The sequence below is a fragment of the Chitinophaga sp. OAE865 genome, from assembly GCF_040546735.1.
Taxonomy (GTDB): domain Bacteria; phylum Bacteroidota; class Bacteroidia; order Chitinophagales; family Chitinophagaceae; genus Chitinophaga; species Chitinophaga polysaccharea_A.
On record NZ_JBEPOF010000001.1, the window covers coordinates 418700 to 476370 of the forward strand.

General features: G+C 45.8%; 52 protein-coding genes (2 of these 52 running past the window's edge). 20 read left to right on the plus strand and 32 right to left on the minus strand.

The window, feature by feature from the left end:
• From ABIE50_RS01745 to ABIE50_RS01785, 9 genes are all read right to left on the minus strand, one after another.
• Positions 1-457, minus strand: partial view of an RNA polymerase sigma factor gene (locus ABIE50_RS01745; protein WP_209856614.1) — the 5' portion only. It extends 44 nt beyond the left edge of the window; only the first 457 of its 501 coding nucleotides appear in the window; the start codon lies at positions 455-457; its stop codon lies beyond the left edge, outside the window.
• Positions 458-767: 310 nt separating this feature from the next.
• A complete protein-coding gene (locus ABIE50_RS01750; protein WP_209856612.1) occupies positions 768-1301 on the minus strand; it encodes an HdeD family acid-resistance protein in 534 nt (177 codons plus the stop codon).
• A gap of 548 nt (positions 1302-1849) precedes the next feature.
• Positions 1850-3361 carry a M28 family peptidase gene (locus tag ABIE50_RS01755; RefSeq protein ID WP_209856610.1) on the minus strand — a complete coding sequence of 504 codons (1512 nt, stop codon included), beginning with the start codon at positions 3359-3361 and terminating at the stop codon, positions 1850-1852.
• A 123-nt stretch (positions 3362-3484) separates the two neighbouring features.
• Positions 3485-3943 (minus strand): ribose 5-phosphate isomerase B, encoded by a 459-nt coding sequence (rpiB, locus tag ABIE50_RS01760; RefSeq protein ID WP_142684791.1) that lies wholly within the window; start codon positions 3941-3943, stop codon positions 3485-3487.
• 30 nt (positions 3944-3973) lie between these two features.
• Positions 3974-4831, minus strand: coding sequence for a twin-arginine translocase subunit TatC (gene tatC / locus ABIE50_RS01765; RefSeq protein ID WP_209856608.1), 858 nt, complete (start codon positions 4829-4831; stop codon positions 3974-3976).
• A gap of 618 nt (positions 4832-5449) precedes the next feature.
• Positions 5450-6721, minus strand: a complete 1272-nt coding sequence (locus ABIE50_RS01770) for a hemolysin family protein (protein ID WP_209856606.1) — start codon at positions 6719-6721, stop codon at positions 5450-5452.
• 42 nt (positions 6722-6763) lie between these two features.
• Positions 6764-7333: a guanylate kinase gene (gene gmk / locus ABIE50_RS01775; RefSeq protein ID WP_142684788.1), complete on the minus strand. Its 570-nt coding sequence runs from the start codon at positions 7331-7333 to the stop codon at positions 6764-6766.
• Positions 7334-7434: 101 nt separating this feature from the next.
• On the minus strand, positions 7435-8745 hold the full coding sequence (murA, locus tag ABIE50_RS01780) for a UDP-N-acetylglucosamine 1-carboxyvinyltransferase (protein ID WP_142684787.1): 1311 nt from the start codon (positions 8743-8745) through the stop codon (positions 7435-7437).
• Positions 8742-9461, minus strand: coding sequence for a DUF4290 domain-containing protein (locus tag ABIE50_RS01785; RefSeq protein WP_209856604.1), 720 nt, complete (start codon positions 9459-9461; stop codon positions 8742-8744). Before ABIE50_RS01785 ends, murA begins: the two co-directional genes overlap by 4 nt.
• A gap of 144 nt (positions 9462-9605) precedes the next feature.
• On the opposite strand from ABIE50_RS01785, the gene ABIE50_RS01790 reads away from it, so the two are divergent.
• Positions 9606-10358, plus strand: a complete 753-nt coding sequence (locus tag ABIE50_RS01790) for an SDR family NAD(P)-dependent oxidoreductase (protein WP_209856602.1) — start codon at positions 9606-9608, stop codon at positions 10356-10358.
• A 109-nt stretch (positions 10359-10467) separates the two neighbouring features.
• On the plus strand, positions 10468-11175 hold the full coding sequence (locus ABIE50_RS01795; RefSeq protein ID WP_209856600.1) for an alpha/beta fold hydrolase: 708 nt from the start codon (positions 10468-10470) through the stop codon (positions 11173-11175).
• A gap of 6 nt (positions 11176-11181) precedes the next feature.
• Here the strand turns inward: ABIE50_RS01795 and ABIE50_RS01800 are convergent, their stop codons facing one another.
• The gene (locus tag ABIE50_RS01800; protein ID WP_209856598.1) at positions 11182-12111 is read right to left on the minus strand and encodes a tryptophan 2,3-dioxygenase family protein; all 930 of its coding nucleotides are present in this window, start codon (positions 12109-12111) and stop codon (positions 11182-11184) included.
• Positions 12112-12175: 64 nt separating this feature from the next.
• On the minus strand, positions 12176-12643 hold the full coding sequence (locus ABIE50_RS01805) for an Lrp/AsnC ligand binding domain-containing protein (protein ID WP_079471223.1): 468 nt from the start codon (positions 12641-12643) through the stop codon (positions 12176-12178).
• Positions 12644-13142: 499 nt separating this feature from the next.
• On the opposite strand from ABIE50_RS01805, the gene trmB reads away from it, so the two are divergent.
• From trmB to ABIE50_RS01855, 10 genes are all read left to right on the plus strand, one after another.
• Positions 13143-13850 carry a tRNA (guanosine(46)-N7)-methyltransferase TrmB gene (gene trmB, locus ABIE50_RS01810; protein ID WP_209856596.1) on the plus strand — a complete coding sequence of 236 codons (708 nt, stop codon included), beginning with the start codon at positions 13143-13145 and terminating at the stop codon, positions 13848-13850.
• Positions 13822-14025, plus strand: coding sequence for a C1orf53 family protein (locus ABIE50_RS01815; protein ID WP_209856594.1), 204 nt, complete (start codon positions 13822-13824; stop codon positions 14023-14025). The genes trmB and ABIE50_RS01815 overlap by 29 nt, the downstream gene beginning before the upstream one ends.
• Positions 13952-14383: an MGMT family protein gene (locus ABIE50_RS01820; RefSeq protein WP_209856592.1), complete on the plus strand. Its 432-nt coding sequence runs from the start codon at positions 13952-13954 to the stop codon at positions 14381-14383. The genes ABIE50_RS01815 and ABIE50_RS01820 overlap by 74 nt, the downstream gene beginning before the upstream one ends.
• Positions 14384-14418: 35 nt before the next feature.
• On the plus strand, positions 14419-14862 hold the full coding sequence (locus ABIE50_RS01825) for an IPExxxVDY family protein (protein ID WP_209856590.1): 444 nt from the start codon (positions 14419-14421) through the stop codon (positions 14860-14862).
• 84 nt (positions 14863-14946) lie between these two features.
• Positions 14947-15177, plus strand: a complete 231-nt coding sequence (locus ABIE50_RS01830; RefSeq protein WP_142684778.1) for a 4a-hydroxytetrahydrobiopterin dehydratase — start codon at positions 14947-14949, stop codon at positions 15175-15177.
• A gap of 20 nt (positions 15178-15197) precedes the next feature.
• On the plus strand, positions 15198-17282 hold the full coding sequence (locus ABIE50_RS01835) for a histidine kinase (RefSeq protein ID WP_209856588.1): 2085 nt from the start codon (positions 15198-15200) through the stop codon (positions 17280-17282).
• Between the two features lie 33 nt (positions 17283-17315).
• Positions 17316-18071, plus strand: coding sequence for a LytR/AlgR family response regulator transcription factor (locus ABIE50_RS01840; protein ID WP_209856586.1), 756 nt, complete (start codon positions 17316-17318; stop codon positions 18069-18071).
• Between the two features lie 255 nt (positions 18072-18326).
• Positions 18327-18962 carry a TetR/AcrR family transcriptional regulator gene (locus ABIE50_RS01845; protein WP_209856583.1) on the plus strand — a complete coding sequence of 212 codons (636 nt, stop codon included), beginning with the start codon at positions 18327-18329 and terminating at the stop codon, positions 18960-18962.
• A 63-nt stretch (positions 18963-19025) separates the two neighbouring features.
• Positions 19026-19631, plus strand: a complete 606-nt coding sequence (locus tag ABIE50_RS01850; protein ID WP_142684774.1) for an outer membrane beta-barrel protein — start codon at positions 19026-19028, stop codon at positions 19629-19631.
• Positions 19632-19753: 122 nt separating this feature from the next.
• Positions 19754-19927, plus strand: coding sequence for a quinol oxidase subunit 4 (locus ABIE50_RS01855; protein WP_209856581.1), 174 nt, complete (start codon positions 19754-19756; stop codon positions 19925-19927).
• Between the two features lie 68 nt (positions 19928-19995).
• Here ABIE50_RS01855 and rho read toward each other — a convergent pair whose 3' ends face one another.
• The gene (gene rho / locus ABIE50_RS01860) at positions 19996-21711 is read right to left on the minus strand and encodes a transcription termination factor Rho (RefSeq protein ID WP_142685536.1); all 1716 of its coding nucleotides are present in this window, start codon (positions 21709-21711) and stop codon (positions 19996-19998) included.
• A gap of 446 nt (positions 21712-22157) precedes the next feature.
• On the opposite strand from rho, the gene asnS reads away from it, so the two are divergent.
• The 4 genes from asnS (at position 22158) to chrA (ending at position 27131) form a co-directional block, all read left to right on the plus strand.
• Entirely contained in the window at positions 22158-23597 is a 1440-nt protein-coding gene (asnS, locus tag ABIE50_RS01865) for an asparagine--tRNA ligase (RefSeq protein ID WP_209856579.1), read from the plus strand.
• Positions 23598-24091: 494 nt separating this feature from the next.
• Positions 24092-24613 carry an ExbD/TolR family protein gene (locus ABIE50_RS01870; RefSeq protein ID WP_209856577.1) on the plus strand — a complete coding sequence of 174 codons (522 nt, stop codon included), beginning with the start codon at positions 24092-24094 and terminating at the stop codon, positions 24611-24613.
• 43 nt (positions 24614-24656) lie between these two features.
• Positions 24657-25613: an isopenicillin N synthase family dioxygenase gene (locus tag ABIE50_RS01875; protein ID WP_209856575.1), complete on the plus strand. Its 957-nt coding sequence runs from the start codon at positions 24657-24659 to the stop codon at positions 25611-25613.
• Positions 25614-25970: 357 nt separating this feature from the next.
• Positions 25971-27131: a chromate efflux transporter gene (chrA, locus tag ABIE50_RS01880; RefSeq protein WP_354027840.1), complete on the plus strand. Its 1161-nt coding sequence runs from the start codon at positions 25971-25973 to the stop codon at positions 27129-27131.
• Here the strand turns inward: chrA and ABIE50_RS01885 are convergent.
• The 5 genes from ABIE50_RS01885 to ku are packed head-to-tail and all read right to left on the minus strand — an operon-like array spanning position 27126 to position 32284.
• Positions 27126-28475, minus strand: a complete 1350-nt coding sequence (locus tag ABIE50_RS01885) for a sigma-54-dependent transcriptional regulator (protein ID WP_354027841.1) — start codon at positions 28473-28475, stop codon at positions 27126-27128. The two genes, chrA and ABIE50_RS01885, sit on opposite strands and share 6 nt — an antisense overlap.
• Positions 28476-28491: 16 nt before the next feature.
• On the minus strand, positions 28492-28956 hold the full coding sequence (locus tag ABIE50_RS01890; RefSeq protein ID WP_142684769.1) for a DUF4199 domain-containing protein: 465 nt from the start codon (positions 28954-28956) through the stop codon (positions 28492-28494).
• Between the two features lie 28 nt (positions 28957-28984).
• Entirely contained in the window at positions 28985-30901 is a 1917-nt protein-coding gene (ligD, locus tag ABIE50_RS01895; protein ID WP_354027842.1) for a DNA ligase D, read from the minus strand.
• Entirely contained in the window at positions 30867-31502 is a 636-nt protein-coding gene (locus tag ABIE50_RS01900; RefSeq protein ID WP_354027843.1) for a DNA polymerase ligase N-terminal domain-containing protein, read from the minus strand. The genes ligD and ABIE50_RS01900 overlap by 35 nt, the downstream gene beginning before the upstream one ends.
• A complete protein-coding gene (ku, locus tag ABIE50_RS01905) occupies positions 31499-32284 on the minus strand; it encodes a non-homologous end joining protein Ku (RefSeq protein WP_142684767.1) in 786 nt (261 codons plus the stop codon). Before ku ends, ABIE50_RS01900 begins: the two co-directional genes overlap by 4 nt.
• Before the next feature lie 108 nt (positions 32285-32392).
• Here ku and ABIE50_RS01910 point away from each other — a divergent pair, with 108 nt between their 5' ends.
• Positions 32393-32740 (plus strand): hypothetical protein, encoded by a 348-nt coding sequence (locus ABIE50_RS01910; RefSeq protein WP_142684766.1) that lies wholly within the window; start codon positions 32393-32395, stop codon positions 32738-32740.
• Positions 32741-32756: 16 nt separating this feature from the next.
• On the opposite strand, the gene ABIE50_RS01915 is transcribed toward ABIE50_RS01910, so the two are convergent.
• From ABIE50_RS01915 to ABIE50_RS01930, 4 genes are all read right to left on the minus strand, one after another.
• Positions 32757-33815: a DNA topoisomerase IB gene (locus tag ABIE50_RS01915; RefSeq protein ID WP_209856573.1), complete on the minus strand. Its 1059-nt coding sequence runs from the start codon at positions 33813-33815 to the stop codon at positions 32757-32759.
• Positions 33808-34674, minus strand: a complete 867-nt coding sequence (locus tag ABIE50_RS01920; protein WP_209856571.1) for an SDR family oxidoreductase — start codon at positions 34672-34674, stop codon at positions 33808-33810. The genes ABIE50_RS01915 and ABIE50_RS01920 overlap by 8 nt, the downstream gene beginning before the upstream one ends.
• A gap of 78 nt (positions 34675-34752) precedes the next feature.
• Positions 34753-35307 carry a YciE/YciF ferroxidase family protein gene (locus ABIE50_RS01925; protein WP_209856569.1) on the minus strand — a complete coding sequence of 185 codons (555 nt, stop codon included), beginning with the start codon at positions 35305-35307 and terminating at the stop codon, positions 34753-34755.
• 30 nt (positions 35308-35337) lie between these two features.
• A complete protein-coding gene (locus ABIE50_RS01930) occupies positions 35338-35565 on the minus strand; it encodes a hypothetical protein (protein WP_209856568.1) in 228 nt (75 codons plus the stop codon).
• Between the two features lie 299 nt (positions 35566-35864).
• Between ABIE50_RS01930 and ABIE50_RS01935 the strand changes: the two genes are divergently transcribed.
• Positions 35865-37304, plus strand: a complete 1440-nt coding sequence (locus ABIE50_RS01935; protein WP_209856566.1) for a sensor histidine kinase — start codon at positions 35865-35867, stop codon at positions 37302-37304.
• A 66-nt stretch (positions 37305-37370) separates the two neighbouring features.
• Entirely contained in the window at positions 37371-38813 is a 1443-nt protein-coding gene (locus ABIE50_RS01940; protein ID WP_209856564.1) for a hybrid sensor histidine kinase/response regulator, read from the plus strand.
• A 50-nt stretch (positions 38814-38863) separates the two neighbouring features.
• Here the strand turns inward: ABIE50_RS01940 and ABIE50_RS01945 are convergent, their stop codons facing one another.
• The 3 genes from ABIE50_RS01945 to ABIE50_RS01955 all read right to left on the minus strand — a co-directional run bounded on the left by ABIE50_RS01945 (position 38864) and on the right by ABIE50_RS01955 (position 43032).
• The gene (locus ABIE50_RS01945; RefSeq protein WP_209856562.1) at positions 38864-40300 is read right to left on the minus strand and encodes a sigma-54-dependent transcriptional regulator; all 1437 of its coding nucleotides are present in this window, start codon (positions 40298-40300) and stop codon (positions 38864-38866) included.
• Positions 40301-40379: 79 nt separating this feature from the next.
• Positions 40380-40808, minus strand: coding sequence for a response regulator (locus tag ABIE50_RS01950; RefSeq protein ID WP_142684758.1), 429 nt, complete (start codon positions 40806-40808; stop codon positions 40380-40382).
• Positions 40756-43032 (minus strand): glycosyltransferase, encoded by a 2277-nt coding sequence (locus ABIE50_RS01955; RefSeq protein ID WP_209856559.1) that lies wholly within the window; start codon positions 43030-43032, stop codon positions 40756-40758. The genes ABIE50_RS01950 and ABIE50_RS01955 overlap by 53 nt, the downstream gene beginning before the upstream one ends.
• A 420-nt stretch (positions 43033-43452) precedes the next feature.
• On the opposite strand from ABIE50_RS01955, the gene ABIE50_RS01960 reads away from it, so the two are divergent.
• A complete protein-coding gene (locus tag ABIE50_RS01960; RefSeq protein ID WP_142684756.1) occupies positions 43453-43731 on the plus strand; it encodes a hypothetical protein in 279 nt (92 codons plus the stop codon).
• Positions 43732-43783: 52 nt separating this feature from the next.
• On the opposite strand, the gene ABIE50_RS01965 is transcribed toward ABIE50_RS01960, so the two are convergent.
• The 8 genes from ABIE50_RS01965 to ABIE50_RS02000 all read right to left on the minus strand — a co-directional run.
• Positions 43784-44806: an NAD(P)H-dependent glycerol-3-phosphate dehydrogenase gene (locus ABIE50_RS01965; RefSeq protein ID WP_209856557.1), complete on the minus strand. Its 1023-nt coding sequence runs from the start codon at positions 44804-44806 to the stop codon at positions 43784-43786.
• 119 nt (positions 44807-44925) lie between these two features.
• Positions 44926-46299 (minus strand): efflux RND transporter periplasmic adaptor subunit, encoded by a 1374-nt coding sequence (locus tag ABIE50_RS01970; RefSeq protein ID WP_209856551.1) that lies wholly within the window; start codon positions 46297-46299, stop codon positions 44926-44928.
• Between the two features lie 24 nt (positions 46300-46323).
• Entirely contained in the window at positions 46324-47679 is a 1356-nt protein-coding gene (locus ABIE50_RS01975; protein ID WP_209856549.1) for a TolC family protein, read from the minus strand.
• Positions 47680-47828: 149 nt separating this feature from the next.
• Positions 47829-48494 (minus strand): ABC transporter ATP-binding protein, encoded by a 666-nt coding sequence (locus ABIE50_RS01980; RefSeq protein ID WP_142684752.1) that lies wholly within the window; start codon positions 48492-48494, stop codon positions 47829-47831.
• 154 nt (positions 48495-48648) lie between these two features.
• Positions 48649-51030 (minus strand): ABC transporter permease, encoded by a 2382-nt coding sequence (locus ABIE50_RS01985; RefSeq protein ID WP_209856547.1) that lies wholly within the window; start codon positions 51028-51030, stop codon positions 48649-48651.
• Positions 51031-51047: 17 nt separating this feature from the next.
• Entirely contained in the window at positions 51048-53450 is a 2403-nt protein-coding gene (locus ABIE50_RS01990) for an ABC transporter permease (RefSeq protein ID WP_209856545.1), read from the minus strand.
• A 71-nt stretch (positions 53451-53521) separates the two neighbouring features.
• On the minus strand, positions 53522-55906 hold the full coding sequence (locus tag ABIE50_RS01995; RefSeq protein WP_209856537.1) for an ABC transporter permease: 2385 nt from the start codon (positions 55904-55906) through the stop codon (positions 53522-53524).
• Between the two features lie 2 nt (positions 55907-55908).
• A protein-coding gene (locus tag ABIE50_RS02000; protein WP_209856535.1) for an ABC transporter permease crosses the window boundary here: on the minus strand, positions 55909-57671 show its 3' portion. The gene runs 625 nt beyond the window's last position; only the last 1763 of its 2388 coding nucleotides appear in the window; its start codon lies off the right edge, out of view — the gene reads right to left on this strand; the stop codon is at positions 55909-55911.

Below are 57671 nucleotides of genomic sequence, written 5' to 3' on the forward strand. Positions count from 1 at the left end.
GTATCCTGCTTTTCACTGTACCCAACGGTTCATTGAGTATAGCTGCAATTTCATAATACTTGTATCCTTCAAAATACAACAGGAAGGGTTGTTTAAAAATAACGGGCAGGTTGTATACGGCCATCTGTACATCTTTTACCCGCAGGCCTGATTCGGCAAAGTTCCCGATGGCCGACGGCTGGTGGCTCAACAGGTAATCGCCCACAGCACTGTCCAGCAACCGGAACTGGCGGTTGCCGCGGCGGTAGTTATTGATGAAGATGTTTCTCATGATGGTATACAGCCAGGCCCGGATATTGGTGCCGGCCAGGTACTTATCACGGTTGGATAATGCCCTGAATAATGTTTCCTGGTAGAGATCTTTTGCAGATTCGGAGTCTTTGGTTAAGGTTACTGCATACGGCCGCAGGAAGTCGGCGTTTCCGAGTAATAAGTTATTAAATTCGGTGGATGACATAACGGTTAACTTTAAATTATTCACAATTAGTTGGAACAACAGCCTGTAAAATGGCCGGGAGAAAAAGAGATTAAAGCAGTAGTTGCATTACGCCGGTCTCCCTCCGGCGGATACTGCCGGCACCTGCCACGCTTATTAAAAAGGGAGGTATCAACACCCTGGTAAAGCGGCAACAGGTGCCTCATTCAGGTGTAGCACTAATCATAAGGAAAAGTTTTAGTTAATGAATAAACCTGCATATGGGGTATTTTAGAAATAGTTAAACAGGGTACCACAGTCTTTAATTATTCTCATTTTTTAGCTATCGTTTTTAATGCCTGCTGCGCAATCTGAATGAAAGCGATATGAGCATTGCTCCGGTGAAAATGGCGTAAATCCCGAAGATCCAGGTAAGCGTAACCGCGGCAGCCACGGGATTTGCGACCAGGAGAACGCCGAAAATGATTGTTAGCAAGCCACCGGCAATGTACCAGCCTTCGCCGGTGATAACTTTCCTCAGCCTGATGGCAATAATTAATTCGAACAGGCCGGCCAGCATAGCCCAGAAAGCAACCAGGTAAATGAGCGCTGCCCCGGTGGCAAACGGATTGTACAAGGTGAGGACGCCTAATATAACGCCCAGCAGGCCGGAGAGGAGAAAAATTCCCCAGTTCTCATTCGTTTTCCGGGCCGCGATGGCCCCTGCTATAGCAAAAAGACCAGCGATAAAAAGATATGCGCCTAAAAAAACGATCAGTGTGGTAAAAGTAGCACCAGGCCATCCAATGGCCAGCACACCCAATACCAGGGCGAAAATTCCTCTCAGCAAAAAGAGCCACCAATATGCGTTATAAAAATCAGGCATGCATTCTCAGTTTAAGGTTTCCACTATCAATGCTGAAATATGGCAGGGTATACCATTACGTGCTCCAGACATTTATTTCGTTTTTCAACATTCCGAACAACAAGGATATTATAATCAAATATTACAGTCGTGCGATTAGGTGTTTCCGTCACAACATCGATTAACAGGACACAAGGTTGCTCTCCTTGCGGGGTGTTCTCTTAAGATAAAATAGGTGGCAGGTGTTTTCATACTGGTAAGTTTATATGGTTACAGATAGCAGAAGGCCGGTTCGACTGATTTCCACTTGATCCTATAAATACCGATTGAACAACAACAGCTTATTTAAAGATGTTTAATTGGGGAGGCCCTCTTCAAAAATAATAGCCTGATTACACTCACTAACAATTCTTATTCACCCGATCATTCAAATGCAAAAAAGATTATATAAATCTAAAACAAGGACTCTACACACAATTTAAAAAATTTTGTTAAGAAAAACAAAAAGGTTTTAACCAGTCCATCAGTAGCAAAAGCAGCGCTTTTCCGGAAAGTTTAAGGGAAACAGGCTACTTTTCGTGCCTGTCTACCACCAGTTTCTGGTCGCGGTTGGCAATTTCCCAGGCCGTGTAAAAAACAAGGCGGGCTCTTTTTGCCAGCAGGTTATAGTTGATCTTTTCCACGGTATCGGTAGGTGCATGATAATCGGCATGAGTGCCATTGAAGTAGAAAATAATCGGGATACCGTGCTGTGCAAACATATAGTGATCAGACCGGTAGTAAAATCCTTCCGGGTCGTTGGGGTCGTTGTATTTATAATCCAGTTTGAGGTGGGTATAAGTATCATTAGCTTTTTCATTTATAGGCCGCAGTTCGGAACTGAGTTTGTTATCGCCGATTATATACAGGTAGTTGGTATCTTTTTCATGTGCCGGATCAATGCGGCCTATCATGTCGATGTTCAGATCTGTTACTGTATTTGCGAGCGGATAAATGGGATGCCCGGTATAGTATTGTGAGCCCAGCAATCCTTTTTCCTCGCCGGATACCGTCATAAATACCATACTTCTCCTGGGGCCATTACCCGCTTTTTTTGCGCGGGCAAAAGCAGCTGCAATTTCTATTACAGCGCTGGTGCCTGATCCGTCGTCATCTGCCCCATAAAAGATTTCATTTTCTTTTTTACCAAGATGATCGTAGTGCGCCGTCACAAAAACAAATTCGTCTTTCTTATCAGTGCCTTCCAGGAAAGCCAGCACATTGGAAGGTTGAAATACGGTAGCTGCTTTATCAAAAAACAGGTGAACCGGTGTTTGGTTAACCGCTGGCGGGGTCCAGCCTCTGTCTATCTCTTCAAGGAGATTATCGCCTTTATCGGTGTTGAGTATATCAGCGGCGAGCGCGGGTGTTATGTAGTAAATATTCGGGCTCCAGGTGGTGTCTTTCTGCCAGTAAAGCCCGGTAGTATGTAATCTTTTTTGCTCCAGCGAGCGGTATCTGCCGGCTGCCGGGCTGATGATGAGCAGGGCAGCCACTTCTTTTTGCTTTGCGGTTGCTATCCTCTCCTCCAAACTGCGACGGTCGCGTTGCATTCCTCTCCGGATATCGTCCCTGATCATCACTACCTGGCCTTTTACCTCCATATCCCGGTAATCGTTGTGATCAGCGGTTACGGTTCCTTCACCTGCATAAAATACACGGGATACCTGCAGGTCCTGTTTGCAGGAGGAGCGCAGATCTGCAAGAAAGTCCTGCGCAAATAAATACGTTTTGTTTCGGACGGTGATGGTACTTCTCAGCAAACTATCTGAGTAAATGGGATAATGTTGTTCCCATTTTCCGTTAGCTCCAGGTTGAAGCCCTGCGGCAGAGAACTGGCTGATGATATAGGCCGCTGCCCGCTCCTGCCCGCGTGTAGCGGTTTCCCGGCCTTCCATTTCCGGACCGGCAATAATATGCAGTTGCCGGCTAAGACCGGCAGCCGTTATACTTTCGCCATATTTTACAGCCACCTCATTATTGGTCTGTGCCTGTGCAATATTTATCAGCAAGAGAAAAGCGAGGGCAAATGGAACTCTCATGATTGATTTTTATAACCGGATTCACATGTATAAATAAAAAGAGCCGGTTGGAAGCCGGCTCTTTAATATTACCACAATTTCGTGTATTCGTTACTGTAAAAAATGATATATGGTTTAAAACCTTTACAGGCAAACCATTTTACGTACCCGGTCCTGGTGGCGGCCACCTTCAAATGAGGTGTTGATAAACACCTCTACCATCTGGTTGGCAACGGGAATATCTACAAAACGGGCAGGGATGCACAGTACATTCGCATTGTTATGTGAACGGGCCAGTCGCGCAAGTTCTTCACCCCAGCAGATAGCAGCCCGGATCCCCTGGTGTTTATTGGCAGTAATGGCTACGCCATTGGCGCTGCCGCAGATCAGGATACCGAAGGCAGCTTGTTCCCTTTCCACTGCTGTAGATACCGGGTGCGCATAGTCGGGATAATCCACAGAATCTTTTGAGTGGGTGCCATAATCTTTTACCTGCAGGCCTTTCGATTCCAGGAAAGAGATCACTTCTTCTTTATATTCATATCCTGCATGATCGGAACCGATAGCTACGGGCAATGTCAGGTTAAATACGGTATTTTCCATTTTCAATTTCTTGTTAGCTGTTAGCGATAATTAAGACCACTCTTCCACGTCAGTTTTAGTCATGCTGTCTTCACGTTCTTTCAGCGCCTTTTTCGATATAAAGATACTGATTTCATACAGACAGTATAAAGGCACAAATACGATGAGCTGATCTATCAGGTCGGGCGGTGTAATTACGGCAGCCAGGATCAGGATCACCACGATGGCATGGCGCCTGTATGATTTGAGGAATTCCGGTGTAAGGATACCGAGTTTGGTAAGGAAGAACACCAGTATAGGCAATTCAAACAGAAGCCCCATCCCCAATACGATCTGTGTCATCAGATCGAAATAATCATCTATAAAAAACTGGTTTACTGCTTTTTGAGTTACCGTATAGGAAGCGAGGAAGTTGATGGTAAAAGGCGCCATGAGGAAATAGGCAAATGCGATTCCCAGGAAGAACTGGAAAGACACCCAGAAGATCACGCCCCTGGCTCCTTTAAGTTCCTTTTCTTTCAGTGCGGGTTTTACAAAGCGCCAGAACTCCCAGAAAATGTACGGAAAGGCACAAACAAAGCCGATAATGAACGCCAGTTTAAATTGCAGCATGATCTGCCCCACCATCTTATAATTCAAAAACTGGACCTTTACAGGCGTAATACAGAGCTGATCTCCCAATCCTACCCAATGACTGATTTTGCATAGCGCCACATAGGAAGGAAAGCTGGCGTTAGTGGGTCCGAAAATTACATTATCCAGAATTTCCTGTGTATATAAAAAGCCGAATACGCTGAATGCAACGAGTGCCAGGGCCGATCTGACAAGGTGCCACCGGAGGTCTTCCAGGTGGTCAAAGAAAGACATTTCTGCCTTATCCTCATTGCTCGCGAACAATTTCTTTAACATACTTTATACGGTCGAACGATGTTGAATACAATTTCTTATTAAGGATCACAAATATAGCTGTTGCATACTACAAATTACAGTGTGCCTTGTATAAAGTACCCTATTTTAATATTGCTTTAAGCACAGTGTTGTTTATGCCAACAGCATGTATGTTATAAAGAAAAAAGCAGGAAGAGAAAAAAGCAGAGGAGTGAGATCAGTTGGGAGAAAAAAAAGAGCCAGCCCGAGAAGAATCAAGAGCCGGCCTTTCATCCATTGTTTGTTAACCCCAAAAAAGTTGAATTCGAGAATGTCTTTAGCTTCCAGATAAACTACTTACCTAATTGATGGCAAGCGTTCAGAATAAGTAAGAATCCCTGGTTGCGTTTTATATTGTAATACAAAAATAACAAGAATTATTTTATTATCAATGTTGGAACACTTTTTTTACAACCTTTTAACAAAAATCAAATCATTGTGTTACATCATCTAGAGCAAATGTATACAATCCATGTTAAATTCCTACTACTTTTTTTAAAAACGTTTTAGCAAAATTGTTATTGAATGGTTAATACTTACATTACGTAAATAAATATATCATATTATTATCTGATAAGTCAGCCTGTTTAACGGTGAACCCTATACTAACATTTTCATTTTCACCATTTCGATCCTGGTATCCGTAACATTCAGAATATCAAACTCATAATCGTCGATTATAATGCGTTCTTTGATCTTCGGAATGGTTTCGTGATGATTGATAATGTATCCTGATAAGGTTTCACTTTCATCTTCAGGGAAGTCCAGTCCATATCTTTCATTCAAATAATCAAGCTCTAATCTTCCTGAAAAAATATATTCTTTTTCGGCGATCTGCTTCTCTACAAATTCTTCTTCATCGTGTTCATCCTTAATTTCACCGAAAATTTCTTCCAATACATCTTCAATGGTTACAATACCAGCTGTTCCGCCGAACTCATCTACTACCCATGCAATACTTTTGCGCTCTTTATTGAACTTGCTGAGCAGGTCGATAGCGCTCATTGTTTCAGGCACAGCCAGTATTGGATGAATAATACTTTTGATATCCAGTGGATTTTTGAACATATCCAACTGGTGGATATAACCCAGTATGTTATCGATACTTCCTTCGTAGATAATGATCTTAGATAGTTTGGTATCCATAAACTTGCTCCGGGCATCACTGAGCGGCCGGTGAATTTCCAGCGCTTCAATTTCCTTACGGGGAATAAGGCACCCGCGTATCTTCACATGGGCAAGCGACAATGCGTTCTCAAACAGCTCTGTGTTCAGCTCCTGGTTGTTTTCCCCGAAGTGTTGCTGCGACTGCCTGATAAAATGCTCTACATCTACACGGGTAAACGACTCACCGTTTTCCACGATACGGACGTTGAACAAATATTTCAGCATCCATTCAGAGAGGGAAGCGAGCACATTACCGATCACATACAGAGGCTTGGCCACTATGGATACCGGCAATGCAAAGAAGCTGAGCAATGTTTCCGGGCGTGAGCGAAAAACGGCCCTCGGGATAAAAAAGCCAAGGAACAATAGCAGCAGTGTAGCCAGTATTATTTCAATAAAGATAATAAAGGGCTGTATACTGGCGGAATCAGGCTTCCGCAGAATAGTGTCAAGCGCCGGCTGAAATACGCCCGCTACAAGGATACCATAGATGACTATGGTGATCGTGAATCCTACCAGGCTGGTGGCCAGGAACCGGCTGGGATTTTCATTCAGACTGGCTAATATTTTGCCAGTAGTCCTGCCCTGCTTCTTTTTAAGCTCAATGCTAAGTTTGTTAACATTGGCAAATGCAGCTTCGATACCTGAAAAGAAGCCTGCCAGCAATACCAGGAAAACCAAAATAATTATTGTGTATCCGTCCATCCTAACAAAAATAATGAATTAGGAAAACCAACGATCACGTCGCTATTTTATATTTAAAAAATCTGTCACCAGCTTTTTTACCTCTTCGTATGCTTTTTCCAGTTCATCGTTCACCACAATCTGATCAAATTCATGGGAAAACGACAGCTCATAGCGGGCTTTCGCCAGTCTTTCATCCAAAGAAGCCTGTGTTTCGGTACCTCTTTCGCTGAGCCGTACGCGTAGCGCATCTAACGAGGGAGGCTGTATGAAAATGGTAAGTGCATTGCCGTGATACTTTTCCTTGATAGAAAGTGCTCCTTTTACATCGATGTCTACCATTGGAACCTGGTTATTGTTCCAGATACGCTCCAGTTCACTTTTAAGGGTGCCATAGTACTTGCCTGCATACACCATTTCATATTCGGCAAAGGCGTTTTCCTCGATCCGCCGGTGAAATTCATCGGCAGAGAGGAAGTAATAGTCTTTTCCGTGCACTTCGCTGGCCCGCGGGGCCCGGGTGCTTGCGGAAATAGAAAAGGCCAGTACCGGCATATTGGCCAGTAGTTTTTTTACGATAGTGGTTTTACCGGCGCCGGAAGGAGCCGTAACGATGATGATCTTTTTTTCCATTATTAATTACAATCAAGGTAGCGGTTACTTCAAAAGCAAAACCCAAAAACCAGTAAAATGTTTTGCTGGTATTTGGGTTTTGAAGAAGTATGAACAGGTGTTTATACTCTCTTTATGTCTGCTCCCAGTTTTCTCAACCTTTCGTCGATGTACTGGTAGCCACGGTCTATCTGGTCTATATTCTGGATAGTGCTTTTCCCTTCAGCGCTGAGTGCAGCGATCAGCAGGGATACGCCGGCACGGATATCGGGCGATGACATGGTGATACCGCGCAGGTTATGCTGGCGGCCCAGGCCGATCACAACGGCACGGTGGGGATCGCATAAAACGATCTGTGCGCCCATGTCTATCAGTTTATCCACGAAAAACAACCTGCTTTCGAACATCTTCTGATGGATCATCACGCTGCCTTTTGCCTGTGTGGCCACTACCAGCACAATGCTGAGCAGGTCTGGTGTAAAGCCGGGCCACGGATGATCTGAGATCGTAAGAATGGAACCATCCAGGAATGTCTGTATTTCATAGGAATCCTGGGAAGGGATATAGATATCATTTCCCTTGATTTCCATCTGAATGCCTAACTGGCGGAACTTTTCAGGTATAATGCCGAGGTTATCCACACCTGCATTTTTGATCGTGATCTCGCTTTGCGTCATGGCTGCAAGGCCAATGAAAGAGCCGATCTCGATCATATCGGGGAGCATGCTGTGCTCGCAGCCGCCCAGGTACTTTACGCCTTCAATGGTGAGCAGGTTAGATCCCACACCGCTGATGCGGGCGCCCATGCGGTTCAGCATTTTACAAAGCTGTTGCAGGTATGGCTCGCAGGCCGCATTGTAAATGGTGGTGGTTCCTTCGGCCATTACCGCTGCCATTACAATATTGGCGGTACCGGTAACGCTTGGCTCGTCCAGCAGCATATAGGTGCCTTTGAGCCCTCCGGAAGTTTCCAGCCGGAAATAATTATCATCCGCATCGTACACAAACCTGGCTCCCAGTTTCTCGAAACCGATGATATGGGTGTCCAGCCTGCGACGGCCTATTTTATCGCCACCCGGTTTAGGAATGAAGGCGCGCCCGAACCTTGCGAGCAGCGGGCCTGCAATCATTACCGAGCCTCTCAGGCGGCCTGATTTCTTTTTAAATTCGGGACTTTCCAGGTATTTCAGGTCTACTGCATCTGCCTGGAATTCGCAGGTATCCCTGCTGATACGGTTTAATTTTACGCCAGCATCTCCCAACAGCTCTATCAACAGATTTACATCTACGATATCCGGAATATTAGTGATAGTAACCTTTTCGGGGGTTAGCATCACGGCACTGATGATTTGTAAAGCTTCGTTTTTGGCACCCTGGGGTATAATTTCTCCCTTTAAGCGGTTGCCGCCTCTTACTTCAAAAGCACTACTCACTTGTTCCTGTTTTTGTTGTATTTGTTATTGTGCTTATTGTTATTGTCCCGGCTTTTACCGCCGCTATTGCTGCTATTGCTGCTTTTGAACTTGTTTTGCTGGAAGTTTTTGCGCTTGTTGGAGCGGAACTGTTCACCAGCGCCGGCTACATTGCCGCTTGGGGGGAAGTTTACAGGACCTGCAACATGGGCAGTATGGCCTGGATGGTATTCCAGCTCATTGTTTGTGATGGCCAGTAATTCGGCCTTAATAGCATCGTCATGAACACTTTCCTTGTGCCAGTTGCTATATGCCAGCTTCATGTAGTTCCCGATACACTGGGTAAATCCTTCTTTTTTTTCAGGATTATCTTCATGTACTGCTTTATCGATGATCATTTCCAGGTTTTTACCGAAGTGGCGGTTCCTGGGATATTTTTTTGGATAAGGAAGTCTGTCGGGCTTGGCTCTCAGCTTTTCAATAGTGGGGATTGGATATGGGGATTCCACATTCAGGGTAAAGCCGGAGATGTTAAAAATATGATCCCATAATTTATGCCTGAAGTCTTCCACATTACGTAAATGCGGGTTCAGCGTACCCATCAGCTCTATTACAGCCATAGCATTACGCTGGCGCTCTTCGTCGTCTTCTATGGTTACCAGGTACTCCACCATTTTCTGGATATTCCTGCCATATTCCTTCATTATCAGGTAATTGCGCGTGGTATTATATTCCATTACTAGTATTTAAAAAAAATTGATTTGATGATGGGACATCTTAAGTGAAGAAAATTAATCGGCAACATCTATGCAAACATAATAAAAAAATACGAGGAACATTTCATCGGGCTGTATTGTTGTTTATAGAGTAAAAACATTGTTATGGGGCAACTGAAAAACAAGGTGACGCTGGTAACAGGCGCAGGTTCCGGTATTGGTAAATCTGTGGCAGAGCTGTATGCTGCCAACGGGGCGGCTGTAGTGATCAGTGATATTGATGAAAAAGGTGGAAATGCCGTGGCAGAAGGCATAAAGAGCAAAGGCGGCAGGGCTGTTTTTATAAAATCGGATACCGGCAGCCCAACTGATTGTGAGCAGCTGGTAGCTCAAACCCTGGCAGAATTCGGGCAGCTGGATATTGCCTGCAATAATGCCGGTATTGGCGGAGCAGCGGCTCCTACGGGGGAATACAAGCTGGAAGACTGGCAAAAAGTTATCAACATAAATCTCAACGGCGTTTTTTATGGTATGCGGTATCAGCTTCCTGTTATGGAAAAGGCCGGCAGCGGGGTAATTGTAAACATGGCCTCTATCCTGGGCGCCGTTGGCTTTGGGGGGTCCTGCGCCTATGTGGCTGCCAAACATGGCGTGGTAGGGCTTACCCAGGCAGCGGCACTGGAATATTCTGCCAAAGGCATCCGGGTAAACGCCGTGGGACCGGGATTTATTGAAACCCCATTATTAACCAAACATCTGAGCCAGCAGGAGATGCAGGCACTTGTGGGCCTGCATCCCATCGGCAGGTTAGGTAAGCCGGAAGAGGTAGCGGAGCTGGTGCTGTGGCTCAGCTCCCCGCAATCATCTTTCGTAACCGGCAGCTACTATCCCATTGATGGAGCATACCTGGCCAGATGATCTGGCAATATTGTTTCCCGGGTATTTCAGGGAGATAAAAATTGTTATCTCCCTGAAAAATTCAAACAATCAAACAGGCAATTCCCGAAATGTTTGCTAGTTTTAGTCAATGCAAACATATAAACTCCCCATACTTTTTTTACATGGCGCCCTGGGTGCCGCTTCGCAATTTGAATCATTAGCTGCGGCAATGTCTGAACACTATGATGTACACCTGATCAATTTCAGCGGGCATGGCAATATGCCTTTTTCAGAGCAGGGGTTCAGTATACAGGTATTTGCAGCAGAAGTATTATCCTATCTTGAAAGCCATCAGCTCGATTTTGTGCACATTTTCGGATACAGCATGGGCGGGTATGTAGCCATGTACCTGGCCAGGCATTACCCGGAAAAGACCGGGCGGGTGATCACGCTGGCTACTAAATTTAACTGGAATGAGGCTACTGCCGGCAAAGAAGTGCGGCAACTGAATCCGGATCTGATCGAGGAAAAGGTGCCGGCCTTTGCCAGGATACTGGAGGCCAGGCATACTGCGGGCGACTGGAAAACGGTGGTAACGCGTACTGCGCAGCTGATAGAGGAACTGGGGCACCAGTCGCTGCTGAAGCCGGCAGATTATGCCCAGATAGTGACCCCGTGTATGCTGATGATGGGCGACCGTGACAATATGGTATCTTTCCAGGAAACCATTGAAGTATATAAAGCGCTTCCGCTGGCGCAGCTAACGGTGATACCGGATACGGCACATCCGTTGGAAAAAGTGGATGTGCCGCTGCTGGCATATTATTTAAGAAGATTTACAACACAGCAGATCTGACATCATTTATTCGCCCATAGCGATTTTGCCCCAGTTATTAAGCTCTTCTTCCGTCCACAGTGCGGGAAAAAAAACGATGCGCTTATTTTTCGGGGGCAGGAACTGCTGCCAGTTGGTGCCACCGGTGGCGGCGATGTCTTCCGGTCTTTTATGCAGGTATCTTACTGCTGATTTGTAGTGCATGAGCGGCCAGCGTACGTTTACATTGAGATCATATTCCTTTAGCAGCGGAATTAATTCCGTTTGCGCTTCCGGACTGAGCTTATTATAGCTGGCAAGCAGGTTATTGTCTTTATACCGGGTAGCCAGTTGCAGGAAGGTATCCATATATTTCAGCTCAAACTGGCGCAGGGTAAGTGTTTTTTTACCGGTAGCCAGTTCGGTGGCGCCGCTTCTCCAGTAAATTTTGTCCAGTACATCTTTCAGGTCCAGGCTTTCCACTTCCGGGCGCTGAGCCTCATACACCAGGTTATTTAACCGGGTAGAGCAGATCTCGATCATGCGGAACTGACCACTCTGGAATCCACTGGCGGGTAACAGCGCCATGCGGAATTGCAGGAACTGCTCCTTGTCCATCCCATCTACCATTATTTCAAATGAGCTGATAAGACTGTGGAAATAATTGTTGATCCTCTTAAGCTGGGTTTTAAATATCTCAGCTGTCAGTACAGGTGCAAGGCTGATTTGTTCGATCGCCTGCAGCGTTAATTTCAAATACAATTCCGTGATCTGGTGATAGATGATGAAAATCCTTTCATCAGGAATTGGTGTGCGCGGATGTTGCAGGTTAAGCAGCACATCCAGCTGAATATAGTCCCAATAAGTGAGGTAGTCCGCGTACAGAAGGCCATCCAGGTAAGATGCCAGGTTTTGACCCATGGCGGCATACTTTTCTTCCAGCCGTTGAATTTTCTCGGCAATTTCTGTTGTAACCATAGCGGAAATTAATCATTAAGAATGAAATAGTAACAGGGTAAAACTCTTCATTCTTAAAAACCAATTATTCCACTACGTTAATTGTCCGGTAGAAGCTTTCTTCGAGTGAGATCAGGGTTTCAGTTCTTTCAATGCCTTTTATTTTCTGCAATTCATCGTGGAGGATACGGCGAAGCTGGGTAATGTCTTTACAGATGATTTCTGCAAACATGCTATAGCTGCCTGTTGTATAATTAAGGCGTACCATTTCAGGGATTTTCCTCAGTTCTTTAGCTACAGTATCATACATAGAGCTTTTTTCAAGATAAATGCCGATAAAAGCGATCACATCATAGCCGATCATTTTTAAATCTACATGTAATTTAGTACCTTTAACTACACCCAGTTCTTGTAATTTCTTCATTCTCACGTGGATAGTCCCGCCGGAAACGAACAATTTCTTCCCCAGGTCGGCGTAGGAGATCTCAGCATTAGACATCATCTCGCTGATAATCTGCAAATCTAGTTTGTCAATATTCAAATTGTGGCTCATTTTTACAATTTGTTTTTGAATGTTTTAAAGTTATATGCAAATATTTAAAAAATATCGAAAATTCCAAAATTCTTCTTAAAAAATTTGCAAGAAAGTCACCTTCTCTTTAGATTTGCATCATAATCATTACGAAAACGGCTAACGAAAAGCAATAGCTGGTAACGGTTTGAACACATTGTGGGATGATGAAATTGGCAGACATGCCCTCTTGTCTCGGGGGTGGGGATCACAGGATAAACGTAGTATAATTGGGTTGACCACTAATCTTACTTGTGCTATAGCTAACTGCCCCGTGGAGGTTCGACTCCTCCTCCTACAGCTTAATTGGTTTAAAGAGCTCGTAAGTTATCATGCTTACGGGCTTTTTATTTTATATTATGGTCCTTCATAATATGAATATGGGTTATCAGGCAAAAACTCCTGTTTTGATATATCCGGCAGGAACACCGGTTCCCTTTATCCCTCCCCCATTCAAAAAATCGCCCTATTTTTGCCGCAAATGGGACAAAAAAAACTACAACGATTTGCTGAAATCGAAACCTTCCCCAATGTATTGATATACCCGGAAGGTATGCAGGGAAAATGGAATGAATTCTTCAAAAACAGCCACCCTGTTACATTAGAACTGGCCTGTGGTAAGGGAGACTATACACTGGGCATGGCCCGGCTGTTCCCCGAACAGAACTTTATAGGCGTGGATCTCAAAGGCAACCGTATCTGGAGAGGCGCCAAAACCGCCCTGGAAGAACCATTGCCAAACGCCGCTTTCCTACGCACACAAATAGATAAGCTTAATAATTATTTTGCACCGGGAGAAATAAAGGACATCTGGATCACTTTTCCAGACCCGTTCCTGCGTAATTCCAAGTCAAAGAAAAGATTAACGCATCCCAGGTTCCTGCAGCTGTTTCAGCCATTGCTGGCGCCGGGGGCTACCATTAACCTGAAAACAGATTCGCCGCAGCTGTATGCCTTCACACAGGAGGTGATTTCAGCGGCAGGATGTACATTGATAGAGGATATCCCGGACGTATACGCCTTGCCGGAAGTACCGCCATTGCTGAAGATCCAGACCTTTTATGAAGGAATGCACCTGGCAGATGGCAGAACGATCCGCTATCTTAAATTTCAATTGCCTGCCGCCCCGCTGAACTGGCAAAGCATTAAACTGCCTTCTGATGAAGCAACCGTTGGTGGAGAAGATTGACTTTTACTATAATGCCCAGGGCTATATGGTATTCACAGAAAAGTTTCACCTTAACCGGGGCTTCTGTTGCGGCAACGGCTGTAAGCACTGTCCTTTTGATTATGAAAAAGTACCCGAACCCGAAAGATCAGCACTCCTTGCCCGTAGAAGGGAAGAAGGAAAAGAAGACCAATGAGCCTGTTTCTTTTTTTGAAACGGTTTTTAAGATTGCACGTACCATACCACGGGGCCGCGTTACCTCCTATGGCGCCATTGCCGACGCGTCCGGTTTAAAACTTACCGGCCGTATGGTAGGCTGGGCAATGAATGCAGCCGGCAGCGCCAAACCTGCAGTTCCTGCACACCGCGTGGTAAACAGCAAAGGCGAGCTAAGCGGACGAAGTCATTTCGCTACTCCTACCCTCATGCAGGAATTACTGGAGCAGGAAGGCATAGTAGTAAAAGAAGATAAGATAGAAAATTTTAAAGCCGTATTTTGGGATCCGGGACAACCTTCAAAGCCTTTGAAGAAGGCCGGTAAAAAGAAAGCATAAAATATTTCAGACAGGGTGAAGCACTCTTTTTCTATATGACAATACTCAAGCTCAAACTGGACAACGACCAATTGGCAGAGGACTTCTTCGACAGTTCCTACATAATAGGCATTGCGTCCACCGCGCGGGATTATCAATTGTGCTGGCATATAAACCGGCAGCTGCACACCAACTTCCGGGTAAATAATAACCTGGAGATCTCCTTGTCGAAGAAAACAAGATCGTTTCATTTCCCTGTATTTGATTTTCACGAACCAACCAACTCGGTAGCGCACTACCTTTATAATAACCGTTGCCAGGCAGAATTCCTTCTCCCCGAGCTGAAACAGATCAATTTCCTGTGGATGGTAAAGGGCGACTACTATCAACCTGGCGATGTAAAAAAATTATTAGAAGAATTACGCCTTGTTCCGCTTGTACAATTAGTATCTTTACTTGATATCAGAGATATCAAAAATAAGATGAACCTTATTTTTTAGAACGGGCACTACGCATCAGCGATAATATTTTTGACCAGATTCCATGACAGACCCCGATGTTTTACTTTTAAATTCCTGAGTTTTATGTGGGAAGAAAGAAACAAACAGCTTTACCGGGCTTTTGAATTCAAAGACTTTCGGGATGCATTTGCATTTATGACCAAAGTTGCACTGATTGCAGAAAAAATGGACCATCATCCCAACTGGAGCAACATTTATAATAAAGTGGAAATATTCCTGTGCACACACGATGCCGGTGATATCATCACCGCTAAGGATGAAGCAATGGCAAAAGCTATTGACAAATTGCTATAACCAAACTCATATTACACTTTGTGAAGCGCATTATTCTAATGCTGCTGTTGTATTGTTACACTGCAGGATCCTTTGCCAACGTTGATCATACCCCAGTAGACACACTGATAGCCGATACCGCTTTCGCTCCTGCGAACCTGGATCTCAGGCCTTTTATATACGTGCTGACAGCTGATCAGCAGCACCTGACGCCAGAGCAGGCTGCTGCCATGCCTTTTACCCGGCAGGAAAACATCTTTCATAATAATCCCAAAAATAACGGGCGGGTAAATAATTGCTGGTTACGGCTTACCATAAAAAACCAAAGCAATAAGGCGTTGTCGTACCACCTTTTTTCCGGCTGGCACGACTATATGTACTGGTACTCCCAATCGCCGGGCGACAAGCCCAGGCAGCTGATGCAAACAGGTTTAATGCTGGACGACGGCGGCGTGGAAAGATGGGCCCATTACGCCTTTGCTGTGCAGGTGCCGGCCGGCGGAATACGTACCTTTTACCTGCACATTGTTAACAAATCATACAACGAAGGCCCTCTGATGCCGGCGCTTTTCAGCACCGAAGCCTACAGCGCTTTCCGGGATCACCAGCTGAACGGCTTTCGCAAAGAAGCGGTAGTGATCCAGGTACTGCTGGGCATGCTCCTGGTATTCTTCAGTATTTCCGTTATCAATTATATCCAGCTGCCCGATAAGTCGTATATCTACTTTGCAGTTTATATCCTGGGACTGATCCTTTTCTTTGCCCTGCGGCTGGAAGACAAGCCTTACCAGTTGTCTTTTTTCCACCGCTGGCCAATGTTGAAATATTACTGGGATATTCCCGGCCTGCTGTTTTGTTTTTACCTGATGTACCTTTTGTTTGGCAATGCCTTCCTGAATCTTACAGAAAGGTATCCCTTTATGGAAAGGGCCTTTACCTGGGTAGCCGCTATTGTAGGCGGACTGATTATTTTATGTTTGTATTTTATCAGGATAGGCCAGTACCAGATGCCTACCATTATATACAGCTATGTATATTTTGTAACGCTGGTGCCCCTGCTGGCGGTATTTGTGGCGCTGGCACGGCGCTCCCGCCATCATCCGCTGGTGCGGTTCTTCCTGTATGGATCGGTATGTTTATATCTTGCCTGCCTGGGCTCCTTCCTGATGCATGTGCGGCCACTGGGGCTGCTCAGCGCCCTGGGTGAACTGGCTGCTCCCACTATTCTGCTGATAGGCGGCGTGCTGCTGCAGGCTATGTTTTTCCTGGCCGGGTTAAGCTATCGCAATAAACTGGTGCACCTGGAAAGAACACGCACACAGGAGCTGCTGATCAAACAGCTGAATAAAAACAAGGAGCTACAGCGAAAGCTGAATGAGCAACTGGAGGAACTTGTAAAGGAACAAACCACTGAGATCCTGCGTAAAAAGCAGGAGCTGGAAGAGCAGCGGAAAAAGCAACTGGAAACAGAGTATGATAAGAAACTGACTGAAATTGAGCTGAAGGCCATCCGTGCGCAGATCAATCCTCATTTTATATTCAACTGCCTGAATTCGATCCAACTGTTTGTAATGCAGCGGGATTACGAGTATGCGCAGAAATATCTTTCAGACTTTTCTTACCTGATCCGTAAAACGCTGGACTTCTCCCGGCGTAATTTTATATCCCTGGCAGATGAAATTACCTATCTGAATACTTATCTTGGGCTGGAAAAGATGCGGTTTGAAAACCGGATGGAGTATGAAATAGTGGTAGACCCCGTGATAGCCACTGCCGAACTGGAAATCCCCGCAATGCTGTTGCAACCTTATGTTGAAAATGCTGTAAAGCATGGCATGACGAACCCCCAACAGCCCACAGGTAAGCTTTCCATTTATTTTAACCAGGTGGCTTCAGATATGCTGGAATGTGTGATAGCAGATAACGGAATTGGTATTGCCCGTTCAAAGTCGCTGCGGATGCTGCCAAAGCATCACCAGTCGTCTGGCATGGAAATAAGCCAGAACCGGGCTGAGTTGCTGAACAAAATGTATAATACAGAAATTCATATAGAAATTATTGACAGATCCTCCGAAGATGAATCCAGCAGCGGCACAATAGTGAAGATACTGATCCCCCAGTTATAAGTCAGAACTGTGTATCCGTTAATGTTACTTTTTATGATAAAGGCTATTATAATAGATGATGAAAGAAACAGCCGGGATATCATTGCCCTGATGCTTGGTAAATACTGTCCCGAAATTACCATTGCCGATATGGCCTCCGATTGTGCGGATGGCATAGAAAAAATAAAGGCACATCGCCCCGAACTGGTATTTCTGGACCTTGAAATGCCCGATGGTACCGGTTTTGATGTATTGGCCGGCACCTTGCCGGATATTCCTTTTGAAGCGGTATTCGTTACCGCATTTGAAAAAAAGTTCCTTCATGTGATCCGTTTCAGTGATGTGGAGCTGATACTAAAACCTATTGATAAAGAAAGCCTGCTGCAGGCAGTGGCGCTGATAACAGAACGGATTAACACCGGTGGCAGTAAAGACCGTTACCGGGTGTTGCTGGAAAATTTCAATAACAGTAAGCCCATGGCCTGGCAGCTGCTGATCCCAGCTATTAACGGAGATCAGCATACAATTAAGATCCCGGCTATTGAATACCTGGAGATAAGGGGCGATAACTGCCTGTTTATGCTAAACTCCGGTGAGCTGATCACGGCAGCACAATCGTTCCGTTACTATGCCGATCTGTTTGCCTCTCTTCAATTTTACCAGATCAATAATAACCAGATGATACAGTTGTCCAACATCAGCCGGTTGGACGGGCCTTCCGGTAAAGTATTGCTAAAAAGTGGTACCACACTGGATATCAGCGAAAAGCGGCAACGCGATTTACTACACAAAATGGCGCATCCCCATTAGTACATTTTCGTATATCCATGAGCGGTAATTTTATATTTTCAATTTTTCCAGGGAGATGTTTTCGATTCAGTTAACAATTTGCCAACGTTTTTGTGAACGTGTACCCATTTCCGTGTCTTTACTTCCGTTTTAACAGGTTGCGCGGAGAGTACGTAACAATTTCTTAACAAAAAAATTTGGTGTTTTTACTTTTGGTCGTACATTTGACCCGCAAAACGAAATAGTCAAACAGTCAGTTTTGCTTGTAACAACACCATGGCAGAACAGGACCTGAAACGAACGATGATTCTGGAGGCGGCGTTAAAACGCTTCAAGCGGTTTGGGTTAACTAAAACTACCATGGAGGAAATAGCCAGGGATCTGGAAATTTCAAAAGGCTCTTTGTATTATTATTTTTCCGATAAAGAATCCATCTATGTGGCGGTGGTAGAGCGTATGATAGCCGATTGTTTTATAGACATGTCGGCATATGTGGAAGAGGCGCCATGTACTTCGGATATAGTAAACCGCTACCTGGCGCTGAAGGAAAAGATGTTGCTGGAGTATCATTTTCTGTTTGGTGTAAACGAATGGATAAAGGATGTTCCCTCCAGCCGGATGCGGCAAACGATTGAGTTATTGCAGCAGGTAGAAATTTCCTTCCTTTCCGCTACCATTTCAAAAGGGGTAGGCAGCGGGGAGCTCAATAAAGACACGGATACAGAGCTCACAGCGCAGCTGCTTGTAAATGTATTATTCGGCTTATGGGTAATATGGTGCAAGTGGCAGGCAGCAGGTTTTGATCCATATGATCGCGAAGCGCTGAAATGCTTTATGGATCGTGAAAAGCAAGTATTAACCATTTTTTTTAATGGTTTACGATATCGACCAAACATCAACAAGGATTGCTAGAACGTATGTAGAAGAACCAATAACACAGGAATAGTTTTAATGAATATTTAAATTTAACGACAGATGAAAAAGTTGATTGTAATGGCCGCAGTAGCACTGTTCGGCACACAAGTAGCAAAGGCTCAGTTTTCGAAAGGCGATGTAATCTTAGGCGGTAATCTGAATGTTTCTACTACCTCAAACAAAGTAAAAGACGCAGACGACAAAGACACCAAAACCCGTTTTGGCGTTAGCCCTAAAGTAGGTATGGCACTGAACCCTAACTGGGTAGTGGGTGTATTTGCAAAAACCTCCTTCGGCTTTGATAAGAACACGGCTGATGTTAAAACCAAGACTTATGATATCACTCCTGGTATCTTTGTTCGTAACTACCACATGATTGGCGAAAGCAAATTTGCATTCTTCGCTGAAGCAAATGCAGGTTACCATTTCGGACAGAAAAAAGTTGCAGATGTTAAAACCGATACTTACAACGGTTTTTCTGTAAACGTACTTCCTGGTATCACTTACTTCGTAACTAAACATTTCATGCTGGAAGGCGCTTTCGGTGGTTTGAGCTATGCTTATGACCAACATAAAACTGAAGCAACCGGTGTTAAAAACAACGTAAGCAGCTTCGATTTTAACTTCCCGAAAGAATTCTCCCTGGGAGTAAACTGGATATTCTAAGATATCACAGGATGTTTTATGTAAGACAGTTATAAGGTTAGATAGATTGGATATCCCGCCACAGTAGTACTGTGGCGGGATTTTTGCATTTATAGTGATAACTTCACAAAAATTAACCTGTCATGCGAAATCTGAAACCAGTACTGTCGCTTTTTGCAGCCGCCATAATTTTCAGTGGCTGTGTAACCACGCACCGAAGTGGCAATCCACATGGGTTACCGCCGGGGCAACAGAAAAAGATTTACGGCACCAAATCGGCCAAGCCGTTTGCACCCGGGCAACAGAAGAAACAATAACATCTTATAAAATAAAAACCCCGTTACGAATCCGTAACGGGGTTTTTATTTTATAGTATTACCTGTTCCTAGCTATTCATGGAGATCAGGAATTCTTCGTTGTTTTTAGTACCGCGCATATGTTGCAGCATGAAGTGCATAGACTCATCTGTGTTCATATCACCCAGGTGGTTACGAAGGATGTGGATACGTTTCAGGGAATCTTTATCCAGCAACAGGTCATCACGACGGGTAGAGGATGCAGAAACATCGATGGCCGGGAAGATGCGTTTGTTTGCCAGTTTACGATCCAGCAACAGTTCCATGTTACCGGTACCTTTAAATTCTTCAAAGATCACCTCGTCCATTTTAGAACCGGTATCGATCAATGCGGTAGCCAGGATGGTCAGTGAGCCACCATGTTCTATTTTACGTGCCGCACCAAAGAACTGTTTGGGTTTCTGCATGGCGTTGGCTTCCACACCACCGCTCAATACCTTACCGGAAGCAGGAGCCACGGTGTTATGCGCCCTGGCTAAACGGGTGATGGAATCCAGGAGGATCACTACATCATGACCGCATTCTACCAGGCGTTTCGCTTTTTGCAGCGCGATGGCAGATACTTTCACATGCTTTTCAGCCGGTTCATCGAAGGTAGAGGCGATTACTTCCGCCTTTACGCTACGTTCCATATCTGTTACCTCTTCCGGACGTTCATCGATCAGCACCACCATCAGGTAAATTTCAGGATGGTTGGTAGCGATAGCATTGGCTACTTCCTTCAGCAACATGGTTTTACCTACTTTAGGCTGCGCTACAATCAGTCCGCGTTGTCCTTTACCTATAGGCGTAAACATATCCATGATACGCGTGGAGTAGTTATTGGAAGTGGTGGTTAATTTCAGTTTTTCGAAAGGGAACAACGGTGTCAGGTAATCGAAAGGTACACGGTCGCGTACTTCTTCAGGCGATTTGTTGTTAATTGTTTCCACTTTCAGCAGGGCAAAGTACTTCTCTCCTTCTTTAGGCGGGCGTACAGAGCCTTTCACGGTATCGCCGGTTTTAAGACCAAAAAGTTTGATCTGCGACGGGGACACATAAATATCATCCGGGGAGCTGAGGTAGTTATAATCGGAGGAGCGAAGGAAACCATAACCATCGGGCATCATTTCCAGTACGCCTTCGCTTACGATAACGCCATCAAATTCTATATTGAAAACGGGTTCTTTCTTATTAGGGAAGCGGTTCTTCTGTGCTGCAGGCGCAACCGGGATCTCACCGGGCACTACAAAATCATCCTCTTCTTCTTCCAGCTCGTCTTCTGCAGGAGGTATAACTACCACTTCTTCCTCTTCCGGCTCATCTTCGTCTTCTGTAAAAGAAGGGATAATGATATCATCATCATCATCGAAAGTAAGGGAAGGAATACTATCCAGGTCTATCTCAAAATCTTTTATTTTAGGTTTTGCTGAAGTGGCTGGTTTGGCCTCTTCCTCATGATCTTTTGATTTAGTGCCGGTGGCTTTCTTTGCTGCGGGTTTCTTTGCAGCCGGTTTTTCTTCAGCGTGAGCAGGTTCTTCAGCAGCGTGGTTAGCTTCGTCTTTCTTTACAGGTTTGCGTTTACGTGCTTTCTTTTCGTCTCCGTTGGCTTGGTTATCTTCTGAGGCTAATACAGCTTGTTTATCAAGAATTTTGTAGATGAGGTCCTGTTTGTTCAGTTTTTTTGCGTTGGGAACGTCCAGTTTCTCTGCAATATCAAGCAGCTCAGGAACGAGCATGTCGTTCAGTTGTAAGATGTCGTACATCATCTGTGTTGTCAAATTTTAGAAGTGTTGTGAGGCGGGTACCACTGCATACCAACATACACCAATTACAAATAATTGTTTTTGAGTCAATAAATTTAATTAGCTTATTAAATTTGATAGGGAATGATTGAGTTTAGGAACTGCTGATGAAGATGGAAAATGAACTTAATCAGGCAGAATATACCGCAAGATTAAAACAAGTTTTACTATTATCCAAAAATATTTAAGCGCAAAATGCCCCAAAGCTGCTTGAAAAAAGGCTTTTCACCCCGCTGTACCCGGCTATTGATCGCACCTTCAAACCCTTGCTCATACTGGGGTAGCGCTTGTTTAGCCGCCTATTTTTAACATTTCCTTGGCTATCATGCCCCCGAAAAAGGCCGGCATCCAGACTACCTACTATGAAGTTTTCCACTTATTTTTGCAATCCTAAAAATATATATATTATGAGCCAAAGGGTGAAAGTCAAGCAAATCTTGTCGGACGACAAGACGCATTACGAAGTTACAGTTAAGGGTTGGGTGCGGTCATTCCGCAACAATCAGTTTATAGCTTTGAACGATGGCTCCACCAATAATAATTTGCAAGTAGTAATCAATACCGAAAATATGGATGCTGCGCTGATAAAGCGCATCACTACCGGCGCGGCTATCAGCGCCACTGGTGAAATTATTCCCTCCCTGGGTAAAGGACAGAAAGTAGAACTGAAGGCGGCTACCCTGGAGATACTGGGCGACTGCGATCCGGAGAAATACCCATTACAGCTGAAAAACAAGCCCAGCCTGGAGTACCTGCGTGAAATAGCACACCTGCGTTTCCGTACCAATACTTTCGGGGCTATCTTCCGTGTACGTCATGCATTGGCCTTTGCGGTACACCGCTTCTTTAACGAACGCGGGTTCGTATACCTGCATACGCCTATTATCACCGCCTCCGACGCGGAAGGAGCAGGCGAAATGTTCCGCGTAACCACGCTGGACATGAAAAAGCCGCCGCTCACTGAAAACGGCGATATTGATTACAGCGAGGATTTCTTTGGTAAATCCACCAACCTTACCGTTTCCGGGCAACTGGAAGGAGAACTGGGCGCCATGGCCTTTGGTGATATCTACACTTTTGGCCCTACCTTCCGTGCTGAAAACTCCAACACCGCCCGTCACCTGGCAGAGTTCTGGATGATTGAGCCGGAAATGGCCTTCTATGAACTGGAAGACAACATGGACCTGGCCGAGGCATTTATCAAGTCCGTGATCGGTTATGTACTTGATAACAACCGGGACGACCTCGACTTCCTGGCCAACCGCCTTGCAGAAGAGGAAAAACAAAAGCCACAGCAGGAACGCAGTGAAATGGGACTGATCGAAAAACTGGAATTTGTGCTGCACAACGAGTTTGTACGCATCACCTATACGGAAGCCATCGACATCCTGCAAAACAGCAAACATAATAAGAACAAGAAGTTCCAATACCTGATCGAAGGCTGGGGCTCCGACCTGCAAAGCGAGCATGAACGTTACCTGGTGGAAAAACACTTTAAGAAACCGGTGATCTTAACCGATTATCCTAAAGAGATCAAGTCGTTTTACATGAAGCTCAACGATGACAATAAAACCGTACGGGCAATGGATATCCTGTTTCCCGGCATCGGTGAAATGGTAGGCGGTTCACAGCGTGAAGAGAACTACGATAAACTGGTAAAACGCATGGAAGAAATGCATGTACCAGTAGATGAACTGAGCTGGTACCTGGATACCCGCCGTTTCGGCACAGCGCCGCATGCCGGCTTTGGCCTGGGCTTCGAACGCCTGATGCTGTTCGTAACCGGTATGACCAACATCCGCGATGTAATCGCCTTCCCGCGGACACCAAAGAGCGCGGAATTTTAATTCATGCACACCGCGGATCTTGTCTGACTCAGGATTAGGATGATTTCAATGATTTTATTTTTGAGTTTCGGAATATAGAAACAGATATCAGATTATAACAATTTTTAAATTCGGGGAGATAGAAGCGGCATGCGCTTTATCTCCCCGAAGTATTTTTAATCCAATATTGGCGAAAAGCGGGATCAACACCTGCTTCTATCTCCCCGTCACTAAAAGATCCTTTGCAATAAGATCCATATCCCGCCTTCATCTCCTCACAAAGAATTCAAAATACAAAATCAGCAAATCATCTTAATCCTGGATAAGACAACATCCACTATCATCTCCCTAAAACCAAAGATAAAATCATTGAAATCATCCTAATCCTGAGTCAGACAACATCCGCGTAAAAGCGCCGAAGGCGCCAAACCCCGCATTTATGGAATTATCCATTCCCCGCATCTTTAACAGCGAAAGCGCTTTCAACCAATTTCGTTTACCCAAAACCGTTATATATGGCTGAAATGAACACCGCCCCCCAAGGGGATAAAAGAGGTACCCGCAGCAATAAGAAATCTACACGTGTTGATATGACACCTATGGTAGACCTGGGGTTCCTGCTCATCACCTTTTTCATGCTTACCACTACAATGGCCAAGCCCAAAACAATGGACCTCGTTATGCCAAAAGATGAAGGGGATCCCATGTCGTTGCCTGCCGGAAAAGCGCTCACAGTGATCCTGGGGCCCAACGACCGTATCGCCTGGTATGAAGGTATTGGCGACGATCCCGCCACGCCGCCACAGGTACATTACAGCAGCTACGCCAACCGTAACGGCATCCGCGACGTGATCATCCAAAAGAAAGCGGCCGTATACCAGGATTTCCATAAAAACGAACTGATGGTGCTTATCAAGGCCGACAAGGCATCCAACTATAAGAATGTAGTGGATATTATGGATGAAATGCTCATCAATAAAGTAGACCGTTACGCAGTGGTGGATATCAGCGATAAAGAGGCCGGCTACTTCAGATGAGCTATTTTTCCCTACCTTTATCGCTCCAAAACAATATTCAAATATGGCAACTACCCACTCTATCCCCTCAGTGGACCTGGCAGACTTCACTTCCGGGGATGCAGGACGAAAAGCAGCCTTTGTGCAGCAGTTAGGTAAAGCTTACGAAGAAGTTGGTTTTGTAGCGGTAAAGAATCATGGGATCCCTGATGAACTGATTGCGGACCTCTACAAATACGTACAGCAATTTTTCAAGCTGCCTGCCGATACCAAACACCGCTATGAAATTCCGGAACTGGCCGGGCAACGCGGCTATACATCTTTCGGGAAAGAACATGCCAAAGGCTATGAAGCGCCGGATCTGAAGGAGTTTTTCCAGTTTGGCCAAACGGTGGAAGATAATGACCCCATCGGCTCAGAATACCCTGCCAATGTGCAGGTGGAAGAAGTGCCGGAGTTTACCCCCACCTTCTTTAAAGCATACCGCGGGTTTGAAAAATCCGGTAAATACCTGTTACAGGCTATCGCGCTGTTCCTGGGCCTGGATGAAACCTATTTTGATGATAAGATCCATAACGGTAACTCCATCCTGAGAGCCATCCACTACCCGCCTATCACACAGGAGCCTAAATCGGCTATCCGTGCAGAGCAGCATGAAGATATCAACCTCATCACTTTGCTGGTGGGCGCTTCGGCCGACGGGCTCCAGATCCTGGATAAACAAAATAACTGGGTACCGGTTACCTCCTTGCCGGAACAGATTGTAGTGAATGTGGGAGATATGCTGCAGCGGTTAACCAATAACCGTTTAAAATCCACAACACACAGGGTGGTGAACCCTCCCCGCGAGATGTGGAACACTTCCCGGTATTCGATCCCCTTTTTCCTGCATCCTAAATCCAATATGAAACTGGATTGCCTGGAGAGCTGCGTTACTGCCAACAACCCGCTGGCATATGAGCCCATTACGGCTGGAGAATACTTGGATGAGCGTTTACGTGAAATAGGCTTAAAAAAATAAGGCTGAGCATAATAAAGTCCCGGTAAAATCTCTTTACCGGGACTTTATAAATATCCTGCGTATAAGCAAGTCTCTTCTTTAATGGTTCTTCCCTGATATGGTTATACTTTTAGATCCGAACATTTAACATGTTGGTGGGAAATTAACCTGTCTGACAAACTGATACAACGGACAAAAGGCCATATTCGTTATAATAAACACCGATATTACAAGTATTGTGCCTTTATTATTTGGAGAACTACCAATATTGGCAACACCGTTGTATTTTGTCCGGATATTTGATTACCTTATAACCTGTCCAATCAGCATACACTAAAATAAACAGTGCTTCTACGTCATATACCTTTTCTTAAAGCTGTGCTATTACATAGCATCACCGCCTACGGAGGCCCGCAGGGCCACCTGGCTATGATGATGAAAACATTTGTACAGCAACGGAAAGATGTAACGGAGCAGGAGCTGATGGAATACAACGCTTTCTGCCAGCTGCTTCCCGGCGCTTCTTCTTCCCAAACCCTTACCTTAATAGGCTATAAGCGCGGCGGCGCCATACTGGCCATTATTACCCTGCTGATATGGATCTCCCCGGCCTGTTTGATCATGGGCTCCCTGAGCTTCCTGTTGCAGTATTTCGGCAAAAATGCGCTGCATACCGATATCTTTAAGTACGTACAGCCGATGGCGGTAGGCTTCCTGGCTTACGGCGGTATCCGCGCTTTCCGGATCAGCATTACCAGTATGGCCACTTTTGTGATCATGGTGGTATCCATGTTCACCGCCTTCTACCTGAAATCGCCCTGGACTTTCCCGGCGCTGATCATACTGGGTGGTATTGTTTCCAACTTCAGTAACAAACGTATTCCCGGCGTAGCGGAAAAGCCCCGCAAAATTCAATGGGGAAATATCTGGCTATTTGTGTCGTTGTTCATCCTGGCGGGATTCCTGTCGGAAGTAGCCCGAACGCACGAATGGATCACCAGGCGCCCGTTTAACCTCTTTGAAAACTTTTACCGTTTCGGCAGCCTGGTTTTCGGCGGTGGCGATATCCTGATTGCTATGATGCTGGAACAGTATGTAACCCGCGCCAAATCCCAGTATCTTACAGCGGAGGAGCTGCTTACCGGGGCAGGTATCATGCGGGCGCTTCCGGGCCCTACGTTTTCGATATCTGCCTATGTGGGTGGTATGGCAATGCGCAACCTGGGCATGGGTTACCAGTTCCTGGGCTGTATGATAGCCCCCATAGCCATTTTCCTGCCCAGTTTGTTGCTGGTATTATTTTTCTTCCCGATCTGGAACAACCTGAAAAGATATGTGGTGATATACCGCGCCCTGGAAGGGATTAACGCGGTGGTGGTGGGGATTATGTGGGCAGCCACCTTTATTCTCTTCTTTGTGATACCGGTTAACTGGTATAATCTGCTGATCATGGCCTGTACGCTGGCATTGCTTTGCCTTACCAGGGTGCCCTCTCCCTTTATCGTACTGGCGTGCCTGTTATTAGGCTGGCTGTTATGATACGCTGATATTATATTCTTTGATCTTATTGTAGAGGGTGGTGAGGCCAATACCCATTAATTCTGCGGCCCGGGTCTTATTGCCTTTGGCATGGGCCAGCACGCGGATAATATGCGCTTTTTCCATATCCGCCAGTTTCAGGGAAGATGCTTCTTCCCCGGTGCCCTGCTGGAAATCGAACGGCAGCACAGGAGTATCCAGTATATCCGTGTCCGTTAGGATAGCGGCTCTTTCAATCACGTTACGCAGCTCCCTGATATTTCCCTTCCAGCTGTGCTGCTGCAATGCCTGCAGGAAAGCTGGTGTCATCCCGCTGATACGTTTGTTCATTTTAGGGGCAATCTGCTGCAGGAACCAGCCGGCCAGCAATGGTATGTCTTTCCGGCGCTCATTCAGGGAAGGCAGTGAGATCTGGAAAGCAGATAACCGGTAGTAGAGATCGGACCGGAAATGCCCCGCGGCGATCTCCTGCTCCAGTTGCCGGTTGGTAGCGGCTATAATACGTACATCTGTTTTGGTAGGCCTGGTTTCCCCTACTTTATAAAACTCCTGTGTTTCCAGTACACGGAGCATTTTGGCCTGCAGCTCTATAGCCATCTCCCCGATTTCATCCAGGAAGATAGTTCCCCCGCGGGCTTCTTCAAAAAAACCTTTTTTATCTTTTACAGCGCCGGTAAAAGCGCCGGCTACATGTCCGAACAGTTCACTTTCGAGGATCTCTTTACCAAAGGCGCTGCAGTTAACCGCTACAAAGGGTTGTTGCTGCCGATGGCTTCCCTGGTGGATGGCCTGTGCAAACACCTCCTTGCCGGCGCCTGTTTCGCCCAGTAGCAACACGGTCATATCAGACGGGGCTACTTTCTCTGCCAATGCAATAGCTGCCTGTATTTCAGGGGATTCACCCAGGATACTGCCGAAGCTATATTTACCGCCTATTTTCTTTTCCAGTTCGCGGATGCGGAATTGCAGGCGGGCTTTATCCATTGCCTTGCTCACCAGTGGAAGGATGCGGTTATTGTCATCTCCCTTGGTGATATAATCAAAAGCCCCGTTTTTAATAGCCTGTACACCATCTGCGATGTTACCATATGCCGTAAGCACAATAGTTTCAATTTCGGGGTATTTAACGCGTATCTGGTGCACCAGCTCCACGCCATTACCATCCGGCAGTTTTACATCCGACAGGATCACCTGTACTTCTTCTTTTTCCAGGATCTTTAAAGCAGACCTTACATTGCCTGCTTCGTGAAGCGTATATCCCTCCAGGGCCAGCAGGCGGCTTAGGAGCCTGCGCAGCTGGTCTTCATCATCAATTATTAAAATATGGCCTTTTGACATAGCCATGCAAAGATAATAGTTCCTATGGCTTCTTCGGTTTATCTGTTTTTTGGTTAGCTTTAAAAACAAGACCTCCAAGCAAGGCTGCTACTACTCCAACAAAGATGTTTACAAACAATACATTTCCCAGGAAATAGATCCAGAAATTATCTTTAACGGTATCTTCCTCTACCAGTGTATGCGCAGGGTTTCCTCCTACCACCAGGTGAAAGATGAGCAGGAAAACGGCATATATCGCTGTTGCGATCAGCGTGGTACGCCATCCCATGGTAAAAGACGAGGTGGCAGAAGCTCTTTCTTTATGTACCCGGTTATAATGGATAATAGAGATGAGCACACCAAGAAACATGATAAGATTGCCAAAATATCCCATCCACAAATTGCCATACAATTTTGTTATATAAAAGATAAGGGTGAAAACAATGCAAATTGCTCCAAGAATAAAACCATAGGCTGGTAATGCTTTTGAAGATAAAGGCTTTTCCATAACATCAGTATTTAAATGAACAAAATGATCAGGCATGCGCACTGCTTTCTATTTCACGGATTACCTTACGCAAGTCATTCTTAACACTTTTAATATCGTGCCATAAGTCGCCGGTTTCGTTTAACCGTTCCAGTGAGTTGTGAATATTGAAGTCGCTGATACGGAGTTTCTCATTTACTTCTTTCCATAAAAGCGGCATAGACACGGTGGCACCGGGTTTGGGGCGGGCAGAGTAAGGAGCCGCCACAGTTTGTCCTTTGCTGTTCTGTAAAAAATCGATATATACTTTTTTATTCCTGGCGCTTTTTGCACGGACCACACTGGTGCTTCGGGGCAACTCCTCATTAACATGACGTGCAATATATTCCGCAAACAGCCGGGTGTTCTCATACGGATATTTAGCTGCCACAGGCACATAAATATGCAAACCGGTAGAGCCGGAAGTTTTACAGAAAGAAGTGATGTTGAAACTGTCCAGCATATCTTTGATATGCAGCGCAGTTTCTATCACGTATTTGAAATCAATATTCTCCGGATCAAGATCCAGGATCATGAAATCAGGCTTATCCAGGTTGTTCAGCCTTGATAGCCAGGGATTTATTTCTATGCAACCGAGGTTAACCATATAGGCCAGTGCAGCCTCGTTGTTACACAGCAGGTAATCTACATCCTTACCGGTGGAATCTGCACGCAGCGGCACGCTTTTTATCCATGCAGGGGTTTGTTCCAGGTTAAGATCCTTCTGATAAAAAGCGGGGCCTTTGATGCCATTGGGAAAACGGTGCAGCGACTGTGGCCGGTCTTTCAGGTGAGGCAGTATATACTTTGCCACCGACAGGTAATAATCGATGAGCTGTCCTTTGGAGATCTGCTCATCCGGCCAGTACAGCTTGGTTTGATTGGTAAGCAATACCTTCCTGCCGTTGAGCGTAAGGGTGCGTTCTTTTTCAATAACAGTAGCCATGGTTATCTTTTTTGCTGTTTCAGGATGTACATCTTTAGCCGGCTTATCGTCCCGGAGACCAAGAAAAACCGGTTGCCGCAGGTGCCCGTCGCCGGTCCATTCCTGGAATTTCACCTGGCATACCAGCCGGGGCTTTACCCATGTAACCGGCATATTGGTGCCCACCTTTTCAGAAAAGGGGGAGGTTTTGCTGATAAGGGGCTGCAGCCGGTTATACAGCATGCCGATGGTTTCCTCATTTAGCCCTCCTCCGCAATGACCGATATACTTCAGTTTTTTGTTTTCATACATGCCAAGCACCAGCGCTCCTATCTGTTTCCTGCTGCCACGGGGCGCAGTATAGCCGCATATCAGCGCCTCCTGTTCATTTACGATCTTTATCTTCAGCCACTCCATTCCTCTCCTTCCTTCTTCATATATACTATCAGCTTTTTTGGCAATGATACCTTCCCATCCCTGTTGCCGGGCTTTTCCAAAAAAACTTTTTCCATTCTTTAAAACATGCGGAGAAAAGCGGACCGTTTTATCATTTAATTCAGCTACTACATCTTTAAGCAGGCTTTTCCTTTCCAGCAGGGGCAGGTGCTGCAGTTCATTCCCGTCGAGGTGGAGGAGGTCAAACACCACGTATACCAGTTTTCCTTTGCCTGTAGACCGGAAATTCTGCAGGGTTTGAAAGTGGGATCTGCCTTTATTATCCAGTACAATAATCTCTCCGTCGAGCACCACATTATGCGAAATTTTCTCCACGGCAGCCACTACCGCAGGATAGTGATCATTGAATGGTTTTTCATTACGGGAGTACAGTGTGGCCTTATGGTTTTTTACGCTGGCAATAGCGCGGTAGCCGTCCCATTTGGTTTCAAAAAGCCAGCCGGCATCATCAAATGGTTCGCTCACCAGGGTGGTGAGCATGGGCTTATATATTGTCTTTATCCGCTGAACACTACGGGTGGCCTTCTTTTCCGGCTTTGCTTCCACTACGGTCGCTGATTTTTTTTTTTGCCACCTTCGCGGCGGCTTTATTTTTTTCACCCTGTGCTTTTATACGTTCCGGCGTATAGTCTTCACTGTTATATTCATCCACAGCATATTTGTCTTTATGCTTGATCAGCAGCCAGGCATTTTCTTCGCGGCCCTTCATCTTTACCAGTGCAAATTCTCCTTTTAATTTTTTTCCTTTCATTACAATCTTAAGATCACCGGATTTCAATTCCCTGAGGGCTTCCTTATCAAAGCTTTTCCCATTGGGGTTCATCAGTTCAAAAGTGCCTTTATCCCAGATGTATACAGTACCTGCGCCGTAGTTGCCGGCAGGAATGGTTCCTTCAAAATCTTTATAATCGTAAGGATGATCTTCCACTTCCATAGCCAGCCTTTTGTCTGCCGGGTTCATGGAGGGGCCTTTTGGTATGGCCCAGCTTTTCAGCACACCGTTTATTTCCAGTCTGAAATCGTAGTGTAGCCGGGAAGCATGATGGCGCTGTACTACAAAAATATGTTTCCCATCCACCGGGGCGCCGGTGAGGGGTTCAGTGGTTTCTTTGAAGTTCCGTTTCTTTTTGTATTCCGACAGGCTCATGATGCACGTTTTTTAGCAGCGGGCTTACCACCAAGACTGGCTTTCAGCTGATCAAACAGGTTGTCGCTCTTGGTATGCACCACACGCATTTTCTTCACTACAGGTTTCTTACCGCCGGCTTTTGCTTTTATAATTTTGAGCAGTTCTGCTTTGTATTCATCTTTATACTGGCTGATATCAAATTCGGTAGTGTATTGCTTTACCAGTTCTATGGCCATATCGAGTTCTTTCTTGGCCAGTTTGACATGTGTGGGCAGGGTAAGATCAGTGGCCGGGCGGATCTCCTCTGCAAAGCGGAGCTGTTGCAACAGCAGGTAGTTTTCCCGTGGTCTTATCACTGCCAGGTGTTCCTGTGAACGCAGTACAAAGCGGCTGATACCTGCTTTACCGGTTTTCTCCAGTGTTTGCTGCAGCAAAGCATATGCTTTTTCGCCGCCTTTGGCGGGTTCAATGAAATAAGGATTTTCAAAATAGATATCATCGATCTCTGTTTCTTCCACAAAAGATTCTATCTCGATGATCTTACTTTTCTTTGGGCTGGCAGCTTCAAAATCTTCTTCTTCCAGTATAACATATTCATCTTTATACAAATAGCCTTTTACAATCTGTTCCCAGGGCACTTCTTTACCTGTATCTTCATTAATACGCTGGTATTTGATATGCGCCCCGTTCTTGCTGTCAAGCATGTCCAGGTCCAGGCGGCTGTCCTGGGTGGCGCTGAATAATTTCACCGGGATATTTACCAACCCGAATCCTATAGATCCTGACCATATAGCTCTCATAATATGATAGTTTTGGTATTAAATAAAAGTTAACACAAATGGTACCATGATCTTAAAACACTGCGGCATAACTTTTGGTTTTCTAATCTTCAACTAAAACCTTTTTTTATGGAAAAGCCAGGCGAAATGACAACTTTAACAAGGGTATTGGAGAAGCTGCATGAAAAGGGATTTGATCACGAATTAAAGATGAGTGATCACGGAAGATTGCAGAATACGGAAGAGCAGAAGATCTATAACCCGGATGACCTGACTATCATTAAAACCTATCGTTTTGAAGGAGAGTCAGACCCCTCTGATTCCTCAGTTTTGTATGTAATGGAAGACCAGGATGGCAATAAGGGCTATGTACTGGACGCTTACGGCGCTTACAGTTCACACGAAGAAGCAGGTTTTGACGAGTTTATCAAGAAAATAAAGGTAGAAGACAGAGAAGAACAGCTGATATTTGAATAGCATTTGAGGCCTGTAATCAGGTTTCCTTCAAAAATTGCAGGAGCACCTTTTCATCCGCATGTAACCCGCCACTGGCGGGTTTATTGCGTTTAGCCCTCAACTGTTGCAGCCATGGCTCCAGTTCACCGGCTTCGTAAGCCGTCAGTATCTGCGGATGGATATAATATTTTTTGCAGACGGCGCGGGTATTCCCCAGTTTGCCCGCCACACCGTCGATTATCGCTACAATATTCCGGCGGCATTCCGTAATGGATGCGTAAGGCGTCAGGTCTGCCAGCAGGTTTAGCGCGTTCACGGTACCTGCCCAGGTGCGGAAGTCTTTACAGGTAAATTCATGCTCGTCGCAGCATTGTTTTATATAATCATTTACTTCGCCGGAGTCGAGTGCTTTATGCTCACCGTTTTCATCATAATACTGGAATAATACCTGGCCGGGGATGTCCTGTACTTTTTTCAGGAGCTTCGCCAATGTGGCATCATGCAGCTCTATTTTATGTTCCACGCCTTTCTTCCCGCGGAATCTGAAAAAGGCTTTGCTGCCGTTGATCTTTACATGTTTATCCCGCAGGGTGGTGAGGCCATGGGAACCGTATAGTTTTTCGTAGGAGGAATTACCTACCCTGATAAGCGTTTCCTCCATTACAGATAAAGCAATGGCGATCACTTTGTTTTTATCGAGCGAGCTGTGTTTTAAATCTTCGTGTATACGTTTACGTATGTACGGCAGTTTTTCTCCGAACTGCCGGAGGCGGTAGTATTTGGTTTCATTGCGGGCCTTTCCCCAATCGGTATGATAGCGGTATTGCTTACGTCCTTTTGCATCCGTGCCGGTGGCCTGCAGGTGGCCGTTTGCCCAGGTGCAGATCCATACATTTTCCCAGGCAGGCGGCAACACCAGGCTGCGGATACGGTGCAGCACTTCTTCATCTTTCACCTGATTCCCCTCGGGGTCCAGGTAAATAAAATCCTTTCCTTTGCGAACGCGGGTATAGCCCGGAGTGTTCCCTTTTACGTATCGCAGCTTTACAGAGCGGGCTACGGCTATGGGGTCTGTTATCTGATCTGTGTTAACCATTTACGATCTCCCCTCCGTTGGGATGCAGGATCTGACCGGTAATATAACTGGCATCGTCGCTGGCCAGGAATACATAGCAGGGGGCTACTTCCACGGGTTGACCGGTGCGTTTCATGGGTACATCCGTACCAAATTTTGCCACTTCGTCTGCCGTAAAGGTAGCAGGTATGAGCGGGGTCCAGATAGGGCCCGGCGCCACCCCATTTACCCGGATACCTTTTTCCGACAGGGAGGCCGACAACGACCTCACAAAAGAGACGATAGCGCCCTTGGTGGAGCTGTAATCTATCAGGTGACTGCTGCCGCGGTAAGCGGTAACGGAAGTAGTGCAAATAATACTGCTGCCTTTGGGTAAATACGGGAGGGCTGCTTTGGTAAGATAAAAATGCGGGTAAATATTGGTCTCAAAAGTTTTGTGCAGCTGGCTGGCACTTATATCTTCGATACCTTTTTGCGGATATTGAACTGCTGCATTATTCACCAGTATATCTATCTTCTTAAATTTCTTTATCACCTGCTTTATGATATCATTACAATGCTTCTCATTGCTGATATCGCCGGCAATAAGCATACATTCGCGGCCTGCCAGGGAAATGTGCTCGCAGGTGGTTTCTGCATCTGTATGCTCGTTAAAATAGGCAATGGCCACATCTGCACCTTCTTTGGCAAAAGCAACCGCTACGGCCCGGCCGATACCGCTGTCGCCGCCGGTGATAAGGGCCACTTTATTGTGCAGTTTGCCTTTCTTCGGGTTGTTCTTTTTAAAGACCGGGGCCGGATCCATAGCCTCTTCGAGGCCGGGCTGCACAGATTGTTCCCGTGCGGGTCTTACCGGCTTTTTGGGATTCGTTTTTTGCATATCATCGGGTTAAAAAAAGTCCCTGCATATAACAGGGACCTTGCAGTTTCCATTAACAATTATACAAACTCCGTTAACCTACTCGGCTGCAGCTTCCTCGTTTACAGTAGATTCAGCTACTTCTGAGAGCAAGCTATCAGCATTCTTTTCTTCCTTCAGTGTTTGCTCCAGCAGTTTAGCCACCTGGGAATGTCCCATTACATTGGCAAGTGTGCGTAAGCTGCCGTATGCAGATATTTCGTAGTGTTCAATTTTCTGGGAGGCGATGATAATACCGGCATCTCTCACGGCGCTATCTTCGTCGGTATCAGCTACGACTTCCTGTCCTTCGGCGATCAGTCCTTCCATAGCTTCACATTTCTTTGCCTGGGGTTTTTTACCCAATAATTCAAACACCTGTTCCAGCCTGGCTACATGTTCCTTTGTTTCTTCCAGGTGGTTTCCAATACAGGTGCTCAACTCTTCTGAGGTAGCGGCTTTCTGCATTTTAGGCAGTGCTTTTACCAGGTTTTTCTCTGCCCAGTAGATGTCTTTTAATTCATCCATAAACAGCTCATGGAATTTGGAGTCCGGCATTTTTTCACTGCCTGCTTTTCTGGCGGTGCCATTGCTGGCTGATTTTGTGGTAGGCATTGTAACAGAATTTTTTAGATGAAAGAATGGTTAATGTTTATCAGGTGATTGTTTTTTAAAGGCTTGTTCCTGTTCCCCGGTGGCCTGCGGATTGGCAGGTGTATGAGGCGTGTCCCTGTCCGGTATTTCCCGGGGAATGGGCTCAATCTCCGGCTTGTCAGGCGGTGGCTGAACAGGCGGTGGGTTTTCCTTTCCCGGCTGTTGTTTTTCGGGCGTTGGATCAGGAATGGGCTGCTTATTTTTATCCGGGTTATTCATAACTCATAGTTTTACTTGTTAAGATTACTATTGGTTATCCAAAGTTCATTCCACTACCGGGGAGCGCTGTTTTTACCACAAAAAGATGGTTCCAAAACCCGCTACCACAGGGCATTACAGCACTACCCCGTCTCTGCGGTAATTATTGGCCAGCTGTGTTCGCAGGGCTTGTAGAATTTACCGTCATTCTGTGGAATATGTTGCTCAGAAAGGCGTTCGCGGAAAATGGTACTTTTTAGTATTGAAATTCACACATAAATAGTAACTTGAAATGCTTTCTCAATATCTTATATATACAGATGCATTTCTCGGTACACAAAAAAATACGCCTAGGCTTTTTCATCGCATTTACGGTCATCGTGGCCGCCTCCGTATTTTCTTACCTGGTGGCCAAGAATCTGCTGGATAATGCCGGCCGGCTGAATCATGCCATTGAGGTATCCAAGCGGCTGGAAGTGATTACCCGGCAGCTTAAGGAGGCCGAGGCGGCCATCAGGGGGTACACGCTTACTAAAGACAGCTCCTTCCTTGACCCCAGTATGCAGGAACGCAGTAACAGGATTGAAAGGGAATATCTCCTGCTCCGGAAAATCACGTCTGACAACCCTGTGCAGCAAAAGCACCTGGACACGCTTCGCCGGTTACTGGCTATCAAATACCAGCAACTGCAAATGGGCGCAGAAAATTCAACCCAGATAAAACAGCTTTCAAAAGTGAAAGAAGGGGAAAAATCGATGGATCTTATTGATAAAAAGGTGCGTGATATGACCCGGATTGAAGAAAGCCTGGTACAGGAAAAATCGGAACTGTTTCATTTCTTTGCCGTGATGTGGGTACCTATGATCCTCATCTCTTCACTGGTAGCCATTCTGATAGGTATTTACTCCTATATCACCTTAACCCGGGAATTCAAATTGCAGCTGCATATTGAAAGCAGGATGAAATCGTACCAACGCGACCTGCAGCAGAATATTTCCCTGCTGAACAAAACCAACCAGGAGCTGGAACAATTCGCCTATGTGGCTTCGCACGACCTGCAGGAGCCGTTACGCAAGATATCTACCTTCAGCGACCGGCTGCAGATAAAATATAAAGAGCAGCTCCCGCCGGATGCCATCCAGCTGATAGACCGTATGGTATCTGCTGTTTCGAGGATGCGGGTGCTGATCAATGATCTTCTTGTTTTTTCCAGGGCGGGCCGTATTACCCCTGAGAGCATTACTCCTGTAGACATGAACAAGCTGTTACAGGAAGTGATCAGCGACCTGGAGGTGACACTGGAGGAAAAGAATGTACAGGTAAAATATGACCAGCTGCCTGTAATTGAAGGCAGCGATACCTCTTTTCACCAGCTGTTCCAGAACCTGTTGGCCAACTCCATTAAATTTGCCAGTCCCGACAGGCGCCTGGAAATCAATATCCATCACCAGCTGCTGCTGGGGAAGGAATTGGGGATTGTGAAGGAAAGCCGCTGGGACGACAGCTATTGCCGTATTAGCATTGAGGACAATGGTATTGGTTTTGAGCAGACTTATGCCGACCGGATATTTCTTATTTTCCAGCGCTTACATGGCATCAGTGAATATTCGGGCACAGGTATCGGACTGGCTATCTGCAAAAAAATTGTAGACAGTCACAACGGTTTCATACAAGCCTATGGCGACCCGGGGAAGGGCGCCACCTTTGTTGTTATTTTGCCGTTAAAACACAGAAACAGGAATAATGAAGCTGCTGATTAATAAAGCTTAGCACCGTTATTGCTGTAATTTTTTGTCTTTAATTGCCAAATTCTCTAATCTCTTACGATGAACGATCGCCCGATACACATTCTAATGATAGACGATGACGAAGATGACTTCTTTCTCGTAACTGAACTACTGCAAGATATTTCACCGGGGCAATATTTATTGGAATGGGCACCTACTTACCAGAAAGGATTGGCGGCTATAGAAGAAAGCACACATGATGTGCTCCTTGTAGATTACCGGCTGGGACCAAATACCGGTATAGATATTCTTCGCAGGTTAAACGAAATGCCTCATCAACCACCGGTAATCATGCTTACCGGGAAGGGGGATTATAATATTGACCGGGAAGCCATGCAGGCAGGTGCCTATGATTACCTGGTGAAAGGCGAAATGACGGCCGACCTGCTGGAGAGGTCCATCCGCTATGCGCTCGATGAATTTAACCATCGCCGGTCTATTGAAGAAAGTGAAAAAAAATACTATGGCATTTTTGAAAAAGCGCACGACCTGATAGTACTGGCCGATTGCGACCGGAATATTATTGACGCCAATCCAGCAGCCTTAAGAACCCTTCACTACAGCAGGGAACAAATACTTAAACTGCATCTGCGCGATCTTTTTATTTCCAAAGAACAAAGTGAGAATTTCCTGGATAACATCTGTAACAGTGGTATCGCCAATTCACAGGAATATGATTTCAAAACTGCAGATAACAAAAAACTGGTAGTGCTGATCAATGCGGTAATGCTGGATGAAGCCGCACAAATATTTCTTTGCGTGATCCAGGACATTACAGATAAAAAAAGGGAAGAACAGGAGAAACAACACCAGGAAAAGTTTGTGATCACCGGTCGCATTGCCAGGGTGATTGCCCATGAGGTAAGAAATCCGCTTACTAACATCCTGCTGGCGGTAAGCCAATTTAAGGAAGAAGAGCAGGTGGTGGCTAATGATGATACGCTGATGTATACAGATATCATTGAGCGCAACTGTACCCGGATTAACCAGCTGATCACAGAACTGCTGCACAGCACCCGCATGATTGAGCTGCATGTGGAGCCGCATGGGATCAATGCACTGATAGAAAAAGCACTGTTACTATCCAACGACCGGCTGCAATTAAATGAAATGCGGGTGGAAAAGGACCTGGTAGCTCCTGATGTAATGATCAATGCAGACGAGGAAAAAGTAGTTATTGCATTCCTGAATATTATTATCAACGCCATTGAAGCAATGGTACCGGGGAAAGGTGTGCTTACCATCACTACCGCGCTTAGCCAGGACAAGGTGAAACTGATGATCCGGGATAACGGTTCCGGCATTGCGGAAGACAAACTGGCGCGTTTATTTGATCCTTTCTATACCAGTAAGGCGAAAGGCACCGGGCTGGGGCTTACCAGCACACAAAATATCCTGTTAAATCACAAAGGAACGATACACGTAGATAGTGAGCAGGGAAAGGGGTCGGTGTTTACGATAGCTATTCCTGTACTGGGATAAATTCATTTCCCGGCAAACAGGCGTTTACCGGGAAATAAAAGAAAACATAATCAGTAATTTATATTCAGCAGCCTCAATTTATTATAGAGGGTTTTACGATCTATATTCAATACCTGCGCTGCTTTTGTTTTATTATACTTCACTTCTTTCAGCACATTTATAATCTTATTGTATTCTGCCTGCAGCGCTACTGTTTTAAGGTCATTCTCATTGGAGATAAGCGCCAGTTCACCGGATACATGTACTTCCTCCGGAACCTGGTTAAATGATTCCTTCATTTCCAGAGGTAATGCTATCATGGTAATATCTTCCATCTCCGGCGTAAGCAAACAGGCTCTCCTGATCACATTTTTCAATTCACGGATATTACCTGGCCAGTTGTATTGCTGGAAGCAATCCCACACTTCAGAAGAAATTTTACCGCATGATTTATCCAGTTCTCTTTCCACCTGGTTTACAAAAGCGGTGGTGAACAGTGGAAGATCTTCCCGGCGCTCTCTTAAAGGCGGAATATAAATAGTGAATTCATTCAGACGATGGAAAAGGTCTTCCCTGAATTTGCCGCGCTGTACTGATTCAGAGAGCTTTTCATTGGAGGCTACTATGATGCGTACATCAATCGGTACTTCCTTTAAGCTACCCACCCTGCGTATTACTTTTTCCTGCAGCACACGCAGCAGGGCTACCTGTATATCGTATGATAAATTGGAGATTTCATCGAGGAAAAGGGTACCGCCCTGTGCCTGTTCGAAGGCGCCAATTTTGGTATTGATAGCGCCTGTAAATGAGCCTTTTTCATGACCAAACAATTCGCTGGCCGCCAGCTCCTTGGAGAGGCTGCCACAATCAAGCGCCACAAATGGTTGCTGGCTTCTTTTACTGTGATGATGGATAAGATGGGCTACGGATTCCTTACCGGTCCCGGTTTCCCCAAAAATGATGACACTATAATCAGTAGGCGCCACCAGTTTGATCTGTCTTATCAGCTCTTTTGCGCCTTCGCTTTCGCCATAAACATACTTATTGTTCTTGTCGTCCTGGTTACGCGACAGTAATGTTTCCCGTACTACTTCAGGCTCGCTGCCAGACTCCACTGGTCTGGAGGCTCGTCTTTCCTGTTCGGCCTCTTTATGGGCAAAGGCTTTGTGTACGAGGTTCAGGATCTCATCAGGGTACAAGGGTTTGGAAAGATAATCGTATGCACCATTTTTCACCATTTCCACAGCTACTCTTACATCTGTATAACCGGTAATAATGATAACAATGGTAGAAGGATTTATCTGGTGGATATCCTGCAGTAATTGTGCGCCATCCGTGTCCTTCAGCCTGTAGTCGCACAGTACAAGATCATAGGTTTTTTCCTTCAGCATTTTGAGTGCAGCACCGCCTGTCATGGTGGTATCTACATCAAAACCGTGTTTCCCGAGAAATTTACTCAGTAATGTACAGATGTTAATTTCGTCGTCTATAATTAGAATATTTTTCATACTTCTTTAATATAGTGGTAATTGGCAACTGAATAGCTGGTTAAAATTACTGATTATAACTAAAGTCATTCTCAGCTTTTTATTTTGTTATTTTGATACTCCCCATCAGTTCATCCACATTTTTGAGGCTGAAAGGTTTGGCCAGGAAAAATGCAGCACCGGCCTTAAGGGCGGTTTGTTTTTCCATTGCATTGTCATAAGCACTGATAGTGATCACAGGAAGCGTAGGACAACGTTCCTTGATCACCGGCAATGCTTCCAGGCCCGATCCGTCGGGCAGATGGATATCCAGGAACAGGAGGTCGGGCTGATGTTTGAAAATGGATCTCATCCCCTCCCCCAGTTCATGTACATATTTGACACTATATCCATGACGTACAAGCGTTAATTGCAATAATCTGCATATATCAGGCTCATCGTCTATAATCAATATACTGGGATACTTCATGCTATTGTCAGTTGTAGCCGAGTCGGACTGGCGCCAGGCTGTTTTGTTTTGGTCTAACATACTTATGCTTGTTCCATTGTTCCATTAATAATCTGGCAATCAGGTAACATACGGTAGACTCGGCGCCCTGGTTCTGGTTTATATTATTTTTCTCCAGGCCATCATAACAACCGTAAGTTAATGGATTATAAACAAGTTGTTTAAGGTGATTATTACCCAAATACCAACTGAATGCCAAACGCATTTTTTCCAGATATGAATTATTTTTTGTGGTGTTGTAAAACGTATTCAATGCCAGCATGGTATATGCAACTTCGATTGACTGCTCTCCTCCGTCTTCCTGTTCTCCGGTACTGTTCCTGTGGTACCAGGTTTTATTACTGATCACCTTCATATGGCTGTCTGTGAAGGTTTTGCTGCACAGGAAAGCGAGGCTGTTCTCTGCGGTCTGACGGTATGCTTCTATTCCGGTTACCTGATAGGCCATCATCATGGCTTCAGGCAGCACAGCGTTACCGTAAGTTAGGTAGGATTCATACCAATGCCAGTTTTCATCTGCCTCCTGTTTATAACGTTCATACAATTTTGCTGCCAGACGCTGCAGGATTTCCATAGTTGCCTTATCGCCGGGCTTGTAGCTAAGGAAATAATACAGTCCTTTTATGGTGAAGGCCATTGCCCTGGGTGAATTCAATGATCCCATCCAGCTGAAGCACTTGTTAAATATGGCCAATACATCCTGTACGGCATCAAAAGGGAGGTGCCGGTGCGAAGCAAGGGCGTAGCCCAATGCCCATACAGCGCGGCCATTGGCATCTTCCAGGTTTACTTCATCATTCATTTTATTGAATGCGCCGCCAACATCCACATAATTGAGGAAGTTGCCTGAAGGCTGCTGGCAGTAACGGATAAAATCGATGTATTTGCGGGTCAGCGCGTTCACGAAACTGGTGGATTTCAATTCACTGGCGTACATACAGGTAGCAATAAGCGCCCTTGCGTTGTCGTCCAGTGTGTATCCGAATGCAGGATCAGGGATATCGTGCCTGGAGAACTGCAGCATTCCCACTTCATCTGTCATACGGTCTATATGATCCAGGTAAGGCGGTGGCAGGTTTGGCAGGATCTTGTCTTCCGCCAGTGCTTCACTGATCACGCTCATGTGTGCAATGGCCACGTTTTCCCAGATAGAGTTGCGTGTTTTTTCAATGGCCAACCGGCTCATTTCCTCGCGCAATGCGGGGTTACCGAGCAACTCGAGTGCGCAGGCTGCGATTTGTTCCGGATTATTAAAATCCACCAGGCAGCCCACCCCGTTTTCCAGCATTTCGCGGGCTTGTACAAAGGAAGTGGAAATCACTGCGCAACCTGCGCTCATGGCGTAAACGAAAGTGCCGCTTACAGCCTGGTGCGGGTCTTTGGATGTAAAAAGATATATATCTGTAAGTGACAGATAGTCGAGTAAAGTTTTGAGGGAGAGATAATTATTCACGAATCTCACATTCTTTTCCAGGCCCAGTTCCTTCACCAGGTTTTCCAGTGATTCCCGGTATTTTTCCCCTTCCCTGGCGCATATCACAGGATGGGTTTTTCCAAGCACCAGGTAAATGGCATCGGGATATTGTTTCACAATGTCTTTCATTGCCCGGATACCTGTTTCTATACCTTTATTTTCGCTGAGAAGTCCAAAGGTGCTCAGCACCATCCGTCCTTCCACATTATACTGTTTTTTCAGTGCCTGTACATCTTCCACGATATGGGCATGGGTGCCGTGCGGGATGTGTACAATCTTTTCCGCCGGTACATGGTATACCTCGTGCAATAAATCTGCAGATGAGCGGGTCATTACAATCACCTTTGCCGCAAGGGCGCTGATAAGGCTTACTACTTTAGTGCATTTATTATCCGGGTAAGGCAACACTGTATGGAACCTCACCACAAAAGGTTTGTCCAGTAACGATAACATGGCCAGGAGATTATGTCCGTACTCTCCTCCATACAGGCCAAATTCATGTTCAAAACAAACCAGGTCTATTTTATCATTTTCATTTATTTTCTGCGCAAAATCAATACAGTTGTCAATATCGAATGGATTTACCGAATACGTGACAGGTGCTTCCTTGGCATTGGCGGGTTTCCCCGATTCTTCCAATGCAGCCACCTCAATATTCATATTCCCGGTAAAGTTCTTATTCATTGCATTCACCAGGTCTTGCGCAAAAGTTGCTATCCCACATTCACGGGGCGGATAAGAAGTAACAAAAAGCAGGGTTCTAATCTTCATGGTAAAAATTTTATACTACGCTGTTAACACTAACCAAGTCCTCAATTTCCCGGATCGGGACATAGGAAGATTCAAATATTAATCCAATGCCTGCTGCGTTGTGTTTCCACGGCATAGTCCGCCAGGAAGCGTAGAATAAGTTCTACACATTTGGGTCTGGGTCCACAGGTAGTGGCCGGAAAAAATAACCCGCGGTCTTTACATTCTATTAACAGTGCATATAATCATAATTGCTTACAATTGTAATATAATTTACTCACAAATGCGATATACTGGCACAAATGTCAATACAATTAAGAAAAAAGCGGTCAAAAATGTTCTTTTGTCCATTTCAGCTTATTTTAGCTGAAGTAAACACCCAGGCTACCATTGAAGAGCAAATTTTAACCATTCCATTTCTCATTTAAACCACCCGCCGTTATGCGAAACATTGCATGTACATTTAATGTAGATGGTGTACCTACCAAAGTCTGTTTGAGAAAACTTCCGCGCCAGCGGCGCTTTCAGGCCATTATTGACCGTAATATCACTGAGTATGTTATTTCGGATGAGACAAACCAGATTGAGTATTATGAGGGGCCGGTGTTAAACGAATATCTTTTTACCCGGATTGCCGGCCTGATTAAGCAGTATTTCCCGAATGTACGGGCCATTATGAAAATCGGGGAAGATAATTATGAGGACTATGATGATTATTAAGCTGCTGCAGGGGCTGCCGGCCGGGGATGACCGGCAGCCTCCCACTTCTATATTATATAAACCCTTTTTCGAGCGAGAGAAAAGCCTCTGAAGGATGCACCTGCTGCCATAAGATAGCATACACCGCCTGGGCAACCGGCATATAAGCCCCAATACTCCGGTTCATTTCGTGCATACATTTACTGGCATAATAGCCTTCTGCAATCATGTTCAGTTCCAGCTGAGCGGCTTTTACACTGTATCCCTTCCCGATCATATTACCAAAAGTACGGTTACGGCTATGCAATGAATAACAGGTAACGAGCAAATCGCCCAGGTAGGCGCTGGCGCTGTGGCTATGCATTATGGGTTCGGTGCCGGCCACCATGGCTTTCTGTTCTTCATATTTCTCCAGGAAGCTTTGCATTTCCCTGAAGCAGTTGGTAATAAACACACTCAGGAAGTTATCTCCATACTCCTGCCCGTGCGCAATGCCTGCGCCCATGGCATAAATATTTTTAAGCACTGCCGCCAGCTGCACACCTATTACATCCGTATTTACAATTGTTTGCAGGTAACTGCCGGTAAATTTATCGGCCAGCGCCTGTGTGGAGGCCAGGTGCGTGCCTGAGAATGTTAGATAGGAAAGCTTCTCACTGGCTACTTCCTCCGCGTGGCAGGGCCCCGTAATAGTGAAGTACTGGCTGGCAGGTAAATTAAATTGTTTGTGCAGGTATTCTCCTATCAGGTCGTTGGTACTTGGCACCAATCCCTTGATGGCAGAAATGACCTTTTTACTGATCAGCGCATCCGCAGGCAACATACCTAATACATCTTCCAGGAAAGCGCTGGGAACAGCCAGTACCAGCTCATCGCAGGCTGCCACAACAGCTTTCAGGTCACTGCTCAGGCTTAGCAGGCTTGTATCGAAATATACCGAGGTGAGATAGTGTTTATTGTGATGACGCAGCTGCATATGACGGATGGTTTCTTCATTTCTTATCCACCAATGTATATGATGCCCGTTATCTGTCAGGATCTTGGCCAGGGCGGTGGCCCAGCTGCCACTGCCTATAATTCCGATGCTCTTGCTCACAATGCAAATTTTTATGCAATGTAATTAAAAAGCAATAAAGCAGTTTTGCCTACAGCCCCTAAAAGGGGAAGGGAAGGCTGAGCAGCCTTCCCTTCCTTATATAAAATTATGTATCTGCATTATTTGGCCGGGCCTTCAAACAGCTCTGATTTTGGCACTACCTTTACTTTTTTGCCGTTTTCCAGGGTACGGGAAATGGCAGTATAAGGAGCGCTGATCACCTGGTCGCCCACGCTCAGGCCGGAAGTGATCTGGATCCAGGCATCGTCCTGTACACCGGTTTTAACATGCACCATCTTAATGGTACCATCCTTTTGCAATACAAATACTACTTCGTTTAACACAGGTTTTGTATCGGCAGAGGAACCCGGGGTGGTATTATCCTGTTGAGGCGCCTTTTTATCACCTTTGGAAGAATCGGTATCGCGTGTAGTAACTGAGTTAATAGGAATAGCGAGTACATTATTTACATGCCTGGTTTGGATATCCACGCTGGCGCTCATACCAGGGCGGAAAGGAAAGGTCTTTTTGTTTTTATCGAGGAGGTCCTGATAACTTTCCTGCAGGATGCGGATATGTACAATATAACTGGTTACCTGCTCTGCGGAGGAGGCAGTGCTCACGGTAGCTGTGGCAGCGCCTTTGCTGGAGCTGGCAATTTGTGTTACAATTCCTTTAAACTGGCGGTTATTGTAGGCATCCACTTCAATGATAGCGGTATCGCCGTATTTTACTTTGGGGATATCATTCTCACCTACATCTACCTGTACCTCCATTATATTCATATCGGCAATACGCAACATTTCGGTACCTGTCATCTGCGCAGTACCTACCACACGTTCACCTTTCTTTACAGAAAGCAGGGAAACGATACCTCCCATAGGTGCGGAGATAGTGGTACGGCCCAGGTTCTTATTGGCTTCATTCAGGTTGGCCTGTGCGCTGGCAACGGCATACTTATTTCCATTGATCTGTTGCACGGCTGCATTATAATCTGCCAGCGAGGCGAGATAGGTTGCTTCCGCCGTTTCAAACTCCGACCTTGAAATCACTTTCTGGGCAAGGAGCTCCTTGTTCCTGTTATAAGCGGCCTTGTTCTGATCAAGGCGGGCTTTAAAGGAGTTGAGCGCTGCGGCCGAATTGGCCAGCTGGGCCTGTGTTTGGCTCATAGAAGCAGCAGCCTTGTCTACCATCGACCCATAAATGTCAGCGTATATCCGTGCCAGTACCTGTCCTTTCTTTACGGAATCTCCTTCCTGGATAGGCAGGTCTGTAATCTCACCGGAAACGTCGGAGCTAACTTTTACTTCAACCTCAGGGTAAATTTTACCGCTGGCGGTAACCACTTCTATAATATTTCTATTAGAAGCCTTGTCTACAGCAACTTTAATTCCTTCTTCCTTACCAATAACCCCGGCCCCTTTCAGTACCAGGACCAAAATAACGAGTGAACTAAGTATGCCTATGAACCAATAAAGTTTTTTCTTCTTCATAAAGCAATTTATTTCCCGGGAGGGCTACAGTGATATTTTCTGATCCCGGTAGAATTCCAGCAATTTCATTTTAAAGATGTAGTCGTACTGTGCGAGCACTTTATTTACCTGCGCATTGTACAACTTACTTTGTGTTGTGATATAATCAATGGTGTTCATCAAGCCCAGGTTAAAGCGTTTGGTAGCAAAATCATACGCTTTCTGGGCGGCCATTACCCCTGTAGCAGACGCGTTAAACTTCTGTAAAGCGGCTACTGCATTGGCATGTGCGGTGTAAATATCCTGTCTGAGCTTCTGGTGGTCCAGGTCCCGGATCAGTTCCTGGCTGTATATATTTACTTTTGCTTTTGCAACGGTGGTGCGTTGCTGCCATCCGTTAAAAATAGGAATGTTAAGCGTTAAGCCAATGTTTTTCCTGTAGGTATTGCTGATCTGGTCGTGAAACGACAGTACTTTGGTTTGCGCAAGATCCTCGTAATAGTTATTGGCGTAGTAAGTACTGAGGCCGCCTCCAATGCTCAGGTTGGGATACAGCTGTGCTTTTGCCGCCTGGTATGCCCTGGTGGCGCTTTTGATCTTCAGCTCATCCGATTTTACCAGCGGATAGTTTGTTAAAGCGGCGCTGTACACCATTTCCGGCGCCATTTCCTGTAAGGCAGCCATTGGCAGAGAAGCAATATTTTCAGGCACCTCCGGGGTAAACGGAATTTCGAATCCCAGGTTGAGATAGGCTTTCATCTGCAGAATAGACAGCGTTACATTATTCTGGGCGGTAACCAGGTTGCTGCTGTCGAGCGCCAGCTGTGCTTCCAGGTCGGCCTGGTTGCTTTCCGGTACAGAGCCCGCGATCACCAGTTTCTTTGTATTATCCAGGTTGGAATTGGTAAGCCGTACATTTTCTTCATTTACCTTCTCTGTCTGGATATTAAGCAGTATCTGAAGGAAAGCGGTAGCTACATTGAACGCGAGGTCGTTCCTTGCTTTTTCCAGCAGGAAGCTGTTCGCCTGTGCATCCAGTTTATTGGCAGCAATCGTTTTCTGCTGGTAGAACCAACTGAAAAGGTTTGCCTGCATATTCAGGTTTCCACTGGAGTTAAACACGGTTTGGTTAACATACTGGTTATCGCCCAGGCTGGCACTTCTACCATCCGTATAACCACCTGTTACTGACCCGCTGAAACCGGGGATCATCTGGAGGCGGCTTTGCCGTAATGTAAGGTCTGCCAGACGTTTCTGTACTTCCTGTTGTTTAACCGTCAGGTTATTTTGCAGTGCATAATCCACACAACGTTGTAAACTCCACGTATCCTGCGCTTCAGCGGATGTTATGTTAGCAAACAATAAAACCAGGATTGCTCCTGCTATTCGGGATATTCTCATAACATTCCAAAAATATAATAATTGTGATGATAGTTTTCCACCCTTCTTGATAGAAGGCAAAAATTTAGTAGGTATGGCAGTATACCTCACTAATTGAGTGTACAACATAATCTTTTTTTTACAGAATTCTTAAAACTGATCCGCCTTTATTATGACTGAATATGCCCATCGCGGATCTGGATGATACGATTGCCATAAGTGGCATTCAGGTCTGAATGGGTTACCTGTACAATGGTAATTTTATCCTGTTCATTCAGGTGCTTAAACAGCTGCATGATCACTTTAGCCTGGTCGGAATGCAGGTTACCGGTAGGCTCATCTGCCAGTATCACCCTGGGTTCTGCTACAATAGCACGGGCAATACCCACCAGTTGCTGCTGCCCGCCCGACAGCTGGTTGGGGAACAGATCTTTCTTAGCCACCATATTAAAGCGGTCCAGTACATCCGCCACCCGGCTTTTCCTTTCTGATGCAGGTATATTCTTATACAGTAAAGGCGTTTCTATATTCTCATATACGGTCAGCTCATCTATAAGGTGATAGGCCTGGAACACAAAACCAATGGATCCCCTGTGCAACTGGGTCCGTTTTTTTTCGTTCATCCTGTCTACACGCTCTCCCTCAAACAGGTATTGTCCTTCAGATGGTTCTTCCAGCAATCCCATAATATGCAGTAAGGTGGATTTTCCGGAGCCGGAGGGTCCCATAATCGATACAAACTCGCCTTCATTTATTGTAAGGTCAATATCTTTCAGGATGTAGTTTTTTCCGAATCCTACCGGGTAATGCCTGGAAATTTTCTGCAATTGTATCATGATAAGTAATTTGTTTTTATTTGTGTTGATATTTCTGCATATCGGCTCAGCAATATAATTAAAAGTAGCTGTCCGGGTTACTCAGATTTTAATGCGTTGACAGGGTTGCCCGATGCCGCCCGGTTGTTTTTATACTTATAGTGGCCAGTGCCGTTTATTCTGATCTCAGGCTTTTAACCGGGTTCATTAGTGCCGCTTTCACCGATTGTAAACTTACCGTCAGCAAAGCGATCACTATAGCTATACACCCGGCCAGCAGGAAAGTACCTGCGCCCAGGCTGGCATGATAAGCAAAGCTTTCCAGCCATTGATGCGTAACATACCAGGCAAACGGCGAAGCAATACAAAGCGCTACCAGCACCAGTTTAATAAAGTCTTTTGACAACAGCGCCACCACGCTCGCAGCGGAAGCGCCCAGCACCTTACGGATGCCCACCTCGCGGGTTCGTTGTTCTGCAGTGAATGCGGCCAGCCCCAGTAAACCAAGACAGGAAACAAGGATAATAACAATTGAAAAGGTTGATAAAATGGTACCGGTCCTGAATTCCGATTTATATAAGCTGTTAAAGTCATCATTCATAAAATGATACTCAAAAGGCACTGCAGGAAGATATTCTTTCCAGGCCTTCTCTATTCCTGCGATTACCTGCTGCTGGTTATCGCCGGAAGTTTTGATGAGTACTTCCCCGAACCATTCGTATTCCGGGAAAACAATAATGGGTTGGATTTTGCTTTTCATGGAGGCAAAATGGAAATCTTTCATTACTCCTTTCACGGTCCCTGCGCGGCCATTCATCACCATCCGTTTTCCTACGGCAGCTTCAGGTGTCCACCCCAGCTGCTTTACAGCGGTTTCATTGAGAAAGAAATGGTATACCCGGTCTTTATCTTCCTTTAAAACATCCTGTATATCGGCATCGGTCAGGCTGGCGCCGGAAAGCAATGAAATTCCCATTGTTTGCAGGTAGTCCTTTTCCACCGGGATGGCGGTAATATTCATACTGTAATCTGCCGGTTTCCCTTCCAGGCCGGCAATGCTATAGCCGCCTTCAACTGATACCGGCGAATCGTACGAAGCGCTCACCTGTTTTATGCCCGGTTGCTGCAGCAGCCGGCCTTTGAAGGCGGCCAGCATCTGTGGGGTAAAATTTTCGCCCGACAGTACCAGTACCTGCGACCTGTCCAGTCCTATCTTTTTATACTGGATATATTTTAACTGGTTGCCCACCACTAATGTGCAGATGATAAAAAACACGGAAGCTGCAAACTGGAATACTACCAGGCTTTTCCGGATACTGCCGCCGGAAGCAGGTATCACCCTTCCTTTTAATACCTGTACCGGCCGGAAACCGGAAAGGAACAGGGCCGGGTAGGTACCCGCGAGCAGCGTGGTACAAAGAAAAATGCCGGTCAGCCAAAGGTAAATATGGTAACTGCCTGTTCCCAGTTTCAGGGAAGCACCTGCCAGGTTATTGAACGCCGGCAGCAATACAATGGCAAGGATCACCCCCAGGGTCATTGCACAAAAGGTGATCAGCGTTGATTCGGCAATGAACTGCCAGAACAGCTGCCCGCGTATAGCGCCGAGCGCTTTCCGGACACCTATTTCGCGGCCTCTTTCCGCTGAACGGGCCGTGGCAAGGTTCATAAAGTTTATACACGCAATCAGTAACAACAAGGCTGCAATAATGGTAAGAATATAATTATAACGGATATCCCCACCCCTTTCAGTTGAATTCCCGGCGATGGAATGAAGATGGATACCCGGTACAGATTCCGGCACAAAAGCAAGCGTAGCGCCGCTACGGGCAGCACTTCCCATCTGTTCCTTTACCAGGTTGGCCAATCTCCCCTGCAATGCAGTGGCCGTGGCATTACTGGCCAGTTGAACATAGGTGTAGTCATTCGCTGAATTCCAGTTGGCTTGTCTGCCCAGGGAAGCATAACTGGCTACGAAATCAAACTTCAGGTGGGTATTGGCGGGTGCATCTGCCGCAACTCCTGTTACCTGGTATTCTTTCTTATTATTGATCTTCAAAAACTTCCCTACAATATCAGTGGATCCAAAATACTTCCTGGCCATCGTTTCAGAGAGTACTATCATATTGGGGCCATTTAACACAGTAGCTGCGTTCCCGGCAATCAGCGGGAAAGAAAACATGTTGAAGAAAGCCGGATCAGCATAAATGAAACGCTTTTCGTTCATCACTTTATCGCCATTGGCCACCGTGGAGGAGGAAGGATATACCCTGGAGATGTATTTCAGTTCCGGGAAATCTTTCATCACCGGCGCCAGGCCATTAGGGGTGAGCGCAGTGTGCGTAACCTCCTGGTCTTTTTCCCCGTAATCAAGTCGGATACGATATAATTCAGCTGCATGGGCATGAAAGTTATCATAGGTCCATTCGTTCCGGAGGTACAGGGCCAGCAGAATGAAACAGGCAATGCCTGCAGCCAGACCAGTGATATTGATCACGGAATACAGCTTACGTTTCATCAGGTTCCTTACAGCAGTTTTCAGATAATTACGCCACATCATAATGTGATTTAAGGTTAATCCCGGGATAAACTTTTTACAGGGTTTGCCAGCGCAGCTTTCACCGATTGCAGGCTCACTGTTATAAATGCAATGCATACTGCCATCAGGCCGGCTATTCCAAACACCCACCAGTGGATAGATGTGTGGTACTCAAATCCTTCCAGCCAGCGCCGCATAAAATACCAGGCTGCCGGAGTAGCTATCAGTACCGCTACCAGCACCAGGCGAAGGAAGTCTTTCGATAATAACAATACAATGCCGCTTACAGAGGCTCCCAGCACTTTCCGGATACCGATCTCTTTTTTACGGTGCGCCATTACCAGTACCGCAATGGCAAATAATCCCATGCAGGAAATGATCACTGCGAGCACAGCACCACTCATAAATATTTTTGAGAACCGCTGTTCCTGCCGGTACAGGCGTTGTGCGTTTTCATCAAGAAAAGACGGGTCGCTTTCTGCCAGCTCGTTAATGCTTTTCCAGCTTGCGCCGATCTTTTTCAATGAAGCCACCGGATTGGATGTTTCTACTTTTACAAAAATGTAATTCAGCGGAGCGTTCAGGGTCATCACCAGGGGATCAATTTTCTTATGCAATGATTCAAAGTGATAATCTTTCACCAACCCGATCACGTGTACCGGCGGTTCATCTCCCATACTAAAGCTCAGCCCCACGGGGTCTGTTACGCCCAGCTGCTTTGCCATCTGCTCGTTGACCACTACGGCGCTGCTGTCTGTTCCGTATTCCCTGGAGAAATCGCGGCCGGATAATATTTTCAGGTCCAGCGTTTTTGCATAGTTATAATCTACTGCGAGATACTGGGTGTTTACATGGCGGTCTTTATAAGTGAAACCACGGGTCCAGTTACCGGAAGATCCATCTTTTCCCAGACCCAGGTTCAGCATACTGCCGCTCACACTTTTTACCTCCGGCATCTCTGTAAGCCTGTTCTTCATAGTGGCAACGTCTGACGGTGTGGCGTTATCAAGTGGAATACTGATTACCTGGGAAGTGTTATACCCTAACGGAGCCGACTGTATGAAATTAAGTTGCTGCCAGATGATGGAAGTACAACTGATCAGCACCACCGCTACCATGAACTGTACGATGATAAGACCGTTGCGCATACCGTTGCTTTTGCCCAATCCCAGTTTCCCCTTCAGCACCTCCAGGATATTGAGCTTTGCCACTCTCCAGGCGGGGTATCCCCCAGCCAGCAGGGTAACCAGGAAGAAACCGCCTATGGTACCGGCTATCACCCGTATGTTACGGAATATGCCCAGCGCAATATGATGCCCAAACACCTTGTTGTAATAAGGCAGCAGGAATACCATGAGGCCCAGGCTCAGCACCAGTGCAAAGCAGCATAACAGGAATGCTTCCGCCCAGAACTGGAGCATCAGCTGCCCGTTTTGCGCGCCCAGCGATTTTCTCAGCCCTATTTCACTACTGCGGGTGAAAGACCTGGCAATGGAAAGATTTATAAAATTAATAGCGGCAATACCAATGATCAGTGTAGCAAGGATGATCATCAGCCAGGGATAGAATTTATTCAACCCGCTATAAAAAGTACTGTTTGCATCAAGATGGAAATCTTTCAGTGCAATGCCTTGCAGGTAAAAAACATCTTTACCATTGTTACCAACCACTGCATTCTTCTGAAGATCTTCTATTTTCCCTTTATAATATTTTTTTACTACGGTATTTATATTTTTTTCGAAAGAAGTTTTACTCGTTCCCGGTTCCAGCTGAACAAACAGCGGGTAATTGGATGCGTTCCAGTCGTTTTTAGTGGCGTTGTATTCCGGATCATTCTCAAACCTGGTGAGCAACTCGAAATAGATGCCTGAGTTATCCGGGATATCTGATGCTACAGCGCTTACAATGAAAGGCTGCCATTTCCCGTTCAGGTTCAGTTCCACGGTTTTTCCAACAGGCTCCGCATCTTTAAACAATATCCCGGCAGCACGCGCTGTGAGCACTATCTGGTTCAGCTGCTGCAATGCGTTATTCTTATCTCCCTTTACTATAGGAAAGGTGAACATCTTCAGAAAATCATTATCTACCAGCTGGGTACTCAGGTAATAGTGATTAGTGCCATATCTTACAGGCACATTACTTCCTGCTATAAAAGTGACATGCTTCACACCGGGTACTTCTTTCTGTATGGCTACAGCCAGCGGCTTCGACATACTGGAGCCGGTTCTTAGCTGTCCGCCTGCATCTTCAATCCCAATCAGCTGGTATATATCTTTCCCATTCTTATGAAAGTTATCGAAGGTCCATTCCCTGTATGCCGTGAGCGATAAAAGCAATGCAGCGCACAAGGCGGTACTCATTCCTACCACGTTAACTGCAGCAAACACTTTCTGTTTCCGCAAATTCCTCCAGGCAATCTTTAAATAACTTTTTAACATACGGGTATATTTATAGTGAAAAAAATAAAAGCAGGGCGTGTAGACACACACTCTGATTTGCTGTTCACTTGTTATTCTATCTTTAATGCGTTTACCGGGTTCCTGACAGCTGCTTTCAATGTTTGTACCCCAATGGCCAGCAACGCAGTTAGTGCTGTTATGAGGGCCGACAGTACAAACATCCATGGTTGCAAATGAATACGGTATGCAAACTGTTGCAGCCACTGTTGCATCAGGTACCATGCCACCGGCGATGCGATCACCAATGCGATCATCACCAACCGGATAAACTCTTTTGATAATAATGCAGTGATCTGGACTACACTGGCTCCCAATATTTTACGCACACCTATTTCACGTGTTCGTTGTTCTGCCGAAAAAGCAGCCAGTCCCAGTAGCCCCAGCGCCGATATCAGCACCGTAAGTACTGTAAACCATCCGAAGATACCGGCCAACCGGTCTTCCGCAGTATACAGCTTGCTGAAAACTTCATCCAGGAAGGTATAATGAAAAGGCTCCTGCAGGTCGTATGCTGCATATATTTTCTTTATCTGCGCTATGAGGGCGGGGATATTCTGTTTCGGCGCCACTTTTACAAACAGGCAACCGGGGCTCTCTGCGCCCCACAAAGCAGAGTTATCTTTTTCTATCTTAATGCCCAGCGGAGTAATTGCAGCATGTAATGATTTGTAGTGAAAGTTCTTTACTACGCCTATCACCTCCACCTTTTTATCACCTAAAGAAATGTGCTTGCCAACAGGCGACCCTGTAAATCCAAAGCTTTCCACTGCCGATTCGTTCAATACAATTTTTCCCGGCAGTCCCAGCTGTGTTATATCTGCCGGTGGAATTTTCCACCGGAGACCGGTTAGGCCAAACAGCGATGTATCCATACTGAGCATAGACAGCGCCATTGGCGGACGGTTATTCTCTCCCATCACAAACCACATATCATAACCGCCATACAAGGGGTAGCGGGCTGTGGCTGTTTGCTGCACACCGTTCAAAGCGGCCACCTGCTGACGGTAAGCCTGGTAGTGGTTTCCCATAGAGCCCTGGAATGGCAGCATCAACACATTATCCTTATTGATACCCGTTGCGGCGTGACGGAAAAAAAACAGCTGCCGGTTTATAACAATACTGCAAATGATAAGCACTGCCGCAGTTCCAAACTGTATTACCGTAAGTACTTTTCTTACTGAAGCCCCACCGCTCACGCGGCTCATCTTCCCCGATAAAACAGTAACAGGATTATAACGGGAAAGAATAAACGAAGGATAACTGCCCGCTGCCAGTATGGTAACCAGCAATAAAGCCGCATAGATCAACAGTACCAGCGGGTGGTAGAGAAAGCTCACATCTACCTTCAGTTCCAGCAGGTTAAAAAACCAGGGGCGCAGCAGCTGGCATAGCAGTAACGCCAGGCAGAAAGCGAAGAAAGCATAAAGGGCTGATTCCACATAAAATTGCTTAGCGATACTTTCATGATCGGCGCCCAGCGATTTCCGTACGCCTATTTCACGCGCTCGCACTGTAGCCCGGGCGGTAGAGAGGCTCATATAGTTGATCAGCGCCATCAACAGGATTAATGCTGCTACCAGCGGAAATAACTTCAGGTAACGGAGATCAGTAAAATGCGTGTCCGTGTGAATGCTTCTTATAGGTGTTAACACCGCCCGGCCCTGGTCTAAACGCGCCGTAACCTGGCGGTCGATGTTCCGGGCTACAGCCGCGGCATGAGAGGGATCATCCAGCTTCAGGAACACTTTAAAAAAGATCCCTGCAAATCCGCGCTCCTCCGTAATTATATTACGGTATGCCTCAATACCTGCCATACTGGAATAAGACAACAGTATATTTGCCTGAATACTGGAATTGGAAGGCGCATCAGCCATTACACCGGATACCTGGAAAATATATTTACCATTGTATCGTAACTGTTTACCAATAACATCCGTGCCTCCAAAATATTTTCTTGCAGTGGAAGCCGAAATTACAGCGGTAAAGGGTTGTTTTAGTACTTCGTTTTTATTACCCGACAGTAAAGGGAAAGAAAAAAAACTGAAGTAGTTGGCATCCGTAAACCAGGTATCAGGTTCTTCACTCTTTATATCCCGATTGGCTGCATTCTGTATAATGATGGATTCACTGGCCAGGTTACCCATACGGACAAAGCTTTCCACCGCGGCATTCTGTTGCCGGATAGTTGGCGCAGCGGTAGCGTTAAAGCGCTCGATCTGCATAGTATCTTTTTCCAGCTTAATCTTTTCCATTAAGGAATAGATCCTGTCACTGTCTTTATGAAAACGATCGTAGCTCAGCTCATGCGCTACATACAGCATGATCAGCATACACGCACACAAACCGGCTGCCAGTCCACCGATATTGATGAAACTGTACAGCTTTCTTTTTACAAGATTGCGCCACGCAAGTTTTATGTAGTTCAGTAACAGCATAGTTAATCGTTTCTCAGGCTATTTACCGGGTTCACTTCTATGGCTCTCCAGGTTTGTGAAAAAATAGTAACCAGCGCCAGGAACACCAGGAATAAAAAGCTCCCCAACATAGCCAGAATACCCGTACTTACCCGGTAGGCAAATATCTGCAGGAAAAACACACTGCTGATATATCCCAATGGCAGGGCAATACAGCCGGCGATAAGAATCAGTTTTATATAATTTTTCGACAACAGTATTAACAAGCCCGTAGCACTGGCGCCCAACACTTTACGGATACCTATTTCCTTCCTGCGGGTAAACGAGGTATAAGCTACAATACCCAGCAGGCCCAGGGCGGCTATCATGGTAGTAATAAATACCAGGAACCCTAACATGGAAACTACTTCTCTCCCATTGCGACTCAGTAATTGCTCGTCCATCCATTCTGCCGAGAAGGTTTCCCCGGGGTGCATGGCCGTCCATATTTTCTTCACATCAGCCACCTGCTGCTCCTTGTTTCCCTTCAGCATCGATAACTGTAACTGGTGGAATTCAGCGGGAACAAACCGGATGGCCATCGGTCGGATATTCACTTCTATGGGCTGGTAATTGAAGTCTTTTATGACGCCAATAATACTTACCGGCAGGGAATCCGACAGGAACAGTGTTCTTCCAATGGCATCTGCCGGGGATTTCAGGCCCATCACACTAACGGCCTTTTCATTCACAATAATATATTGTTCTTTTTCTGCAGATGCCGATTCGGGGAAAGTACTTCCTGCCAGCAATTTCAGGTGCATGGTTTTAATAAAGTCGGCATCCCCGGCATAATAACCAAATTCCATCCTGTTTTTGCCTTCACCGGTACGGATAACACAGAAGCTGCAATGCCTCGGCATTCCCAGTGTTCCTGAACTGGCGGTAGCTGTTTCCACCTCTTTCAGTTGCATCATCCGCTCTTTCATCCGTTGAAAATCCACATCGGCCAAGGGGACATTCAGTATATCCCTGCGGTAAAAGCCCATGTCCTTAATGGCTTTGTAATGGAACTGCCGGTATACGGTAACCAGGAAAATAATAGCGGTTAGCGATAGCGAAAACTGGATCACAATGAGCGACTTCCTTAATCCCAGTCCGCCAAATAATTTAATATCGATCAGGTCCTTTAATACTTTTGCCGGTTGAAAGGAAGACAAGGCCCAGGCGGGGATAGCCCCTGCCACTATGCCTATAGTGATGCTGAACAAAAAGAATAATGTTAGCAGGTGGGGATCCAGCAGGTTATTATCCGGCACCGGCAACCCGCTGAAATGAGTGGCCTGCATTATCATTAACAGCAAAATGGCCATGATCAGCGCCAATATGCACATGATAACGGATTCTACTATAAACTGCAGGAATATCTGCCAGCGCTGGGCGCCGTTTACTTTCCGTACTCCCACCTCTTTGGCACGCTGTAAAGAACGTACAATGGATAAATTGGTATAGTTAAAACAGGCGCAGATGATCAGGCCCAGGGCCACACCTATTTCGGCGAGGACCTTCCCCCAGGGCGGACCGCTACCTATATCGTCCATCATTTCCCTTGATGGAGTGATTTTGCCCAGCGCCTGTGGCTCAAATGCCATGCTGCCCTGGCCTTTCTGCACCAACCCATCGTACCGGTGCGCCTGGTCTTTCAGCGCAGCCTCCAGCGCCGATACTTTTTCACCCCTGCGCAACACTACGTAAGTGTAACTACTCTGTACCACATCCCAGTTATTCAGTTTATCCGGCAATACCT

What these genes read in the sequence shown, in the direction of transcription:
- ABIE50_RS01750 (WP_209856612.1), bottom strand. Translation starts at nt 1,301, where the DNA reads ATGCCTGATTTTTATAACGCATATTGGTGGCTCTTTTTGCTGAGAGGA.
- ABIE50_RS01755 (WP_209856610.1), bottom strand. Translation starts at nt 3,361, where the DNA reads ATGAGAGTTCCATTTGCCCTCGCTTTTCTCTTGCTGATAAATATTGCA.
- rpiB (WP_142684791.1), bottom strand. Translation starts at nt 3,943, where the DNA reads ATGGAAAATACCGTATTTAACCTGACATTGCCCGTAGCTATCGGTTCC.
- tatC (WP_209856608.1), bottom strand. Translation starts at nt 4,831, where the DNA reads ATGTTAAAGAAATTGTTCGCGAGCAATGAGGATAAGGCAGAAATGTCT.
- ABIE50_RS01770 (WP_209856606.1), bottom strand. Translation starts at nt 6,721, where the DNA reads ATGGACGGATACACAATAATTATTTTGGTTTTCCTGGTATTGCTGGCA.
- gmk (WP_142684788.1), bottom strand. Translation starts at nt 7,333, where the DNA reads ATGGAAAAAAAGATCATCATCGTTACGGCTCCTTCCGGCGCCGGTAAA.
- ABIE50_RS01785 (WP_209856604.1), bottom strand. Translation starts at nt 9,461, where the DNA reads ATGGAATATAATACCACGCGCAATTACCTGATAATGAAGGAATATGGC.
- ABIE50_RS01790 (WP_209856602.1), top strand. Translation starts at nt 9,606, where the DNA reads ATGGGGCAACTGAAAAACAAGGTGACGCTGGTAACAGGCGCAGGTTCC.
- ABIE50_RS01795 (WP_209856600.1), top strand. Translation starts at nt 10,468, where the DNA reads ATGCAAACATATAAACTCCCCATACTTTTTTTACATGGCGCCCTGGGT.
- ABIE50_RS01800 (WP_209856598.1), bottom strand. Translation starts at nt 12,111, where the DNA reads ATGGTTACAACAGAAATTGCCGAGAAAATTCAACGGCTGGAAGAAAAG.
- ABIE50_RS01805 (WP_079471223.1), bottom strand. Translation starts at nt 12,643, where the DNA reads ATGAGCCACAATTTGAATATTGACAAACTAGATTTGCAGATTATCAGC.
- trmB (WP_209856596.1), top strand. Translation starts at nt 13,143, where the DNA reads ATGGGACAAAAAAAACTACAACGATTTGCTGAAATCGAAACCTTCCCC.
- ABIE50_RS01815 (WP_209856594.1), top strand. Translation starts at nt 13,822, where the DNA reads ATGAAGCAACCGTTGGTGGAGAAGATTGACTTTTACTATAATGCCCAG.
- ABIE50_RS01820 (WP_209856592.1), top strand. Translation starts at nt 13,952, where the DNA reads ATGAAAAAGTACCCGAACCCGAAAGATCAGCACTCCTTGCCCGTAGAA.
- ABIE50_RS01825 (WP_209856590.1), top strand. Translation starts at nt 14,419, where the DNA reads ATGACAATACTCAAGCTCAAACTGGACAACGACCAATTGGCAGAGGAC.
- ABIE50_RS01830 (WP_142684778.1), top strand. Translation starts at nt 14,947, where the DNA reads ATGTGGGAAGAAAGAAACAAACAGCTTTACCGGGCTTTTGAATTCAAA.
- ABIE50_RS01840 (WP_209856586.1), top strand. Translation starts at nt 17,316, where the DNA reads ATGATAAAGGCTATTATAATAGATGATGAAAGAAACAGCCGGGATATC.
- ABIE50_RS01845 (WP_209856583.1), top strand. Translation starts at nt 18,327, where the DNA reads ATGGCAGAACAGGACCTGAAACGAACGATGATTCTGGAGGCGGCGTTA.
- ABIE50_RS01850 (WP_142684774.1), top strand. Translation starts at nt 19,026, where the DNA reads ATGAAAAAGTTGATTGTAATGGCCGCAGTAGCACTGTTCGGCACACAA.
- ABIE50_RS01855 (WP_209856581.1), top strand. Translation starts at nt 19,754, where the DNA reads ATGCGAAATCTGAAACCAGTACTGTCGCTTTTTGCAGCCGCCATAATT.
- rho (WP_142685536.1), bottom strand. Translation starts at nt 21,711, where the DNA reads ATGTACGACATCTTACAACTGAACGACATGCTCGTTCCTGAGCTGCTT.
- asnS (WP_209856579.1), top strand. Translation starts at nt 22,158, where the DNA reads ATGAGCCAAAGGGTGAAAGTCAAGCAAATCTTGTCGGACGACAAGACG.
- ABIE50_RS01870 (WP_209856577.1), top strand. Translation starts at nt 24,092, where the DNA reads ATGGCTGAAATGAACACCGCCCCCCAAGGGGATAAAAGAGGTACCCGC.
- ABIE50_RS01875 (WP_209856575.1), top strand. Translation starts at nt 24,657, where the DNA reads ATGGCAACTACCCACTCTATCCCCTCAGTGGACCTGGCAGACTTCACT.
- ABIE50_RS01885 (WP_354027841.1), bottom strand. Translation starts at nt 28,475, where the DNA reads ATGGCTATGTCAAAAGGCCATATTTTAATAATTGATGATGAAGACCAG.
- ABIE50_RS01890 (WP_142684769.1), bottom strand. Translation starts at nt 28,956, where the DNA reads ATGGAAAAGCCTTTATCTTCAAAAGCATTACCAGCCTATGGTTTTATT.
- ABIE50_RS01900 (WP_354027843.1), bottom strand. Translation starts at nt 31,502, where the DNA reads ATGAGCCTGTCGGAATACAAAAAGAAACGGAACTTCAAAGAAACCACT.
- ku (WP_142684767.1), bottom strand. Translation starts at nt 32,284, where the DNA reads ATGAGAGCTATATGGTCAGGATCTATAGGATTCGGGTTGGTAAATATC.
- ABIE50_RS01910 (WP_142684766.1), top strand. Translation starts at nt 32,393, where the DNA reads ATGGAAAAGCCAGGCGAAATGACAACTTTAACAAGGGTATTGGAGAAG.
- ABIE50_RS01915 (WP_209856573.1), bottom strand. Translation starts at nt 33,815, where the DNA reads ATGGTTAACACAGATCAGATAACAGACCCCATAGCCGTAGCCCGCTCT.
- ABIE50_RS01920 (WP_209856571.1), bottom strand. Translation starts at nt 34,674, where the DNA reads ATGCAAAAAACGAATCCCAAAAAGCCGGTAAGACCCGCACGGGAACAA.
- ABIE50_RS01925 (WP_209856569.1), bottom strand. Translation starts at nt 35,307, where the DNA reads ATGCCTACCACAAAATCAGCCAGCAATGGCACCGCCAGAAAAGCAGGC.
- ABIE50_RS01930 (WP_209856568.1), bottom strand. Translation starts at nt 35,565, where the DNA reads ATGAATAACCCGGATAAAAATAAGCAGCCCATTCCTGATCCAACGCCC.
- ABIE50_RS01935 (WP_209856566.1), top strand. Translation starts at nt 35,865, where the DNA reads ATGCATTTCTCGGTACACAAAAAAATACGCCTAGGCTTTTTCATCGCA.
- ABIE50_RS01940 (WP_209856564.1), top strand. Translation starts at nt 37,371, where the DNA reads ATGAACGATCGCCCGATACACATTCTAATGATAGACGATGACGAAGAT.
- ABIE50_RS01945 (WP_209856562.1), bottom strand. Translation starts at nt 40,300, where the DNA reads ATGAAAAATATTCTAATTATAGACGACGAAATTAACATCTGTACATTA.
- ABIE50_RS01950 (WP_142684758.1), bottom strand. Translation starts at nt 40,808, where the DNA reads ATGTTAGACCAAAACAAAACAGCCTGGCGCCAGTCCGACTCGGCTACA.
- ABIE50_RS01955 (WP_209856559.1), bottom strand. Translation starts at nt 43,032, where the DNA reads ATGAAGATTAGAACCCTGCTTTTTGTTACTTCTTATCCGCCCCGTGAA.
- ABIE50_RS01960 (WP_142684756.1), top strand. Translation starts at nt 43,453, where the DNA reads ATGCGAAACATTGCATGTACATTTAATGTAGATGGTGTACCTACCAAA.
- ABIE50_RS01970 (WP_209856551.1), bottom strand. Translation starts at nt 46,299, where the DNA reads ATGAAGAAGAAAAAACTTTATTGGTTCATAGGCATACTTAGTTCACTC.
- ABIE50_RS01975 (WP_209856549.1), bottom strand. Translation starts at nt 47,679, where the DNA reads ATGAGAATATCCCGAATAGCAGGAGCAATCCTGGTTTTATTGTTTGCT.
- ABIE50_RS01980 (WP_142684752.1), bottom strand. Translation starts at nt 48,494, where the DNA reads ATGATACAATTGCAGAAAATTTCCAGGCATTACCCGGTAGGATTCGGA.
- ABIE50_RS01985 (WP_209856547.1), bottom strand. Translation starts at nt 51,030, where the DNA reads ATGTGGCGTAATTATCTGAAAACTGCTGTAAGGAACCTGATGAAACGT.
- ABIE50_RS01990 (WP_209856545.1), bottom strand. Translation starts at nt 53,450, where the DNA reads ATGTTAAAAAGTTATTTAAAGATTGCCTGGAGGAATTTGCGGAAACAG.
- ABIE50_RS01995 (WP_209856537.1), bottom strand. Translation starts at nt 55,906, where the DNA reads ATGCTGTTACTGAACTACATAAAACTTGCGTGGCGCAATCTTGTAAAA.